At 59.1% G+C, this 54,703-nt stretch carries 63 protein-coding genes and 1 pseudogene (1 of these 64 cut by a window edge); 15 read left to right on the top strand and 49 right to left on the bottom strand.

Annotated features, from left to right (window positions below; genetic code table 11):
- Positions 1 to 92: 92 nt before the first annotated feature.
- The 29 genes from F4V58_RS06610 to F4V58_RS06745 all read right to left on the bottom strand — a co-directional run bounded on the left by F4V58_RS06610 (position 93) and on the right by F4V58_RS06745 (position 17,617).
- Complete coding sequence (locus tag F4V58_RS06610; protein WP_075734437.1) at positions 93 to 1,178, bottom strand: phage major capsid protein; 1,086 nt, start codon at positions 1,176 to 1,178, stop codon at positions 93 to 95.
- A complete protein-coding gene (locus F4V58_RS06615) occupies positions 1,165 to 2,310 on the bottom strand; it encodes an HK97 family phage prohead protease (RefSeq protein ID WP_075734439.1) in 1,146 nt (381 codons plus the stop codon). Before F4V58_RS06615 ends, F4V58_RS06610 begins: the two co-directional genes overlap by 14 nt.
- Positions 2,310 to 2,663: a RapZ C-terminal domain-containing protein gene (locus F4V58_RS06620; RefSeq protein ID WP_075734441.1), complete on the bottom strand. Its 354-nt coding sequence runs from the start codon at positions 2,661 to 2,663 to the stop codon at positions 2,310 to 2,312. Before F4V58_RS06620 ends, F4V58_RS06615 begins: the two co-directional genes overlap by 1 nt.
- Positions 2,660 to 3,910, bottom strand: a complete 1,251-nt coding sequence (locus F4V58_RS06625; RefSeq protein WP_084559714.1) for a phage portal protein — start codon at positions 3,908 to 3,910, stop codon at positions 2,660 to 2,662. Before F4V58_RS06625 ends, F4V58_RS06620 begins: the two co-directional genes overlap by 4 nt.
- A 15-nt stretch (positions 3,911 to 3,925) precedes the next feature.
- Positions 3,926 to 5,617, bottom strand: a complete 1,692-nt coding sequence (locus F4V58_RS06630; RefSeq protein ID WP_075734443.1) for a hypothetical protein — start codon at positions 5,615 to 5,617, stop codon at positions 3,926 to 3,928.
- The gene (locus F4V58_RS06635) at positions 5,601 to 5,921 is read right to left on the bottom strand and encodes a terminase small subunit (RefSeq protein ID WP_075734445.1); all 321 of its coding nucleotides are present in this window, start codon (positions 5,919 to 5,921) and stop codon (positions 5,601 to 5,603) included. Before F4V58_RS06635 ends, F4V58_RS06630 begins: the two co-directional genes overlap by 17 nt.
- A 3-nt stretch (positions 5,922 to 5,924) precedes the next feature.
- A complete protein-coding gene (locus tag F4V58_RS06640; RefSeq protein ID WP_075734447.1) occupies positions 5,925 to 6,311 on the bottom strand; it encodes a hypothetical protein in 387 nt (128 codons plus the stop codon).
- Positions 6,298 to 7,014 carry a DNA-methyltransferase gene (locus F4V58_RS06645; protein ID WP_075734449.1) on the bottom strand — a complete coding sequence of 239 codons (717 nt, stop codon included), beginning with the start codon at positions 7,012 to 7,014 and terminating at the stop codon, positions 6,298 to 6,300. The genes F4V58_RS06640 and F4V58_RS06645 overlap by 14 nt, the downstream gene beginning before the upstream one ends.
- A gap of 43 nt (positions 7,015 to 7,057) precedes the next feature.
- Positions 7,058 to 7,690: a ParB/RepB/Spo0J family partition protein gene (locus F4V58_RS06650; protein WP_075734451.1), complete on the bottom strand. Its 633-nt coding sequence runs from the start codon at positions 7,688 to 7,690 to the stop codon at positions 7,058 to 7,060.
- Positions 7,687 to 7,965 carry a P27 family phage terminase small subunit gene (locus F4V58_RS06655; RefSeq protein ID WP_075734453.1) on the bottom strand — a complete coding sequence of 93 codons (279 nt, stop codon included), beginning with the start codon at positions 7,963 to 7,965 and terminating at the stop codon, positions 7,687 to 7,689. Before F4V58_RS06655 ends, F4V58_RS06650 begins: the two co-directional genes overlap by 4 nt.
- Positions 7,949 to 8,623, bottom strand: a complete 675-nt coding sequence (locus tag F4V58_RS06660; RefSeq protein ID WP_150385736.1) for a phospholipase D-like domain-containing protein — start codon at positions 8,621 to 8,623, stop codon at positions 7,949 to 7,951. Before F4V58_RS06660 ends, F4V58_RS06655 begins: the two co-directional genes overlap by 17 nt.
- A 358-nt stretch (positions 8,624 to 8,981) precedes the next feature.
- A complete protein-coding gene (locus tag F4V58_RS06665) occupies positions 8,982 to 9,272 on the bottom strand; it encodes an HNH endonuclease (RefSeq protein WP_075734457.1) in 291 nt (96 codons plus the stop codon).
- A gap of 133 nt (positions 9,273 to 9,405) precedes the next feature.
- Entirely contained in the window at positions 9,406 to 9,999 is a 594-nt protein-coding gene (locus F4V58_RS06670; protein WP_075734459.1) for a hypothetical protein, read from the bottom strand.
- A 10-nt stretch (positions 10,000 to 10,009) separates the two neighbouring features.
- Complete coding sequence (locus F4V58_RS06675; protein ID WP_169833309.1) at positions 10,010 to 10,435, bottom strand: RusA family crossover junction endodeoxyribonuclease; 426 nt, start codon at positions 10,433 to 10,435, stop codon at positions 10,010 to 10,012.
- The gene (locus F4V58_RS06680) at positions 10,425 to 10,769 is read right to left on the bottom strand and encodes a hypothetical protein (RefSeq protein ID WP_075734463.1); all 345 of its coding nucleotides are present in this window, start codon (positions 10,767 to 10,769) and stop codon (positions 10,425 to 10,427) included. The genes F4V58_RS06675 and F4V58_RS06680 overlap by 11 nt, the downstream gene beginning before the upstream one ends.
- Positions 10,769 to 11,113 carry a hypothetical protein gene (locus F4V58_RS06685; protein WP_075734465.1) on the bottom strand — a complete coding sequence of 115 codons (345 nt, stop codon included), beginning with the start codon at positions 11,111 to 11,113 and terminating at the stop codon, positions 10,769 to 10,771. The genes F4V58_RS06680 and F4V58_RS06685 overlap by 1 nt, the downstream gene beginning before the upstream one ends.
- A 15-nt stretch (positions 11,114 to 11,128) precedes the next feature.
- On the bottom strand, positions 11,129 to 11,521 hold the full coding sequence (locus tag F4V58_RS06690; protein WP_150385737.1) for a hypothetical protein: 393 nt from the start codon (positions 11,519 to 11,521) through the stop codon (positions 11,129 to 11,131).
- A 752-nt stretch (positions 11,522 to 12,273) separates the two neighbouring features.
- A complete protein-coding gene (locus F4V58_RS06695; RefSeq protein WP_075734471.1) occupies positions 12,274 to 12,492 on the bottom strand; it encodes a hypothetical protein in 219 nt (72 codons plus the stop codon).
- 14 nt (positions 12,493 to 12,506) lie between these two features.
- Positions 12,507 to 13,007 carry a single-stranded DNA-binding protein gene (locus F4V58_RS06700; RefSeq protein ID WP_075734473.1) on the bottom strand — a complete coding sequence of 167 codons (501 nt, stop codon included), beginning with the start codon at positions 13,005 to 13,007 and terminating at the stop codon, positions 12,507 to 12,509.
- On the bottom strand, positions 13,007 to 13,312 hold the full coding sequence (locus tag F4V58_RS06705; RefSeq protein WP_075734475.1) for a hypothetical protein: 306 nt from the start codon (positions 13,310 to 13,312) through the stop codon (positions 13,007 to 13,009). Before F4V58_RS06705 ends, F4V58_RS06700 begins: the two co-directional genes overlap by 1 nt.
- On the bottom strand, positions 13,299 to 14,240 hold the full coding sequence (locus F4V58_RS06710; RefSeq protein WP_075734477.1) for a recombinase RecT: 942 nt from the start codon (positions 14,238 to 14,240) through the stop codon (positions 13,299 to 13,301). Before F4V58_RS06710 ends, F4V58_RS06705 begins: the two co-directional genes overlap by 14 nt.
- Before the next feature lie 90 nt (positions 14,241 to 14,330).
- Positions 14,331 to 14,504 (bottom strand): hypothetical protein, encoded by a 174-nt coding sequence (locus F4V58_RS12495; RefSeq protein ID WP_157105766.1) that lies wholly within the window; start codon positions 14,502 to 14,504, stop codon positions 14,331 to 14,333.
- Between the two features lie 29 nt (positions 14,505 to 14,533).
- Positions 14,534 to 14,743, bottom strand: coding sequence for a hypothetical protein (locus tag F4V58_RS06715; protein ID WP_150385738.1), 210 nt, complete (start codon positions 14,741 to 14,743; stop codon positions 14,534 to 14,536).
- Positions 14,730 to 15,188, bottom strand: coding sequence for a hypothetical protein (locus tag F4V58_RS06720; RefSeq protein ID WP_075734483.1), 459 nt, complete (start codon positions 15,186 to 15,188; stop codon positions 14,730 to 14,732). The genes F4V58_RS06715 and F4V58_RS06720 overlap by 14 nt, the downstream gene beginning before the upstream one ends.
- Positions 15,188 to 16,114, bottom strand: coding sequence for a YqaJ viral recombinase family protein (locus F4V58_RS06725; RefSeq protein ID WP_075734485.1), 927 nt, complete (start codon positions 16,112 to 16,114; stop codon positions 15,188 to 15,190). Before F4V58_RS06725 ends, F4V58_RS06720 begins: the two co-directional genes overlap by 1 nt.
- 139 nt (positions 16,115 to 16,253) lie before the next feature.
- Positions 16,254 to 16,484 carry a hypothetical protein gene (locus tag F4V58_RS06730; protein WP_150385739.1) on the bottom strand — a complete coding sequence of 77 codons (231 nt, stop codon included), beginning with the start codon at positions 16,482 to 16,484 and terminating at the stop codon, positions 16,254 to 16,256.
- Positions 16,481 to 16,696, bottom strand: a complete 216-nt coding sequence (locus tag F4V58_RS06735) for a hypothetical protein (protein ID WP_150385740.1) — start codon at positions 16,694 to 16,696, stop codon at positions 16,481 to 16,483. The genes F4V58_RS06730 and F4V58_RS06735 overlap by 4 nt, the downstream gene beginning before the upstream one ends.
- Positions 16,686 to 16,961: a hypothetical protein gene (locus tag F4V58_RS06740; RefSeq protein WP_075734489.1), complete on the bottom strand. Its 276-nt coding sequence runs from the start codon at positions 16,959 to 16,961 to the stop codon at positions 16,686 to 16,688. The genes F4V58_RS06735 and F4V58_RS06740 overlap by 11 nt, the downstream gene beginning before the upstream one ends.
- 425 nt (positions 16,962 to 17,386) lie before the next feature.
- Entirely contained in the window at positions 17,387 to 17,617 is a 231-nt protein-coding gene (locus F4V58_RS06745; protein WP_075734491.1) for a helix-turn-helix domain-containing protein, read from the bottom strand.
- 156 nt (positions 17,618 to 17,773) lie between these two features.
- Between F4V58_RS06745 and F4V58_RS06750 the strand changes: the two genes are divergently transcribed.
- Together F4V58_RS06750 and F4V58_RS06755 are read left to right on the top strand one after the other, a co-directional pair.
- The gene (locus F4V58_RS06750) at positions 17,774 to 18,124 is read left to right on the top strand and encodes a hypothetical protein (RefSeq protein WP_075734493.1); all 351 of its coding nucleotides are present in this window, start codon (positions 17,774 to 17,776) and stop codon (positions 18,122 to 18,124) included.
- A 78-nt stretch (positions 18,125 to 18,202) separates the two neighbouring features.
- Positions 18,203 to 19,402 carry a tyrosine-type recombinase/integrase gene (locus tag F4V58_RS06755; protein WP_075734495.1) on the top strand — a complete coding sequence of 400 codons (1,200 nt, stop codon included), beginning with the start codon at positions 18,203 to 18,205 and terminating at the stop codon, positions 19,400 to 19,402.
- A 10-nt stretch (positions 19,403 to 19,412) separates the two neighbouring features.
- Here F4V58_RS06755 and ilvC read toward each other — a convergent pair whose 3' ends face one another.
- The 3 genes from ilvC to F4V58_RS06770 form a co-directional block, all read right to left on the bottom strand.
- Complete coding sequence (gene ilvC, locus F4V58_RS06760) at positions 19,413 to 20,426, bottom strand: ketol-acid reductoisomerase (RefSeq protein ID WP_075734497.1); 1,014 nt, start codon at positions 20,424 to 20,426, stop codon at positions 19,413 to 19,415.
- 136 nt (positions 20,427 to 20,562) lie between these two features.
- Positions 20,563 to 21,093, bottom strand: coding sequence for an acetolactate synthase small subunit (gene ilvN / locus F4V58_RS06765; RefSeq protein ID WP_075734499.1), 531 nt, complete (start codon positions 21,091 to 21,093; stop codon positions 20,563 to 20,565).
- A 4-nt stretch (positions 21,094 to 21,097) separates the two neighbouring features.
- Positions 21,098 to 22,963, bottom strand: a complete 1,866-nt coding sequence (locus tag F4V58_RS06770) for an acetolactate synthase large subunit (RefSeq protein ID WP_075734501.1) — start codon at positions 22,961 to 22,963, stop codon at positions 21,098 to 21,100.
- Between the two features lie 357 nt (positions 22,964 to 23,320).
- Here F4V58_RS06770 and F4V58_RS06775 point away from each other — a divergent pair, with 357 nt between their 5' ends.
- Both F4V58_RS06775 and ilvD read left to right on the top strand, forming a co-directional pair.
- Positions 23,321 to 23,812 (top strand): PH domain-containing protein, encoded by a 492-nt coding sequence (locus F4V58_RS06775; RefSeq protein ID WP_075734503.1) that lies wholly within the window; start codon positions 23,321 to 23,323, stop codon positions 23,810 to 23,812.
- A gap of 22 nt (positions 23,813 to 23,834) precedes the next feature.
- On the top strand, positions 23,835 to 25,688 hold the full coding sequence (gene ilvD, locus F4V58_RS06780) for a dihydroxy-acid dehydratase (RefSeq protein ID WP_075734505.1): 1,854 nt from the start codon (positions 23,835 to 23,837) through the stop codon (positions 25,686 to 25,688).
- A gap of 72 nt (positions 25,689 to 25,760) precedes the next feature.
- Here the strand turns inward: ilvD and F4V58_RS06785 are convergent, their stop codons facing one another.
- The gene (locus tag F4V58_RS06785) at positions 25,761 to 26,078 is read right to left on the bottom strand and encodes a transcriptional regulator (protein WP_075734507.1); all 318 of its coding nucleotides are present in this window, start codon (positions 26,076 to 26,078) and stop codon (positions 25,761 to 25,763) included.
- A 4-nt stretch (positions 26,079 to 26,082) separates the two neighbouring features.
- Positions 26,083 to 26,523 carry a hypothetical protein gene (locus F4V58_RS06790; protein WP_075734509.1) on the bottom strand — a complete coding sequence of 147 codons (441 nt, stop codon included), beginning with the start codon at positions 26,521 to 26,523 and terminating at the stop codon, positions 26,083 to 26,085.
- A gap of 180 nt (positions 26,524 to 26,703) precedes the next feature.
- Between F4V58_RS06790 and F4V58_RS06795 the strand changes: the two genes are divergently transcribed.
- Positions 26,704 to 27,963, top strand: a complete 1,260-nt coding sequence (locus F4V58_RS06795; RefSeq protein WP_245802958.1) for a glycosyltransferase family 87 protein — start codon at positions 26,704 to 26,706, stop codon at positions 27,961 to 27,963.
- Positions 27,964 to 28,014: 51 nt separating this feature from the next.
- On the opposite strand, the gene F4V58_RS06800 is transcribed toward F4V58_RS06795, so the two are convergent.
- The gene (locus tag F4V58_RS06800) at positions 28,015 to 28,866 is read right to left on the bottom strand and encodes a DoxX family protein (RefSeq protein ID WP_075734511.1); all 852 of its coding nucleotides are present in this window, start codon (positions 28,864 to 28,866) and stop codon (positions 28,015 to 28,017) included.
- A 322-nt stretch (positions 28,867 to 29,188) separates the two neighbouring features.
- On the opposite strand from F4V58_RS06800, the gene F4V58_RS06805 reads away from it, so the two are divergent.
- Entirely contained in the window at positions 29,189 to 30,277 is a 1,089-nt protein-coding gene (locus tag F4V58_RS06805; protein ID WP_075734513.1) for a glutathione S-transferase C-terminal domain-containing protein, read from the top strand.
- Here F4V58_RS06805 and F4V58_RS06810 read toward each other — a convergent pair.
- Positions 30,274 to 31,134 carry a LysR family transcriptional regulator ArgP gene (locus F4V58_RS06810; protein ID WP_075734515.1) on the bottom strand — a complete coding sequence of 287 codons (861 nt, stop codon included), beginning with the start codon at positions 31,132 to 31,134 and terminating at the stop codon, positions 30,274 to 30,276. The genes F4V58_RS06805 and F4V58_RS06810 overlap by 4 nt on opposite strands.
- Before the next feature lie 81 nt (positions 31,135 to 31,215).
- Here F4V58_RS06810 and F4V58_RS06815 point away from each other — a divergent pair, with 81 nt between their 5' ends.
- Positions 31,216 to 31,896 (top strand): LysE/ArgO family amino acid transporter, encoded by a 681-nt coding sequence (locus tag F4V58_RS06815; protein WP_075734517.1) that lies wholly within the window; start codon positions 31,216 to 31,218, stop codon positions 31,894 to 31,896.
- A 125-nt stretch (positions 31,897 to 32,021) separates the two neighbouring features.
- On the opposite strand, the gene F4V58_RS06820 is transcribed toward F4V58_RS06815, so the two are convergent.
- The 5 genes from F4V58_RS06820 to F4V58_RS06840 form a co-directional block, all read right to left on the bottom strand.
- Positions 32,022 to 33,194, bottom strand: coding sequence for an HNH endonuclease signature motif containing protein (locus F4V58_RS06820; protein WP_150385741.1), 1,173 nt, complete (start codon positions 33,192 to 33,194; stop codon positions 32,022 to 32,024).
- A gap of 243 nt (positions 33,195 to 33,437) precedes the next feature.
- Positions 33,438 to 34,727: a YkvI family membrane protein gene (locus F4V58_RS06825; RefSeq protein ID WP_075734521.1), complete on the bottom strand. Its 1,290-nt coding sequence runs from the start codon at positions 34,725 to 34,727 to the stop codon at positions 33,438 to 33,440.
- Between the two features lie 89 nt (positions 34,728 to 34,816).
- The gene (gene gatB, locus F4V58_RS06830) at positions 34,817 to 36,322 is read right to left on the bottom strand and encodes an Asp-tRNA(Asn)/Glu-tRNA(Gln) amidotransferase subunit GatB (RefSeq protein WP_075734523.1); all 1,506 of its coding nucleotides are present in this window, start codon (positions 36,320 to 36,322) and stop codon (positions 34,817 to 34,819) included.
- Positions 36,323 to 36,420: 98 nt separating this feature from the next.
- On the bottom strand, positions 36,421 to 37,452 hold the full coding sequence (locus tag F4V58_RS06835; protein ID WP_075734525.1) for an ATP-dependent 6-phosphofructokinase: 1,032 nt from the start codon (positions 37,450 to 37,452) through the stop codon (positions 36,421 to 36,423).
- 51 nt (positions 37,453 to 37,503) lie between these two features.
- Positions 37,504 to 38,949 carry an MFS transporter gene (locus F4V58_RS06840; RefSeq protein WP_075734527.1) on the bottom strand — a complete coding sequence of 482 codons (1,446 nt, stop codon included), beginning with the start codon at positions 38,947 to 38,949 and terminating at the stop codon, positions 37,504 to 37,506.
- A gap of 58 nt (positions 38,950 to 39,007) precedes the next feature.
- On the opposite strand from F4V58_RS06840, the gene F4V58_RS12710 reads away from it, so the two are divergent.
- Complete coding sequence (locus F4V58_RS12710) at positions 39,008 to 39,331, top strand: hypothetical protein (protein WP_075734529.1); 324 nt, start codon at positions 39,008 to 39,010, stop codon at positions 39,329 to 39,331.
- Positions 39,332 to 39,334: 3 nt separating this feature from the next.
- Here F4V58_RS12710 and F4V58_RS13070 read toward each other — a convergent pair.
- The 4 genes and pseudogenes from F4V58_RS13070 to gatC all read right to left on the bottom strand — a co-directional run.
- A pseudogene (locus tag F4V58_RS13070) lies at positions 39,335 to 39,388 on the bottom strand (pentapeptide repeat-containing protein); the annotation flags it as partial.
- A 63-nt stretch (positions 39,389 to 39,451) separates the two neighbouring features.
- Positions 39,452 to 40,516 carry a siderophore-interacting protein gene (locus F4V58_RS06850; RefSeq protein WP_342743270.1) on the bottom strand — a complete coding sequence of 355 codons (1,065 nt, stop codon included), beginning with the start codon at positions 40,514 to 40,516 and terminating at the stop codon, positions 39,452 to 39,454.
- Positions 40,517 to 40,623: 107 nt separating this feature from the next.
- Complete coding sequence (gene gatA, locus F4V58_RS06855; protein WP_075734531.1) at positions 40,624 to 42,111, bottom strand: Asp-tRNA(Asn)/Glu-tRNA(Gln) amidotransferase subunit GatA; 1,488 nt, start codon at positions 42,109 to 42,111, stop codon at positions 40,624 to 40,626.
- 2 nt (positions 42,112 to 42,113) lie between these two features.
- Positions 42,114 to 42,410, bottom strand: coding sequence for an Asp-tRNA(Asn)/Glu-tRNA(Gln) amidotransferase subunit GatC (gene gatC, locus F4V58_RS06860; protein ID WP_075734533.1), 297 nt, complete (start codon positions 42,408 to 42,410; stop codon positions 42,114 to 42,116).
- 183 nt (positions 42,411 to 42,593) lie between these two features.
- Between gatC and F4V58_RS06865 the strand changes: the two genes are divergently transcribed.
- Complete coding sequence (locus tag F4V58_RS06865; protein ID WP_075734535.1) at positions 42,594 to 43,253, top strand: ACT domain-containing protein; 660 nt, start codon at positions 42,594 to 42,596, stop codon at positions 43,251 to 43,253.
- 81 nt (positions 43,254 to 43,334) lie between these two features.
- Here the strand turns inward: F4V58_RS06865 and F4V58_RS06870 are convergent, their stop codons facing one another.
- Positions 43,335 to 44,156 carry an HAD family hydrolase gene (locus F4V58_RS06870; protein WP_084559718.1) on the bottom strand — a complete coding sequence of 274 codons (822 nt, stop codon included), beginning with the start codon at positions 44,154 to 44,156 and terminating at the stop codon, positions 43,335 to 43,337.
- A gap of 419 nt (positions 44,157 to 44,575) precedes the next feature.
- On the opposite strand from F4V58_RS06870, the gene F4V58_RS06875 reads away from it, so the two are divergent.
- Positions 44,576 to 44,836, top strand: coding sequence for a metal-sensitive transcriptional regulator (locus tag F4V58_RS06875; protein ID WP_075734539.1), 261 nt, complete (start codon positions 44,576 to 44,578; stop codon positions 44,834 to 44,836).
- A gap of 22 nt (positions 44,837 to 44,858) precedes the next feature.
- Here the strand turns inward: F4V58_RS06875 and ligA are convergent, their stop codons facing one another.
- On the bottom strand, positions 44,859 to 46,925 hold the full coding sequence (gene ligA, locus F4V58_RS06880; protein WP_075734541.1) for an NAD-dependent DNA ligase LigA: 2,067 nt from the start codon (positions 46,923 to 46,925) through the stop codon (positions 44,859 to 44,861).
- A 166-nt stretch (positions 46,926 to 47,091) separates the two neighbouring features.
- Between ligA and brnQ the strand changes: the two genes are divergently transcribed.
- From brnQ to F4V58_RS06895, 3 genes are all read left to right on the top strand, one after another.
- Complete coding sequence (gene brnQ / locus F4V58_RS06885) at positions 47,092 to 48,462, top strand: branched-chain amino acid transport system II carrier protein (RefSeq protein WP_075734543.1); 1,371 nt, start codon at positions 47,092 to 47,094, stop codon at positions 48,460 to 48,462.
- 51 nt (positions 48,463 to 48,513) lie between these two features.
- On the top strand, positions 48,514 to 49,185 hold the full coding sequence (locus F4V58_RS06890; RefSeq protein ID WP_075734545.1) for a 3'-5' exonuclease: 672 nt from the start codon (positions 48,514 to 48,516) through the stop codon (positions 49,183 to 49,185).
- 173 nt (positions 49,186 to 49,358) lie between these two features.
- Positions 49,359 to 50,504 (top strand): ATP-binding protein, encoded by a 1,146-nt coding sequence (locus tag F4V58_RS06895; RefSeq protein WP_075734547.1) that lies wholly within the window; start codon positions 49,359 to 49,361, stop codon positions 50,502 to 50,504.
- Here the strand turns inward: F4V58_RS06895 and F4V58_RS06900 are convergent.
- Together F4V58_RS06900 and mnmA are read right to left on the bottom strand one after the other, a co-directional pair.
- Positions 50,501 to 51,409: a uroporphyrinogen decarboxylase/cobalamine-independent methonine synthase family protein gene (locus tag F4V58_RS06900; RefSeq protein WP_245802959.1), complete on the bottom strand. Its 909-nt coding sequence runs from the start codon at positions 51,407 to 51,409 to the stop codon at positions 50,501 to 50,503. The two genes, F4V58_RS06895 and F4V58_RS06900, sit on opposite strands and share 4 nt — an antisense overlap.
- Before the next feature lie 20 nt (positions 51,410 to 51,429).
- Positions 51,430 to 52,515 (bottom strand): tRNA 2-thiouridine(34) synthase MnmA, encoded by a 1,086-nt coding sequence (gene mnmA / locus F4V58_RS06905; protein ID WP_075734551.1) that lies wholly within the window; start codon positions 52,513 to 52,515, stop codon positions 51,430 to 51,432.
- 96 nt (positions 52,516 to 52,611) lie between these two features.
- On the opposite strand from mnmA, the gene F4V58_RS06910 reads away from it, so the two are divergent.
- A complete protein-coding gene (locus F4V58_RS06910; RefSeq protein WP_075734553.1) occupies positions 52,612 to 53,439 on the top strand; it encodes a spermidine synthase in 828 nt (275 codons plus the stop codon).
- Positions 53,440 to 53,449: 10 nt separating this feature from the next.
- A protein-coding gene (locus F4V58_RS06915) for a DUF5129 domain-containing protein (protein WP_075734555.1) crosses the window boundary here: on the top strand, positions 53,450 to 54,703 show its 5' portion. It continues 138 nt past the right edge of the window; the window shows 1,254 of its 1,392 coding nt (coding positions 1–1,254); its start codon is at positions 53,450 to 53,452; the stop codon falls past the right edge of the window.

The raw sequence follows: 54,703 nt of genomic DNA on the forward strand, positions 1-54,703 counted from the left end.
CCGGTACCTAAAATCCTTCCAGATCCGTGAGCAGAGCTATGACATCGTGTGTGAGCAAAGCTATGACATTGTTCGTTAGCAAGGATATGACATTACACAGCGCCCTGGCGGAAAGCACCAAGCAAATAGGTACCCTTTTTCACCGCGCGGGTTTCAATGGTTTGCAAACCCCATACCGGAGGATTGACCTTGATTTCACCATTGCCGTACTGGCCCTGGAACGGCCCACCAGCAAAGTACTGGCTGTTGCCGTCCTTCTTCTTGCGCAATTCACGGTAATCCGCAGGATTGAGCAAAAGAGCGTCAGCCTCAAGCGGAGTAGCGTCCGGAATCAGGGATTGAGCGTCAAGCAACCCATCAAACGGATCGCCGTCAATATCAAAATTCTGAATACCCTCACGGTTGAGCAGACCACGCAAGTTAGCTCCCGCGCCGTCACCATTGAGCAGCTGGTCTTCTTCCGCTACGGACAGATCATAAATCAGCTGCTGATTAATCCAATCCGCGATGAAAGCATAATCAGCCAGCATTTCATCAGTGATTTTGGACAGCACAGCGAGCTTGGATACGCCCTCGGTAACCAGCTCGAAAGGGTTGTAGCGCACGTATGGTTTCACCGCGCCCTCGGCCACGGTAGTGACCCCGCCCTCGGCAATACGCTCCGGATTTTCCACCAGGTAAGAAATCAGCGCGCCAGACAAGGACGCGGAACCCATCAGGTCAGCAGCAACAAGGCGGTTGCGGCGCTGGTTGACGATTCCACGGGAGTAGGTAGTTCCGTAGCCAGTAACAACAGGCTGGCCTACCCCGGTAGTGGCGTGAGCGTCATTGGCAGCCTTAAATTCCGGAGTCTGGTAATTAATGCGGCCAGTATTGCGGAAAGACTTCAACGCAGCGTCCGCTTTTTTTACAAAAAATTCACCCGGAGTAGCAGACTTTTCCGCCACATCACCCGGCGCGGAATCATCAGCAGCGGAACGCGCGTCAGAAATAGACGCAATCAACTTCTGGCTTTCACGCGCAGCCTTAATTTCCTGATCGTAGGAATTCACTTCTTCCGCATAGCCTTTTGCCTTAGCGAGGTCCTCGGCGGACATGCCGTCCGGATTGGACTTCACAAGCGCGTTCAGGTTGGCAGCTGCGGTTTCACGCGCCGCTTTAAGTTCATTCAGGTTCATTACAGGCCCCTTTCAAGAGCAGTAGTTCAGCACGTGCCAGGCGGGCGCGCGCTAAGGATTTTTCTTTTTCCACTGATTTTTCAGCAGAAACAGCACGCCCGCCGGGCGCACTTAGTTCATCGGCAGCTTTAGCAAATAGCAACGCTAAAGCCCCCCGGTCAGAATCGGAAAAATTATCGGCTTGCTTCACAGCAGTCGACACCAATTCAGCCGCAGACTTCACGGCCAAAATTTCAGATTCCTCATTGGCGGGAATCCCCACCACAGACACCTCGATAAGTTTCAGACGCGTAAGTTCACGTACCTGTTCCCCATCGACTTCCCCCAGCTTGCTATCAAGAGTCCGATAAGCGAACGACATCTTTTTCAGCCGCTTATCCTTTATCAGCCGGTGAACCTGCGCCGCTTTAGGATTATCCAAATCCAGGCGCGCAGTAATCCGCAAACCTTTTTCATCTTCCACGGCCTCGGATACCGCCCCGATATTGGAGAATGGATCCGAAAAATCATGCCCGTAAAGCAGCGGAATATTATCCCCGGATTGTTCCCATTCTTTCAGCGACTCCGCGAACGCGCCCCGGCGGACCACATCACCGTAGCTATCTACATTGTCGAACACGGACGCGTAAGCAACGATTTCCCCGGTATCCCCCGGGGAATCATCACCGGCCTTAAATTCAACATCAAAATTCTTAATCACCGAATCATCACCACCTTTCAAATTTTCTGGGATTTTCGGAGGGGCGGCGTACCACGCATTTATGCGCGCCACAGTGCCCGGCGGCCGCCCATCTTCCGCCGCGCGCGCCAAACACGTTTCTTTCCCCGGGTCCAAAATATGCAGCTGCGCGCCCAAGGCGGCAAACCTTTCCACCATCGACTGCGGCGGATTAGCATGGATAAGCCAAACATCACCCGGCTCCGTTTCCGGATCCAACAGCCACCCAACAAAACCACGGCGCATAGCCACAACCGGATCCAACACTTCCCGGGCGGGGTCATGGCCCACATCACCACCGGCAACCGTGCTGGCTACTAAATCGAAATCAAACCGGGGCGTGCCAAACGGCGCGGATTCAGCTACAAAAGTTGACTTCCCGGAACACGGCGGCCCCATCACAAGGTGAATCATCACGCCCCCTCCGGTAAATCACGGTGAACAACGGCCACGTCCCGGCAATCTTGGCGAAAAATAGCGGCCACATATTCCGCCGCGAACACGCTGCGATGAAACCCGGCGGAGCACACAAACACCACGCGGACATCATCACGCAGCTGCGACATCAGGCGAGTGGTGAGGTACGCAGATTGCAAAAAATCTTCCACCAAGGGATTAGCCTCGATAATGATTTCACCCACGCGCGGGTCAGTTCCCGGCGTATCAAGAACCACCGGGGACGGGTCCGGGATGTTCAAGCAATTGATTACCAAATCCGCCGGGGGCGGGTCTTGCACGGTATGACCGCAGGAAATCAATTCAATCATTCCGCACCTCCTGGGGGTTCATCATTTCCGAAAGCCGTATTCAGCGGGCGGGCGAGTTCATCGCCCCCGTCAATTTTCGGCAAATTATTCTGTTCACGGGCCTCGTTAACCGACATCCACGGCGCGCCCACGGCCTGGGAGGTAACAGACGCACGTTCTTCAAAGCGCGCGCGTAGACGCTCGTCCATGTTGAACTCCACGTAGTATTCAGCCGGATCAATTTTCAACATAGGCAACAGATACGCATTAATCGAGAGCTCAAAGCCTTTCATTATTTGCAGCAAAGAATCACCATAAAGCGACTGCCGAAATTCCTTAACGTTGGAATAATTAGCGTTATCCAAAATTCCAACCATTGTCGGGTTGACGTGAAACACCTGCGCCACCGTTTCCAGCGACAGCTTAGTTTGTTCCACTACTTGTTCATCAGACGCGGACAGGTGGTGCCCCTCGTATTTCATGCCGTCCTCGAGCAGAGCAATACCCCCCGCGCCGGAACCACCGGCCGCAAATTGCGAACGCAAATCAGCCTTGAACCGCGCGCGATCCGCCCGATCCCATTTCGCGTCCAGCGGGCGGGTAATGAACCCCGCCATACGCGGGCCGCGATTCCACAGCTGGGTTTGGTATTCCGCCCGGGCAACATTTTGTTTCAGCACATCTTTTAGCGCGTGAATTGGAGACGCGCCCTCCCGCAGGCTGTTCGGATTGTAGCCGTGGAAACGGATCAGGCTACTAGCGGGAACGAATACATTTTCGTTCTTGCCCGAATTCCAAATCGAAATACCGCTAAAGGTCCATTGATCGGAGTAGTGACGCTTAGCAACCCACCGGGGCGGAATCGGCAAAATTGACACCGGCCCGCCTTTTCCATGAGTACCGACAATCCAAATCCATTCATCATAAAGGCACAAATCCATCACGGAGCGATGTAACAGCTGCATCATCAGCTGTGAATCAGATGATTTCACCATCAGGCGCGACAATTCCGTATTACGCACACGAATACGCCCACCATCAGGCGCGCGCTTATACACATGCAGCGACACCGTGGAGACCTGCCGGGCAATGAAATCAGTAACCGTCCGAAGATGGGGTTGTGACTTGTAGAGCTCTTCCACCGGCATGGAATCAATCTGGAAATCAAACACATCACTAAGATCAAGCCAATTCCCAGGGCCTACCGTAACCGGCTCGGCATTTTCGTGGCTATCACGCCAGGGCAAAAAGCGGTCTAAGAACGACACCTTGCCACCTCTTTTCTAAAAAATCATCAGCCCATCATCATCAAAATCAACAGGAATTTCATCAAATTCATCACCCACGCCCGCGCCGTCCCACGACTCCGCAGAGTACGCAGAATCCACGCGGCCCTGGTGGCCCAGCCACCACGCCTGGTTAGCCGCAATCAGTGGACAAGGATCACCCACGGACTTATCCCTATTCCAGATAAATACATCGCCCAGTTTCTTATCACGCACACCAACAGCAGCAGCCTCAAGACGGGTTTCCATATCAGGCGATTCAGGGGAGCGGCCGGAGTGCAAAATTTCCCCGGCGCGCAAAGAATTCACGAAACCAAGAACGGAACCGGTCATATTCGCGCCTTGCCATTCCACGACTTCAATCCCCGCGTTTTCTACCAGCGGGGCCAAAGCCGCCGCCGGGCAACCACGCACCTGCATAGCAACGCGGCCGTCAAACCAGGTTTCACGCCGAGCGTTTAACCAATCGGGAACCCAATCGTAACCGCTACGCGCGGCAACCAGTTCGATACCCCACGCGCCGTCCGGGCGTTGCCAAGAAACAGAAATAGCTGCGGATTTACCCTCCGGAGAAACATCGACACCAACAAAGACAGGCTGCGCGCCAATATCCACCGACATGGTTTCATCAGCCGCCGCCGCCCATACGGCCTCCGTAATCTTGCCCGGCTCCAAGGATTCAACCCACTGGCACAGGTATTCGGTACGGAAATCATCAGGTGACGCGTCTTCTTCTTCCGGATCGACCGAAGACCGGGCAAGCGCCAACATGTCCGACTCGGTACGGTTGCCGTAGCCCAGGGACGGGTTAGCTTCACACCAACCGGCGCGGTCAAAAATATCGCGCTCCGGCGCAGCGGACCATTCTGCCAACATCAGCCGCTCCGAATCAGTTTCACCCGATTCAAGGGCTTTCAGCGCCACATTTCTAAGACGGCGCAGGACTACAGATTCAGCGGTACCCGCGTTAGAAAAGCACCAAATCTGGTTACGCGGGCGCTCCGCCGTAGTAGGTTGAACGGCCGCCCACATGGCGTTAGTTTTGTGCTCGCGGACCTCGTCCAGCATTGCCAAATCAGCAGAATAGGAACGCCCGCCGCCGTTATTGGCGACCACGTACCACGCGGGCATAGTAGCCGCGACATCGAGGACCCCGGCTAAATCCTGGGGAATTCGAGCCAACTCGATACGGTTAGAGCCGTTAGCGGTACGCATGTAAGGCACCCACCGGCCGCGCTCCATACGATAGGGCAAGAAAGCCGCCATTTCAGGATTACGCCGCGCCATAGCGAACGCGTCCGCCAAGGTATCTTCCGCAACGGAAAGATTTTGAGCGGTGGAAATCATTTCAGACGCGCCGTCATAAAAAAGCCGCCACAGCCCAAGAATGCACATCACCAAGGTTTTACCGTTTTGCCGCGCCACTAGAACACACACCTGCCGGAACCGGTAATCAAAATACCGCTCCGGCGGGGTATCAGGATTGAAATCATCATGCCCAGGAATCGTTGACGTATCCAGCTCGAGCGCATGAATAAACAGCCACCGCTGCCACGGGCGCAGTTCCAAACCCAACTCATTTTCAGCAAAATCAATCAGGGCATAGCCCAAAGACGTTTCCGGAGTGAGCTCCACCCGGGGCGGGGTGAACAGGCGCGGGGCGGTATGACCCCTAAGCGCCGCGCCCACGGTAACGCTTGCGGCGCGCCGCTAGTTCATTCGCCACCTCGGGGGCGACACCCCCATCATCAGTTTCAGCCGCGCGCGGATTACGCGCCGCCGGAGTACAACCAAGTTCATTCAACGTCTTCAAAAGATGGGGTCCCAGATACAGCGCTTTCGTAGCAGACTGCCCACCGGCGGCAATACCGGAATCAATCTGGTGACCGTAACGCATAGCCAAATCAATCACGGCCTCGTCTTCCGGGCGGATATCTTGCCCGCGCGCAGCAACAGACCGCGCCACGGACGCGGCCAAAGAATTATCATCCACAGGTTAACCCCCTTGTCGGTAAGCAAATTTAATCACGGCGAGTTCATCAGCAACGGAATCACAATCAAGTTCCGGCTCCGGAACAGCCCCGTTATCTTCCAGGCGGGCCAAAAGTTGAGCGCGCTGCCCAGTAATCTTCAATGCTTGCGCCACGGCCGTGGAATCACCACGACTAGCCAACTTCCACACCCCGGCCAACAAAGCGTCAAGGCGCGCTAAATCCAGGCGGACGCGAACATCAGCAGATTCAGCGGACGCAGCCTCCAAGTAACGCGCTACCATATCTTCCACTTCCAGCGCGTCTATACCAAGCCGGTCCCCAATATCACGATACGACACACCCGCCATACGAAGATTCACCGCGCGCTGGATATCGCTAAGCTCCGCCACAGAAATCCACCTCCACCCCATCACGCTTAGGTTTCACGCCGGTATGCTGCTGCCAGCGGCGACAAATCACATCAACGTACTTCGGATCAAGTTCCACCAACCGGGCACGCGCGCCCCTATGGTGCGCAGCAATCAACGTAGAACCAGAACCGCCAAACAGATCCAGAACCACGCCCTGCTGCGGGCAAGAATTTTTAAGCATATGCAACACCAAATCAACCGGTTTCATGGTGGGGTGTTCCACATTGCGGGACGGTTTGGAAAATTCCAGAACCGTGGTTTGCTTATTATCTCCAAACCACGCGGGTCCGCCACGGCCCAGCCGCCCAGTACCGCCCGGGGTGAAACCGTAAAGAATCGGCTCGTGCCTATCCCCGAACGGCGCGCCGGGGTTGACTTCCCGCGATTCAATAGCCTCGGCCTCCGCCGCAGCAACCGCCGCCGGATCGAAATCCGGAACTTCCCCAAACAGGATAGGCTCATGTTTCCAGTGATAGTCGGCGCGACCAATCACCATGATATTTTTCACCCAAATAAGGTTCTGGCGCAGCAGCAACCCCGCGCCGGTAAACGCGCCCTCGAAATCAGAGCGCGCCATATCCGCGTAAGCCACATATACCGGCGCGCCCGGCCGGGCCGCAACCAGCACAGTGCCAAAAGCGCCGTCCAGCAAATCACGCAAGCCTTCCCGATCATCATTCATAATAGACGCGGGCCCCTCTTGCTTTGTATAACGATTTTTCCCCTCATGCCGCGCCGTCTTTGAATACGACACGCCGTAGGGGGGGGTCAGTCCACACGCAATCAGCCAACCCATCAAATAGCAGGTGCTCAATCACCGAATCAGTTTCGGTTGAATCACCACAGTAAACCCGGTGGGGGCCAAGCTCGTACACATCACCCGGCGCGGAAATCGTAGATTCCGGCAGGCTAGGGACATCATCACGATCGGTTAGTTCTTCCGGCTGTTCTTGCGCGGCCAGAATCGCGTCTAAATCCGAATCGGTATAGCCCGTGCCCTCGATTGAATCGAGGTCAGACAAAAGTTCAGCCAAAGCCTTTTCATCATAGGTACCCAAATCAGCCAAGCGGTTATCAGCAGCAACCACAGCCTTAGCGGTATCATCATCGACATCAATCAGGCCACAATCAACCTCGAGCCACCCCAAAGACCGCGCCGCCAACAAGGTATGATTCCCGGCCAACACTTCCAGCGGGCGGCCGGTATGCGTTCCAATATTGACCACGATAGGGCGATACTGACCACGGGCGCGCAAAGATTCCGAAATAGCCGCAATATTGCCCCGGCGCGGATTACCCTCGAACGTAAGCAGGTCATCAACCGGCACACGGCGGTACTCCTTGATTTCGGCTTTCATTGAAACTTATCCCCCCAATTCCGCAAATCCTGCTGGGCTTGCCTAGCCACCGCAATAGCCGGGTGAGCAATAGGCCGTCCCCGTTCATCAGAAACAATTGTGCCCTCAGCAACCACACGCCTAGACGCGTCCCGTTCCAGGGCAACACATTCACAATACGCCCCGAATTCCGCGCCAATAATGGCGTCCGGATTTTCATGATCCTTGACAATGCCCGCCCACACTTCCGCAGCAACCGGCGAAAGATGGGGCGGTGGACTATAACGGCCCGACATTCGCAACCCCCTTTTCATACACGCGGCCGCGACTAGCGACCCCCATTTCACACTGGAACTTAGGTTTCTCGTCCGCAATGCCCGTTAAATCCAGCTGGCTATCATCACGGAAATCACCCGCCCGGCGGTCGGAAAAAATCCCATCAACCAACGCCCGGTGCCACGAACAAAAATCTTCGGAATCAATCACGTCCATATTTTCCAGCCGCTTATTTTCATTCAGATTCATGGACGTACGCACGACAATGTTCCATTCTTCGTTGTACAGCAGCATGAATTTCGCGTGAGTTTTCAGCGACCTAATCGAGTCCTTGCCAAAGAGCTCTACCATCTTTTCCAGGTATTCCGGCTGGCGATTAGCGAACGAATGATCGACAACCCAACGACAGGACAGGATTAAATCATCAGCCATAAGTTCCTGGGCGCGCCGTAAATCAGCAGACGCAGCCGTCCACGTAGCAATGACCACATGAACCGGCCCGGTCTTTTGCATGAGCGCAACCAGCGCGTCAATGATCGAGAATTGCCCGAATGTATAGCACGTTGTTTCGTGACCCTTATCGAAATCAGCCAAAGCAGCCTTAGCGGAACCGACTTTGAACAGGCGGGCGCGGTGCCTTTTCTTCACGGGCCGGGTAAAAGATTGAGCTTTATCCAAGACGATCTACCACTTCCCGCAATTCGGGAGATACCGGAGTACCCGGCACGACAACCACACGGACGCGGGGGCGCGGAAAAGTTTGCCGCCAATAGGGCGCGCAGCGCATAAATTCGCCCGGAGTGTAGAAATATGACGGTACTAGCGCCGTTGATAGGGCGTATTCCCTAGCGGCGCGGATATTCCTAGCTATCACGAAGACCGGATTTTTCGCCATGAATACCTCCTTTCCGCGCGCGCGGGCGCGATGGGGTGGATCGGGGCGCGGGGAGAGAGACGAGTACCACCCCCCGCTCTTTTCACCATATAATTGTCTAGTGATATTTACCCCCCTACCCCCCTAGCGTGCCCACGGGGGCTACCAGGCGGCGCTGCGGCGGCCTAGTGGCAGGGCCGCGTCACGGTTACCACGGGAGCGGTTGCATGAGCAGTGGGACGGCCGGAGGTTGTCCCAATCAAGGGCGAGTTCCGGGTGATTGGAGCGCGGGTAAAAGTGGTCCGGCTCGAATGAATCACGGGAGTTAGCCCGCCCGTTGTAGTCAATTGGTTGACCGCACAGCCAGCACGGTAGGTCATTGTCCTTGCAGTGGCGGAGGTATTGGGCGCGGAGCTTTTGCCCGGCGGTATGAGACCAGCGGTCACTAGCCATTGCCGTCACCTCCCCGGGGCATGAAAAAGCCGCCAGTGTGCTATTCGAATCTAATCGAACGCACACGGCGGGTACTGAACGCGAGTATACACTATGCCGTTACATTGTTTGATTAATGCAGGCCACGGCGTGTTTATTGCGGGGTATCTTTTTCGGTTGGTTCACCGCGCAGGTATGCCAGAACTTGGCTTGCGCGGTAGAGGTTGCGCGCCCCGCCGGGTCGGGAATCAATGACACCACGGAATACTAGTTGTCTTAGTTGCCCGGGGGTTACGCGAAACCCGTAAGCTGCGGCGGCGGCTACGATATGCCCGGCGGGCCTCCACGGTTCAGAACCTAGTTTCAGCGGCGCGTCCGGGTTGAGTAGCTTGTCCAGTTTCTTGATTTGATAGCGGAGTTCATCGACTAGCCCGGCTACGTATTCTTCTTCCAGCTCGGCAAGCCCGGCGGAGTGGAACGACAGCCAAGCAAGCAGCGGCTCCCAGTTTTTCGGAATTATGCGCGCCGGGGTGATGAATCGTTTTGCGTCACAGACGAATTCAAACAGGCGCAGCTCGAGCTCAACGGTGAGGTTCATTACATCATCGCGCCCGGGGGAAGACGGGCCGAGTCGCCCGCTGGTATTCATGGGACGTTCCGCGCGGGCTGCGCCTACGGTTTTTAGTGATTCAGCGAGCGTAAACCGCACCTCCAACTTTCGAACCAGCGTTCTAATGGTTTGTTCCATGAATTCCTACTTACGGGGTTTCAGTAGCGCGGGTGATGATTATCCGCGCGCCGGGCTTTTCGGATAGGCGGGCGCGCCTTTTGCGGACGTGGACATCAACTAGCAGACAATCATCAGCTATCACAATATCGGTTACCGCGTCACAGATTGCACGCAAGAGTTTATCCACGTCCGGCTTGACAATATGCCAGCCGCCGGGGTCGGGTTCACGCTTGCGGGCGGGCATGATGAATTCAACACGCAGCCACAGCGGGCCGGTTAATGGCGGTTGTCTTTTCCGGTAGTGGCGGGCTTTAAGCGCCACGGCCTGCCGCCACGACTTGACGTACTTGGACGATTCCACCATTCGCCCGCCGCCAATGTGACGCTTTGAGCCTTGCGGGCGCGGAACACCGGGAACGAAAATATCCAATTCCACAACCGGGCTAGTAGTCATTTTCATCAGCTCCGGAGTTGCGCCGGGATTCAAGCACACCGAGGTGGTCACCTAAGAATTCCATGAGCACGTCTATGTCATGTTCCGGGGTGATTACGGCCTCCACATCGCAAAGAGAGTAGTAATTAATCCCTATTCGAGCATGCCCATCTTTGTAAGCCCACATTCTCACGTGGTCATAAGAGGCGGCCCAATAAAATTCAGCGACCCGGACGGGCTGGGATAGCGTGTAGTTCAAGTGCCGGTGTTGCACGAGTTCGTCCAGGCGGCGGATTAATTCACGGTGCCACGGGGTGAGCCACTCGGGGCGAGTTGCGGTAGCAAATCTTGACATCAGGCAGCACCTTTTTCGCGCAGGATTTCTTCAACCGTGGCCATAACCATTTCTGCGTTTTCCGGGGTGGGTTCAAAAAATTCTTCGTATTCCCGGCGGGGCGGGTTGCTACGCGTGTCGATTGCAGCGCGCGCTAGGGCGGGAATGAGTTGGTCGGAGCTTGTGACAGATACGCGGTAACCGGGTGTTTTGAGGTTCACGCAGCTCCTGAATTTCCATAGTTGCACTTCGACTTTTGGGCGGTAACGTGTTCCGACTTCGGTTATTCCCGTGATTTCTTGTAGTCGGGTGGCGGCGATTTCTAGCACCTTGCGGCGTTGCTTTTCTACGGCGGGGTGTTTCATGGTTTCCTTTTCGGGTTAGAACGGCGGCTCATCGTTGCTTGCTGGCCGTTTAAGCGGTTTGTTTGGTTGTTCCGGGGCGGGTAGGCCGAGGGCGGCTGTTGAGGGCGCTGCGGGGGCGCTGGGCGCTATTTTGGGGTTGTTGTGGTTGCACCGGCGGGCTACATTCGTGCCGACTTCGTAGGCAAGGCCGTTGGAATCACAGTCCGGGCAGGAATCAATCAGGGCTCGGCGGCGGGCTTTTTCGGTTTCTTCCGCGAGGGCGGCGGATTGTTCAGATTCCAGCCGGAGGGTTTGGCAGGCCCGGCAAGGGGGAATCTTGTCCGGCGGGGTATTGATATGCCGGGGGCAAGCCACCCGGCTGGCGTTAGCCGCCGGAGTGGAAAAAAATTCAGGAGGGGAGTTATCCACAGCCTGTGGATAACCCAGTTGGTTACTACTACCGTAACCCCCCTCCCCTGTTCCCCTGTTCCCCTGTTCCCCTGTTCCAGTACCCGGGACTTCGGAGGGTTCCCCCGAGTGTTCGGAGTTTTCCCCCGAGTCCTCGGCGGGTTCCCCCGATTCATCTATGACCTGCCAGTTTATCGGAGAAACCAGCACGCCATCATCAGGCGAGGGGTACTTAGACCCCTTAGAGCGCTTATCCACCTTTTGGTGCTTTTCCCACGACGGGATCGCGTAATAATGCCGCCCCGCAACCGTGTAAAACTTCACTCCGAGGACACGGCGGATTCCATCGAGTCCTCGGCGGAACCCCCCGACACTAATTTCATCATCATTCGGGAACACGAAACCAAGCAATTCCCGGGGTTCACACGTACCCCGGCCATAATCGTCCGCCCAATTCCACATAGCGATAAACAGCAACCGCCACTCAAAAGGCAGCCGCGCGACATCAGGGGAAGACCAAAATTCCGGCTTTATTGTTCGAATCCTTGGCATGAGGGGTCACTAACTTTCAGTATTGGCGGGGCGTTCCAGGGAAATAAGAAGACTAATGAGCGCGTCCACTAAAGACGGCGGGGTATATTGCAGGCCGCAGGCACGAAGATAATTTCTCATAGCGTCATGTTGCGCCGCAGAATGTTCAAATTGTCTACACATATTGGTAAGAGGTATTGGCCCCCTGCGCCCGCAGAAACGAACGCAGGGGGAAACCATCATCACAGCCGGGCGGCAACTTCACGCACGACATCACGCCCAACACGGCGCTCCACATCCACTCGGCGCGGATACATTCGACACACCCAATCACGCTGCGCCGGAGTAAGCTCCACCCCGGCAACATCAGCGAATTCCAGCAGGGTATCCGAATCCAAGTCGCGGGTTGCCCCGCGCGCAGCACGGGCCAGCGCCACGGCGCGCGAATCAAGTTTCAACATATCGAACTTCCTTTCTAAAACGGGGGTTCATCATTGGCGGCACCAAAGCCACCACGCGAACCACCCTGCTGCTGTTGTTGTTGGTTGTTGTTGTCGTTGTTGTCCGGCCACGGGCCACCGGAACCACCACCCGGCGGAGTATCACGCTGCTCCAAAGAGCGCAGCGACAGCCACACACCCTGGGCGGTAAATTCCAACTTGGAACGATTTTCACCCGACTGGGTTTGCCAACGCCGGGTTTGAAAAAAGCCATGAACCGCAATTAAATCGCCCTTAGCAAGATTGGACATACACCAATCCGTCCACGGCACCATGTTGTTATTGCGGGAATCATCCCACACCGCAACATCCACAAACTGCTCCCGGGTAGTAACCCATTGCCGGGCGTTTTCATCGTATTTTTTCGCAGACTGCGCGATACAAAAATTCACCACTTTCGTATCACTATTCGGCAGGAACCTAAGCTCCGGATCGCGCGTCAACCGGCCGGAACGAAATTCATAATCAATCGCCACTAGGTATCCTCCCGTTCTTCCCGGCCCGCCCGCAGCAGCGCAACGTATTCGCAGAACGTAGACATCGCCAACTCGCGCTGGTCCGGTGAAAGATCATCCAGGAAACAGGCGAATGAAGACGCGTAAGCCATGAGCAGCTGACTGGAGCTAAGCTCCGGCCCAATCAATTGAACCGCAGTTTCCGCGCACGCATAACCCTTATCCTCATGGACGTGGCCAACAATGGCCAGGGCGAAATCCTCCTCCACATCATCACCACTTCCGGAAAATTTTGCCAAAAATTTCAGCAAATTATTCATTTTCATCACCCAACTTCTTCCACATTTCTCGGGCCTTTTCTTCCACCACGGCCAGCTCTTCCGGCTGGAATTCATCAGAGCCGCGCACGGCCTCCACGTATTCACCAACTTCTTCCCGGCTAGTGAAACCAGCCAGCCCGGCAAGGGCCTCCTGGACTAGCGGGGAGGATTCCGGGCTAGGCAACGCCGCCGGTTCCGGGGTTTCTTCACGCCCGAAAGCCGCGTCAAACCCGGCCGCGCCCAACGCCGGTTTATCCCGGCGCGTTGCAGTAGCCTGCACGCGCGGCGCGGATTGAGCCATTTCAGCGTCCACGTAGATACCCGCCGCCAAGTGGCACACATTGCGGATTGCTTGCGCCGTAGCACATTTCGCCAGCATTGTCGGGCCTAGCTTGTCCCACATAGCGGTAGGCTCGCCGTTCTTCTTGGTTTGGCAAAATTCCGACCACGTTGCGATACCCGTACCGACTGATTCACCGACACGAACATCAATCATCACAGCCTCGGGGTGAGGTCCTACCTTTTTAGGCCAAAACGGGTATTCGTTGCCGTCCGAATCGAAGAACCGGGGCGCACCAATCATGTGCGCAACGCCCTTAGATTCAGCAAAGCGGAACAGCACCCGCTTGAAACCATCAATGCCGGTTTGCACAGACCACTTGGTCTCCCAGCGCTCCGGTTCACCCCGGTAACCACCGGTCTTGGTTTTCCGCCCAATCAGGTAAATTTCTTTCAAGAAAGGATCCAGCCCGGTACGTTGAGCGACTTCGAACAACATTGCCAAATCACCATCACTAGCCTCGTCCAGCCCGCCGAGGGCGCGGAGCCTATCGCGTTCCGCCGGGGTGAAATCAGATTCAGCGCCCGCGCGATACACGCCCCTATCTTCCTCAGTTCCCACCAAATCCTGGTTTTCTGGGATATTTTCAGACATACATACTTCCTTTTCTAGTAATCCGCGCCGCCCCTTGCGGTAGCGCGGGAGAGATACAACGAACGCCGCCGGGGCAAACCCCGGCGACCACTACGCGTTAGGATCGGGGTCTTCTAGCGCGACATCAATTTCTATAGACAGTGCCGAAATCACGCGCGCCGCCTCCTCCGGAGTAAGCAAGACTTCCGTTTCACTACAAGAAATCGCATTTTCCGTTTCAATACGCAGCGCCACCTCCCGGGGTGGATTGTGATTCACGTACACATCAGCTCCACCTAAGCGAATACGCGACATCATGCACCCGCCATTTCAGCGAGGGCGCTACAGTAGTGAGCCAAGCCCGGCGGCGGGAGAATCAGCAACCCGTACAGGGCTATACCGACTAACATTCCGAAGATGAAAATCAGCACATCAAAGCGGGCGCGTTTAGCTAGCTGGTCTTGCAGGCGGGCTACGCGCAGGTCCGGGGCCGCGCGGCGGGCGGGACGTTTAGAAATCATCATCCACCCCCGGCTGCTCCGGAATCTTCACGCCAGTTCCGCGCAGCGCGTCCATGAGATTGTCCAGAACTATGGTGCAATCAAAATCATCAGAAAGTTCCGGCCGCCGATACGAGTACTCCCAGAGCAGGCAATCAACAATGAGGTCGAGGTCCCCTTTTTTCCAGAGACCTAGACTAATCCGGTAGTGCCCCGCGTCCGTGGCAGACAAAGCCACGAAAACCGGCGGCATATCTTCCGGGAAAAGCCAGGTGTACTGGACGGCCCAGGAATCAAGCTCCGGATTTCCCGAGGTCTTAACCACGCCCTTAGATTCCTTATCCAGCCACAGCCCGGCGGCCTCTTTAGGCGAATTATTTTTCAGCAAGCGACAAATTTTCCGCGCCACAACATCAGCGTGAATATTTTCCCGATACGTAGGCTCTAGCCAACGCCAAATCATATCCATTAGGAATCCCCTCCCAAATCAGCTTTCTTATTGACCTGGACGTAAGGCGTTCCGCCCTTGCGCGCCCGCCGGTCCGCGAGCTTGACATCACCGACTAGTAGTAGCCGCGCGTCTTCCATGATTTCGGCAATTTCGATTTTGGCTTGACGGGCAACCGCTTTCGCCTCGTCTTCCCCGGTAATCGAGTCCAGCCAAGCAACCCCCTGTTGCAGCGGGACGGTAACAGATTTTTCCCGATCAATTTCCGGGTGCAAGCCGCGCAAAGTTTCGTACGAAGAAACCGAGTTGTCTAGCTCCGGCGGGATACCTTTTTCCAGGGAGTCATACATTTCAGCAAGTTTTTCCACCATGATGTCAAACCGCTCCGGAGACCAATCAACATCATGGATTTCAGGGAAACCATGCGGGCCTAGCACAACCACGCTCGCCTGGTGGATACCCGACACGCCCATTTGGAAAAGAACCTGCTCGTAGTAGTCCAGCGGAACGGCGTTATCTTCCCCCGGGTAACCCCAGGAATCAAGGGTTTGGGCGGTTTTACATTCAACAATCCAGAACCGGTCCGGGCTTGTAGGTCCGGCTTTTCGATTCAGCGCGCGCCTATCGAGGGTGACCAAATTCGGGAACGGGAGGTCGGTATTTCGGTAGGCAATTTCCGTCTTGCCACCATTTCCGGCGGCGTTGAGCAGCCAGCCGGGGTTCTTGAACTTCCACCACTCGGCCAGGGACAGTTCCGCAGCATGGCCCCAGGCGAATAGGTCTTCGTCAAATTCTGGGGGTTCAACGTTTCCGGCCATTTCATGCCAGCAAGAAAATTGTGACGTGAACCGCGAATGACCCAGCAAGGGGGCAACTTTTGACGCGGTAATCATGGAACGCCACTCCGGGCTACCCGGGCGCGGCGCGTTCCTGACGAGTTCGATCATTGGAGGTACCTTTCAAGGGTTGCGGGCTTGAGGCCCATGGATTTGGATAGGCGGGACAGGATGAAAGCCTGCCGGTACCCGAGGGCGCGAAAATGCCGGTATTCTTCGCGCACGATTTGTTTCACCGAGACCCGGGCCATTATCCGTCCCCCTTTTCGGGAAGATTTTCCAGCAGGCTAAGCACCTGCTCTAGATCTTCCGCAGTAGGGGCCTCGGACTTTTGCGCCACAACATCAGCCACGGAGCGAGTAAGCTCCACGCAGTACCGCGACATCAACTCTGCATCAGATAAGCGGCCCAGTAGCGCGAGATATCCCAGGGCGAGGGCAACAACCGCCACGGCGGTAATGATGATGATTACTTCCATCACGCCCGATCACCTGCCGCGCGTAGAACTTCCGCACCCAGCGCCGTCACCGTTGTTGGTTTCAGGCGGTAGCGGACAAATTCGGTTTCAATCAGGCCCAGGCGCTCCAGCTCCGCAATAGTGACCTGGCTGGTTACCGTTCCACGGTGAACAATTTTCCGTAGCGCCTGAATCATATACGGTGAAATATTTGCCGAAATACCTTTAGAGCTCATGGCGACCTCCGGCAACGCGGGCGAGGAAAGCCGCCGCAGCTATGGTGGTTTCCACCGCGTGAGACGGCGGGACACGCTGGTCAAAAATGGCTTTTGGAAAGACCACGCGACCACGCCGCCCGGCCTCGCCCAGACGCACAGGGCGCAGGGCCATTACATCAGGGTCACCGCGCTTAACCGCGCGCAGTAGCGTGGAGTGACCTACACCCAGGCGGGCGGCAACTTCCGTAGCCGGATAGGTATCCGGCAGTGTAGTAGAGTTCACTACGTTCTCCTTTTTAGGTTGAGGGTGAACAATGGCCCCCGCAGTGAGTGAGACTGCGGGGGCTTAATTGTGGGGAAATTTTGGCAGCGCCCCGGGCGGCAGAGTTTAAGAACCGCCCCGAAATGGTTTGCTTACCGCGCTGTTCGGACACGCGTTTAACCAAAATTTCCCCCGCGCCCTACCCGGAATCGAACCGGGGCCGGTGACTATGAAAACCGGCCTGCCACAGTAGGGCCACTAGCCCGGCATGTAAGTCCGGGCTTTTAACACGCCCCCATCTATGAGCGGGGGGCGTGAGCTATAGGCATTCACTTTTCAGTTTTCATACATCATCAGGCCGTTAGGCATAGTGCCCCCTCCGGAATCGAACCAAGAACCGCAGTATCAAGAGCTGATAGCGCGGCGGCCACCGGGGGCCATACCGCCTAAGCGGATTTAGCGAGAGCGTCCGCCGCAACACACATAGTGTCCAGCGGGCGGCCCGTGAGCCGTTTCAGCTCAACCATCACACGCAGGGACGGCACAGACGTTCCACGCCGGTAGGCACGAACCGTAGGGACTGACACGCCTAGTGCCTCACCGAGGGCGCGGTCTGAATTGACGTTGAGCGCCCGGCGCGCCATATCGAGCACCGAGGGGTCTAAACGGATATCCATTGTGAACCAACTTTCTTAGCCTGTTTGAGTTCGTTGATCCCACAATAGCTCGATAAAATAATTTTAGGCAAATCGACACACCGAAAACCCTATTTTTCCAGCTAAACCCCTATCTCAAAGTTGCTAACTGGGTAAAAATGATTTACGCTTATAGGCATGAAACACAGAGACTGGCTGGACCGCGTCCGGCAAGAAAAATCCATCAGGCAAGTATCAATAATTGCAGGAATCGCGCAGCGCACGCTGGCCAATCAGTATGACCGCGACCGAATCCACCCGGAAAACATCATCAGAATTGCGATATCGCTTGAATACAGCCCCTGGCGGGCGCTAGTGGACTGCGAAATCATGCCGCCGGAATACGCCGTGGAGGTAGACCCTGCGACATCACTACGCACCGTTTCAGATGATGACCTAGTGGAAGAGTTTCTGCGCCGCCTGCGCGCCGGGGCCACCAACCCGGCTTTCGATACCCCGCTAGACGAGTTGCCAGGATTTACCGACTAAAACGCAAATAGGCCCCGCTATTACAGCGGGGCCTATTAACCCAACGTCTCAACACAAAGACACCCAGGAGTATATCACGTGAGTATCCAGAAAAAGACCACTAAAGCCGGAACAGTAAGATGGGTTGCCCGCTGGCGAGACCCTAGCGGGCGGGAACATTCAAAATCTTTCGATACCCGGCGCGCGGCCAAAGAATATGAATCCGAGGTCACGCGGGCGCGTAAAATTGGCGATTTTCAGCCCGCCGAGGTGGAAAAAATCACCGTCCGCGAACTCTTCGAAAAATGGCTATACCACCGGCCACTACGCGCGACCAGCCTAACCGTCTACCAGAACACGCTAAAAAATCAGCTCGGCCCCCTAGCGGACTGGCCCGCGCAGCAGGTAACCACCGCCGATGTAATCGAATGGAGCAACCAGCTCCAAACCTCCCGCCCGTGGCTAGGCAAGCACGACAAGGGCATAAGTTTCACAGGGGCGCGGAATTCAATGCGACATCTACGCTCGGCCTACAATCACGGCATAGCCCAGGGGCTGTTGGCCACTAATCCGGTGAAAATTCCGCCCGCGCCGTCCCACGTGGAGCCGGATACGATACCCACACTGGAAGAAATTCAGGCCGTAATCGAGTGTGTAAGACGCGGCGGGGCGCAACGGATATCGCACAAAGACGGCAAAAAGTACGTCACGAGATACGGCCCCTCGCCGGAGGTTGCGGACATGATGGTAACCGCGCTGCTAACCGGCATGAGGATTAGTGAGCTCGCGGGCCTTATAGTGAGAGAGATAGACCTCGATACCGGAGTAATCCGGGTACGTAAGCAGCTGGGCAAAGAACGGCCCCGGCGGCGGGTGGATTTGAAAACCGCGTCTTCCCGGCGCGATATTCCCATCGCTGACGAACTCCGGCCCATACTTCAGGCGCGAGTAAACGCCCGGGGCGGGGACGATTACGTGTTCACCAATAGCGCGGGCGGGCCGCTATACAACGGCCCGGTTTCCGTCCGGGTAAAGCGGGCGGCGGAACACACCGGCGCTATACGGGTTCACTTCCACGCGCTGCGGCATTATTTCGCGTCCAGCCTAATTACCGGCGGGGTGCCGATTCAGGATGTGGCCGCCGTTCTTGGGCACAAGTCCCCCGCGCTCACCTTGTCGGTTTACACCCACGTCATTGCGGGATCGAGGGACAGGGTGAGCGCCGCAATCAGTTCCACGATAGGGAGCGGGATTATTGCGGGATCACGCGGCTTGCGGGTTGTGGGAGGGGGCGCGTGAGCTGGGGATTTTAGGCCGTTTCGTTAAGGGGGTTCTTTACCCAGCTCATGAGGTCGCGCAGCTTGGCACCGGTGGTCTCAATTTCGTGGTTGGCCAGCTCAGCGCGCAGGCCTTCGAGCTCTTTGTTGCCACCTTCCACGTTGGCCACCAGGCGCTTGGTGAAGGTCCCGTCCTGAATATCGGTGAGGATCTCCTTCATGCGCTTCTTGGTGTCCGCGTCAATCACGCGCGGGCCGGAGATGTAGCCGCCAAATTCAGCGGTATCAGAGATGGAGTAATTCATGTTGGCGATGCCGCCTTCGAACATCAGGTCCACGATGAGCTTGAGCTCATGCAGGCACTCGAAGTAGGCCATCTCCGGCTCGTAGCCGGCCTCAACTAGGACCTCAAACCCGGTCTTCACCAGGATTTCGGTGCCGCCGCACAGCACCGCCTGCTCGCCGAACAAGTCGGTGACGGTCTCCGCCTCAAAGGTGGTGGGGATAACGCCGGCGCGGGCGCCGCCGATGGCCGCCGCGTAAGACAAAGCCAGCTCCTTGCCGTTGCCCTCCGGGTCCTGCTCCACGGCAATAAGGCAAGGAACGCCCTTGCCGTCAACGAACTGACGGCGCACCAGGTGGCCGGGACCCTTGGGGGCAACCATGCCTACGGTGATTCCGGCGGCGGGCTTGATGAGCCCGAAGTGGATGTTCAGGCCGTGGCCAAAGAACAGGGCGTTGCCGCTTTCCAGGTTGGGCTCAATGTCCGCGGTGAAGATCTGCGCCTGGGAGGTGTCCGGGGCCAGCAGCATGATGAGGTCAGCCCACTTGGCGGCCTCCGCGTTGGTCTTGACCTGGAAGCCGGCTTCCTCAGCCTTCTGCGCGGACTTGGAGCCCTCACGCAGGCCAATGCAGACCTCTACGCCGGAGTCCCGCAGGTTCTGGGCGTGCGCGTGTCCTTGGGAGCCGTAGCCGATGATGGCTACCTTGCGGTCCTGGATTAAGGAGAGGTCAGCGTCAGCGTCGTAAAAAGTTTCAATAGCCATGGTTTGTCAATCTTTCTGTTTTGTTGGAAGGGGAAATCTTCAGGGTTGATGTTAGCCGAGTAACCCGCGCCTGCGCGCCAGGCTGCCCAGCGTGTACCACGGCGTGGACTCTAATGACCGCACCGTGGGATCTAGCTTAGTCTATACCAGGCCGGCCCGGGGGCACCATTGACTTCGGGCCACGGGCCAGCGCCACCGCTCCGGACTGCGCCAACTCCTTGATACCAAAAGGCTCAAGGACATCCAGCAGCGCGCGGAGTTTGCCCGGGGAACCGGTAGTCTCAATGACCACGGACTCCTGCGCCACGTCGATGATCCGGGCGCGGAAGATGTTCACCGCGTCTACCACCTGCGGGCGGGTGGTGTTATTAGCGGCCACTTTCACCAACATGATGGAACGGGCAATGGTGGTTTCTTCCTCCAGCTCCACCACCTTGAGCACGTGGATGAGTTTGTTGAGCTGCTTGGTGACCTGCTCAATGACCACCTCATTGGCGTCAACCACGATGGTAAAGCGGTTAATGCCCTCCACCTCGGTCTTGGCGGTGACAAAGGAGGCCAGCGTGTACCCACGCCGGGAAAACATCCCGGTCACGCGGGTAACAATGCCCTCTACGTCCTGCACCAGAACGGAGAGCGTGTGGCGGGTGATATCAGTTGCTGCCATTTTCTTAGGCCTCCTCAATAGCCTCATTGATAGCGGCCGGGGATTCGGCCGCAGATTCTTCCTCATCGAATAGCGGCCGCAGCCCCATCGCGTACTGCACTTCCTCATTGGAAGCGCCGCCGCCAATCATGGGCCAGACCTGGGCGTCTTCGCCCACAATGAAGTCAATGACCACCGGGCGGTCATTGATCTCCTGCGCCCGCTTGATGGCCGGAACCACCTCCTCCTCGCAGGTCACGCGGATAGACTCACAGCCCATAGACTCCGCCAGTTTGACAAAGTCCGGGAGGTAACGCGATCCATCGCGCAACTTGGTATTGGAGTAATTCTTGTTGAAAAACAGCGTCTGCCACTGGCGCACCATACCCAGGTTGCCGTTGTTAATAACCGCAACCTTGATGGGAAAGCCCTCCATAGTGGCGGTGGTCAGCTCCTGGTTGGTCATCTGGAAGCAACCGTCACCGTCAACCGCCCACACCTCTTTGTCCGGCATAGCGGCTTTAGCGCCCAACGCGGCAGGAACCGCGTAACCCATGGTTCCCGCGCCGCCGGAGTTAATCCAGCTACGCGGCTTTTCAAAATCAATGAACTGCGCTGACCACATCTGGTGCTGGCCCACGCCCGCACAGTAGATGGCGTCCGGGCCCACCGTCTCAGACAACTTCTCAATAACAAACTGCGGGTTGAGCTTGCCGTCCTCAGTAGGTTCCCAGCCGCGCGGGAAGCGCTCCACCATGGTGTTTAAGTATTTCAGCCAGTCTGTCATCTCCGGAAGACCAAGCTTGGAGTTCTTCTTGTACGCCCGCAACAGGTGGGACAAAACCTCCCGGGCGTCTCCCACGATGGGCACGTCTACGGCGCGTAGCTTGCCCACCTCCGCGGGGTCGATATCCGCGTGGATGACCTGCGCATAGGGCGCGAAGGTTTCCAGGTCGCCGGTCACGCGGTCATCGAAACGCGCGCCAATGTTAATTATCAAGTCCGCGCGCTGCAACGCCGCCACCGCCGGCACCGTCCCGTGCATACCCGGCATGCCCAGGTGCAGCGGGTGGGAATCCGGGAAAGCGCCCAACGCCATCAGCGTGGTAACCACGGGAATACCCGTGTATTCCACGAAGTCCATCAGCTCACGGTGCGCGTTAGCCTTGATTACGCCGCCGCCAATGTAGAGCACCGGCTTGCTGGCCTTGGCAATCATCTTCACCGCCTGGGAAATCTGGCGGGGGTGCGGGACGGTAACCGGCTTATAACCGGGCAAGTCCAAGCGCGGCGGGAAGCTGTAATCCAGGTAGGAGATCTGGATATCCTTAGGGATATCAATGAGCACCGGTCCGGGCCTGCCCGTGGACGCCAGGTGGAAGGCCGCGGCAATCGCTTCCGGGATCTCCTGGGCGTTGGTAACAATGTAGTTATGTTTGGTGATGGGCATGGTCATGCCACGGATATCGGCCTCTTGGAAGGCGTCGGTGCCCAACAAATTGGACCCTACCTGGCCGGTGATGGCTACTACTGGAACGGAATCCAAGTTGGCATCGGCAAGCGCCGTGACCAAGTTGGTGGCACCCGGGCCCGAGGTGGCAATCATCACGCCCACCTTGCCGGAAGCCTGCGCGTAACCCTCAGCGGCATGGCCGGCGCCCTGCTCATGGCGGGTAAGCACGTGACGCAACTTGGTGGATCCATGCAAGGCGTCGTACAGCGGCAACACGGCGCCGCCCGGAATACCAAACACCAAATCGGTCCCTAGGTCTTCGAGCGTGCGCACAATGGCCTGGGCGCCGGTAATTCTTTCCGTCTTGGGTCCGTTAGCCTTCCGGCCAGGGGCGGTAGTTGCTACCGTTGCCGGCGAAGGCTGGTTTTTAGCTGCCACGGTAAATCTTCTCTCCTTGATTAAAATCAGTCTCCTGCTTCCCAAACTGCCCCGCGTGGGTGTGCGGTGCGGCCAGGAAAACCATACGGCTGGGATATTAGCCGTTAATCAATGCAAAAGCCCCCGTCTCAGTAGATTGTGGCTACTGGCGAGGGCGCTTGCTTTCCAACGACAACTAAGGGGCCGTGGCGGCAGGCGCCGCGTCAGGTACTACTAGCTGAAGTCGAATAATGATCATGGTTTCTACCATACACTAGAAAATAAAATGTGCCACTCATCACCCCCTTAAATTCAGCGCACCCCAGTCACAGCGCGGAAAAGTTCGTAAATCCCCGCCAGTCAATTACCCTTACGCATATGAACGCCCACACTTTCAGACCGGACCGCGCCCACCTGCTGGCCATCATCATTATGACGGGACTAGCACTGATGATTATCGCGTGGGCACCGCTGAAGCTGGGGTGGATCCTCATCTTCCCTGCGCTTGCCGTCTGGTGGGTCACGCGGGCCGGCACGCGGGTAGATGACAGCGGCATTGAGGCCGTCTACGCCTTCCGCAGCAACAAGAAGATTGCGTGGGAGGATTTCCGGGGTATCGGTTTTAAAGGCGCGGGCGCGTACGCAGAGCTTGCCAATCACACGAGGGTCACGCTCCCTGGGGTAACATTCAACTCGCTACCCCAGCTTGCGGAGGCCTCCCATGGGCGGATCCCCGACGCGCTTACCGCGGGCCAAGAGGCAGCCGATAACAAAGTCGTGGTTATCCGCCGCGATGGTGAGCAAATCCTTCTCACCAAGGAAGAATTTGCCGAATATCAGCGCCAACACCCCGAGGCCACCCCGGAATAAGAAACTAACTGTTAGGACCCCCATGTACCCTCTGCGCTCAAAAATCACCACCGTTGGCCGGCAAGCGTCCGGCGCCCGCGCGCTCTGGCGCGCCACCGGCACCAAAGAACACGAGTTTGGCAAGCCCATTGTGGCCATTGCCAACTCCTATACCCAGTTCGTGCCCGGCCACGTGCACCTAAAGAACGTCGGCGATATTGTTGCCGATGCCGTGCGCGCAGCCGGCGGCGTGCCCAAAGAGTTCCACACCATCGCCGTCGATGACGGCATTGCCATGGGGCACTCCGGCATGCTCTACTCCCTGCCCTCGCGCGAGGTCATCTCCGACTCCGTGGAGTACATGGTCAACGCCCACACTGCCGACGCCCTCGTGTGTATCTCCAACTGCGACAAGATCACCCCGGGCATGTTAAACGCCGCGCTGCGGCTTAATATCCCCACCATCTTTGTCTCCGGCGGGCCCATGGAAGCCGGCAAGGCCGTGGTTATCAACGGGGTGGCCAGGTCTTCCACCGACCTGGTGGACGCGATTACCGCCTCTGCGGATGACTCCATCTCCGACGCGGAGCTGCTGGCCGTGGAGGAATCCGCCTGCCCCACCTGCGGCTCGTGCTCCGGGATGTTTACCGCCAACTCCATGAACTGCCTCACCGAGGCCCTAGGGCTTTCCCTGCCCGGCAACGGCACCACCCTGGCCACCCACGTGGAGCGCCGCAGCCTGTTCGAGCAGGCTGGTGAGATGATAGTGGACATGTGCGCGCGCTACTACGGGGAAGAAGATGACTCCGTGCTCCCGCGAAACGTGGCCACCAAAGAGGCGTTTTCCAACGCCATGGCGCTGGACATGGCCATGGGCGGGTCCACCAACACCATCTTGCACACCCTGGCCGCCGCCCAGGAAGGTGACGTGGACTTCACGCTCGAAGACATCAACAACATCTCCTACCGCGTGCCATGCTTGTCCAAGGTAGCGCCCAATGGCATCTACCACATCGAGGATGTCCACCGCGCTGGCGGGATCCCCGCCATCCTGGGCGAACTTCGCCGCGCGGGCCTGCTCAACGAGGACGTCCACACCGTGGCCTACGACACCCTGGACGGTTGGTTGTCTGACTGGGATATCCGTGGCGGCAAGGCCATTGACCGCGCGCTCGACCTTTTCCACGCCGCGCCTGCCGGCGTGCGCACCACCGAGCCCTTCTCCCAGGACTGCCGCTGGGACAGCCTGGACACGGACCAGGAATCAGGCTGCATCCATTCCGCCGAACACGCCTATTCCAAAGACGGCGGCCTGGTGGTTCTGCGTGGAAACCTGGCGCCCAACGGGGCCATCGTCAAGTCGGCTGGCGTGGAGGAAGAACTGTGGACCTTCTCCGGGCCCGCCCGCGTGGTCGAAAGCCAGGAAGAAGCAGTCTCCATCATCTTAAAGCGCCAGGTCCAGCCGGGCGACGTACTGGTCATCCGTTACGAAGGCCCCGCCGGTGGCCCCGGGATGCAAGAGATGCTCCACCCCACCTCCTTCCTCAAAGGCGCAGGCCTGGGTAAGAAGTGCGCCCTGATTACCGACGGCCGGTTCTCCGGCGGCACCTCCGGGCTGTCCATCGGGCATATCTCCCCGGAAGCGGCCCACTGCGGGCTCATCGCGCTGGTTGAAGACGGAGACACCATCTCCATCAACATCCGCGAGCGCAAGCTGGAGCTTGAGGTCCCCGAGGACGTGCTGGCTAAGCGCCGCGCCGCCCAGGAGGCCCGCGAAAAGCCCTACACGCCCGCCACCCGCAACCGGCCGGTGACCAAAGCGCTGCGTGCCTATGCCAACATGGCCACCTCCGCGGACCGCGGCGCGGTGCGCGTGGTGGACGGCTCCGTGCACTAGCCGTTCATTGGTAGATAATCGCCCAAACCCGGCCCGCGAGCCGTTATCTACCAAGAAACGGCCACGCCGGCGCTACTGCCCTGGCTCGCTCATGGACTGCAACGCCGCCAGGTGAGCGTCGAAGGCCTTCTTGCCCTGCTCGGTGAGCATGACCCACACCGTGTCTTTGGCGCGGGTGGAGCCGTACTCGCGGAAGCGGGTGACAAATCCCGCCTCCTCGAGAGCGGAAAGCTGCTTGGACAGTGCGGGCGCTTTGAGCCCCGTCTCCTCCGCCAGCGCAGAAAAGCGCATCTCCTGGCGGGGCTTTGTCTCCCACTCCACCGCCCCGTAGGCGCTGAGCACCGCGCAGATTTTAAACCTGGGGAGGGGGTGGATAACGGCGTTCAGCATGATCTTATTCCCCGTTAGCGGCGGCGCGGTATGCGCCCCACAGCCAGTAACCAAGGGCAAAGTAGCAGGCGGCTACCCCCACCACGACGTACCAGGCCACGGGATAGCTGACATCACGGATCCACCCCGGTACCTGAACGCCAAAAACCGTCACACCGATAGCCATTCCTAGTTTCCAATTGAGCCCCGCTTGTTTGGCACGCGGGCTTTGGCGCGAGGCCGGCCGCAGCTTCGCAGGTGCCCACACAAACCGAACTAGTGTCGCGCCCAGAATTGCCAGGGTGAGCCCTATCAACATGGCAACGTACCACCGCTGCGGAACCAGCAGCGCTGTGGCCGCAAACACTGCCGATGCCGCCGCCAGCGCCAGCCTGCCCAGCCAGCTGCGGTCTGCCTTCTTTCGGTCAAGTTCCTGGTTGAATTCCAGTGCTTCGTGGACGCTCATGGCTCCTCCTTCGAGTCTTGTTTTCCCGTATGGAAAGTATGACACTTTCCAGAATGGAAATCAAGGAAATTTTCGTGCCAACCGCCCAGATTTTTCTCCGCCCGGCCACGCCAACTTCCCCTGTGACAGCCCACCCACCCATATTCCGCGTTCCCGGGCCGGTGAACTAAGTTAGAACCCGTGACTGACTACTCTTCGCGCCTTTCCGCGCTGCTCCTCCACCCCGCCCTGCGCGCGTCCCTGGCCGTGCTAGGCCTTCTTGGCGGACTGTTTTCCACCTGGAAACACATCACGGTAACCGACTTCCCCGTGGATATGATTATCTACCGCCAAGGCGTGCAGGCCTACCTGGACGGGCGCAGCATGTACGCCGAACCCATGATGGCCGGGGACCTGGCACTGCCCTTCATCTACCCGCCCTTCGGCGCGCTAGTGATGGCTCCGCTTAACTTGTTAGGCCTCTCCGACGACGCCGCCGGCAACCTGCTGATAGCCCTGTCCAACGGGTTGGTCCTACTCTGCCTCTACCTGGTGTTCCGGGCAGTATGCGGGCGCGCGGACATCTGGTGGGCGGTACTGCCCCTGTGGGCCGTGGCCCTCAACTTCGAACCGGTGGATTTAAATAACGGGTTTGCCCAAATCAACATCGTGGTCATGGCACTGGTAGTCCTGGACCTGGTACCGCGCAAGCGCTACCTGCCCCAGGGCTGGCTCATTGGCATAGCCGCCGCCATCAAGATCACCCCCCTGGCCATGCTGCTGTACTTCCTGGTGCGCAAAGAAATAAAACCCATCGTTGCCGCCGGGGTTTCCGCCCTGGCGGCCACAGCCTTGGCAGCGGCCTTCCGCTGGCAGGCCTTCGTAGAATTCTTCAGCTCCAAGCTACTGGAGATGGGCAAAGGCGCTGACTTTGGCGTGAGCACCGACTACCAATCCAACTCTTCTATCAAGGGCGTCATCCAGCGCCTCTACACCTCCCGCGAGGCCATGGAGGCCGCTGGAACCTTAACCAACATCGCCTGGTTGGTGCTGGCGCTTGGCACCATCGCAGCCGGCGCGTGGCTTATGCGCTACCTCATCGCCCACCAGCTAGAGGTAGAGGCCTGGCTTACCGGGGCCATGGTCATGCTGCTCATCTCCCCGGTGTCCTGGTCCCACCACTGGGTGTGGCTAGCACTCATCATCCCCGTTTTTGCCTACCGCGCGCTAACCTGGCGCAGCTTTCCCGCCGGCGCGCTCTGCGCCGTACTCGCGGCCTGGGCGGGCATGCTACTTACCGTCCCGCCCAAATGGTGGTTCGGCGACATCATCGACGTCCAGACCATGGCCATGTACCAAAAATTCCTAGTCAATGACTTCGTGTGGCTAGCGCTGCTGGCCGCTCCGCTGCTGTGGGCGGCGCATCGGGCGCGATTGAGCCCCAGTTTTACAAGCCACTAGATCGAAAAAATCCCGTCCCCCATTGGAGGACGGGATAAACTCACCAAGGCTTTAGGCGAGCGGGTTAACGCCAGCCAGGAAGAACCAGATGGCAACCAAAGCAGCGATGCCCAGGATAATGAATACCCACGAGCTAGCCAGCGGGCGGCGAGCCCAGCTGCGGGAGAAGTCCAGGGAGATAACGCCCGGGCCGGTGAACTGAATGGCAATCGCGATAACAAACAGCACGATGGACAGCCAGATAGCCTCCGGCCACGCGAAGATGTCCAGGCCAGACTTGGCGTTGGCAATCTCGTGAATAGCGGTGAAGCCAGTAACCACCAGTGCCAGCATGGCAAACAGCGGCGTAACTAGGCCCAGCAGCAAGAAAATGCCGGCAATGAGCTGGAGGGTAGGTACGGCGATAGCCAAGATATTGCCATAGTCATAACCACTAAAGCTCTCCTGCAGGCCAGTCAGGCCGTCAGCGCCACCCAGGCTAAAGAAGGTAGTGATACCGGAGATGATGAGCAGCACCGCCAAGGCCGCGCGGACCAGCAGCAGACCGAAGTCAATGGTTCCGCGGCGAACTTCCTCGCGGCGCTCATCCAAGCGGCCGCGCAGGCGAGCCGCCTCAAGCTCATCCTCGGTGGCCTGATCCTGGAAAGCGGGATCCGGCGTGATGGTGGTTGGGGGCGCGGTGTAGCCCTGGGGCGCGCGGGGTTCATCCGCGATGTAGCCGGGATCCGCAATAACCTGGCCGGTGGGCTCCACGGCGGAGGTGTGTACGTTCTCATCACCCGCGTACTGGGTCACTGGCTGCGCGGTAAAGCTAGTGGTCTCATTATCTGCGTCAGCGTTGTAGGTAGGGACGTTGACGTCATCGAATTTATCGGCGCTATCTGGCCTGTTGTTTTGTGTCATAGCAACGAACTTAAACGAATTGCCAGCCAGTATGTGAACCGGCACGCGAATTGTTACCGTTGTGTTGCCTAAACTATGCCCGATTGAGTCCGTCCGGGCACGAAACTCCCACGTTACGCCCATTTTCCTTAATTCAGGGAATTTTAGGTAAACTCACACCTTTTTACCCCCGGCTCTCAAGGCCGCCTGCAAACTCACCCCGTGCCCTCTGAGGACGGCAGCCCGCGCCAGCGGCTGTACCCACCGCCCTAGCCAACCCGCTGGACTTTCAGTAGGCTTTTTGTTGACACGTATACTACCTACAGCGAGGGAGCCTGACCCAATGACAGACAATGACTGGACCGAAGACGCCAAAAACGCCTCCCCAGACGGCGAATTTGTGCGCGATACCACTTACATCCAAGACCGCGTAAGCCCCGAGGTGTCCGAGAAAACTCCGCAAGACAACGGCACCACGCTGTGGCCCATGGAAGCCGGGCGCTACCGTCTCATGGGCGCACGCGCCTGCCCCTGGGCACACCGCAGTATCATCACCCGCCGCCTGATGGGTCTAGAAGACACCATCTCACTGGCACTAGCCGGCCCCACGCACGACGTCCGGTCCTGGCGCTTTGACCTGGACCCGGACGGCAAAGACCCCGTCACCGGCATCCACCGCCTGCAAGAGGCCTACTTCAACCGGTTCCCGGACTACGAGCGCGGCATCACCGTTCCCGCGCTAGTCGAAGAAGAAAGCGTCGAGGTAGTAAGCAATGATTACAACTGGATTGTCCGTGATTTCATCACCCAGTGGACCCAGTTCCACCGGGAGGGAGCACCGGATCTCTACCCGGCGGCACACCAAGATGAAATAGAAGAGCTCAACGAGCGCATCTTCCACGACATCAATAACGGCGTATACCGGTGCGGCTTTGCCGGCTCCCAAGACGCCTATGACAAGGCCTACCAGCGCCTATGGGAGGCCCTCGACTGGGTAGAAGAACGCCTAGGTCAACAGCGCTACATGGTTGGCAACCATCTCACCGAAACCGATATCCGCCTCTACGTCACCCTCATCCGCTTCGACCCGGTCTACTACAGCCACTTCAAATGCTCCCGCCACAAGCTGGCAGAGATGCCCAACATTCGCGGCTACATGCAGGAGCTTTTCCAAATCCCTGGCTTTGGTGACACCACCGACTTCCAGGAAATCAAGGAGCACTATTACATAGTGCAAACAGATATCAACCCCACCCAAGTAGTCCCGGTGGGCCCGGACATGGACTGGCTCATGGAAGACCACGACCGGGGCCGGTTTGGCGGCCAGCCCTTCGCCGCTGGAACCACGCTCCCCGGCCCGCTACCTGCGGGCGAGCACCTCAAGAACCCGGAGGACTTCCAGCTGGAACTGCCGGCCGTCAAGCCGGTCTAGTTCCCCGGGGGCAGCGCGCCGGCCGCGGCTAGGAACACGCTCGCGGTCAGGCGCTCAAGCATGGCGGATTCCAGCCGCCACCGCTGCCAGTAGAGATCCAGCTCCAGCGGAGTGTCATCGATAATCACCAGCTCGCCGCGCGCTAGAAGTTCACTGGCCTGGATTTCCGGGATCATTCCCCACCCCAGCCCCACCCGCACGGCGTCGTTATACGCGTCCACACTGGGGATATAGCTCACGCGCCGGCTCAAGTCGCGCAGCGTCAAGTCTTTGCCCCTAAGCCAGCGCTTGAATAGGGGGTCTTGCTGGTTATAAAGCACCGCAGGCATCTTGTCCCAGGCTCTAAGCTCCATACTTGGCGATGCCATCGCAAAGTAGCGCATAGTGCCCACCGGCGTTGACTCACAGCCGGCCACGGGGTTGGGCTCGCTGGTCACCGCACCCACCACATCCCCGCGCCGCAGCATACCCAAGGTGGCGTTTTCATCTTCAACCCGGATTTTTAACGACACATCCCCGTGCGCGGCGGTGTCCGCAATGACGTCTTTGAACCAGGTGTTAAGGCTATCGGCGTTGACGGCCACGGACAGCGGCACGTTGCGCATGTGTTGGCTAAGTTGCGCTTTTGCCTCCGCCTGAACCAACGCCACGTGCCGGGCGGTTTGGACCAAGATTTCGCCGGCCTCCGTGGGGGTAACTGGGGTGCTGCGGCGCAACAACACCCGCCCGGTGCTGGACTCCAAGGACTTGATTCTCTGGCTCACGGCGGAGGGGGAAACCCCCAACACGGCTGCGGCCACTTCAAAGCTGCCTTCATCCACGATAGCCAGCAAAGTTTCCATCTGGGATTGGTTCATACCAGCCATCTTAAGCTGTTCTTCACCGAATGAAAAAGATGTAAATGGACTTCATATTACGGCCGTACTACTTTGATGGCTATGTCAATAGTTATCGCTGGTTTTGTGCTGGGATTATCCCTGATTGTGGCCGTGGGGCCACAAACCGCCTACATCATCAAGATGGGCGTCAAGCGCGACCATATCGTCGCCATCATCATCGTTTGTATACTCAGCGACGTACTACTCATCAACGCAGGCGTGGCCGGGGTAGGTGCCATAGGTGCCTACTTCCCCACCGCCTTGGACGTTATTAAGTACCTGGGCGCGGCTTACCTGGTCTACTTTGCCTACACCAACTTCCGCGACGCTGTTAAACCCCCGCAAGACGCCGTGATAGTTACGGAAACAGCTCCAGAAACAGCCCAGGAATCCGGAACACCGGAAACCGGCGGTGGCGTGGCTGTGAAAACACGACTAAGGCCTAAGACTTCGCGCACCTGGGTGGGCCCTGTGGTGGGAGCTTTGGCTATCACGTGGCTAAACCCCATGGCCTACATTGACGTCCTGGTCATGCTGGGTGGGATCGCTAATTCTTATGGCCCTGACAAGTGGCTGTTCGCGTTGGGTGCGCTGGCTGCCTCGGCGGTGTGGTTCCCATTCCTTGGCTTGGGTGCGGCTAAGCTCTCCCCGGTTCTTTCGCGCCCCCAAACCTGGCGCGTGGTGAACCTGGCAGTGGGGTTCTTGATGATTGCGCTGACAATTAAGTTGTTGCTGCACTAATCCCGCACGTGTGGGGCAGTAGGTTTTCCTACTGCCCTTTTTGTGTGCGGTGGCTAGGCTTGCCGGTGCCGGTGACGCTGCGGCTAGTGCTGCGGCGGCGGGTGCTGCTGGTGGTCCGGCTGCGGCTAGTGCTGCGGCGGCGGGTGCTGCTCCGGTGCCGGCTGGTGCTGCTGGTGGTCCGGCCGCGGGTACTGCTCCGGCGGTGGTTGGTCCGGCGGTGGGTGCTGCTGCGGCGGTGGTTGGTGCCGGTTTGGTGGTGGCCGGTGGTTGGGGATGTGGGGTGTGATGACCCGTGGCGGCCCGCCTTTGGGCGGTAGCCAGACGACATTCCCGTTGATGGTGTCGATTTTGCCGCGGGTATTAGCCGGCCCGGAGTCCTCGTTCACCCCGTTGTGGTAGGCACATAGCGGGACGAGGTTGTCGAGGTTGGTTAGCCCGCCGCCGGCCCAGCTGTGGATGTGGTGGTATTGGCAGTTATCGGCTGGGGTATTGCAGTCCGGCCAGACGCAGTGCGGGAACTGCGCGGATATCATCGCGCGTTGTTTCCAGTTGGCAAACCTGGCAATCCGGTAGAGGTTCACCGGCCCGGCCACAGGGTCAACTAGGGTTATCAGCCCGCAGTCAGCGAGCCGGCGCTCTAGGTATTGTTTGCCGGTCATGGTTGCACCGTTGGTGAGTTGGAAGGTTAGTTCCTCCCCGTCGCCGGAAATTAGGCGCAGCCAGTCCTCGAGTTCGATGATGATGTTGGTTTGGACTGCGGCAATAGCGGCGTCGGTGCCGTCGGTGCCTGTGAAAAAGACGTGCCGGAAGGCCTCGGCGGTATCTGTGGCGTTGGTAGAAGCCAGCACGGCCGCCATGTCAGCGACTTCTAGGGCGGTGCCGGTATAGGACAAGGTGTTGACCCCGCAGCGACGCCGGGTAAGGCGCACCCCGGTGGCAGGTGGTGGTTTGGGCGTGGCTTTGAAGTGGTCTTTGGCAACGGCATCGACGCGCTGGGGTTCGGTGGCGCAGAGTTTAACCCGCAGGTTCCAGGCATCAAGCTGGCGGCGTACTTTTGCTACGTGGGCTTCGATGCGTTGCAAGGAAGCCAGGCTGTGGCGCGCGGCGCTGTTGCGGGCGCGGCGTTGTTTGTTGGTAAACGGGGTTTGACCGAAGTAGACGTCTGCCAAGGCGTGGAGGTCCGTGGCCACGCTGCGGTCTAGGCCCAGGCTGAGAAGGTCGGTGATAGACATGCCGCGGGCTTCCTCGACCGGGTTAAGGCCCCGGGAGGTGTAGCTAGCGAATGTCGAAAGGTTCATAACACTGCACGCTAGCACAGGTTATTCTTCGAGCTAGCGGGGCATTTTCAACCACTTGTGGATAACTTTCCCGGGAAGGGAAAAACCGGCCGAGTTATCCACAGACAAAAAGTTTTTCCTTAAAACCCTTGACTTTCCGCAGGAGTCGGGTAGTATTTGCCAATTTTCACCTGCCAGCCGGGAAAATGTAATAAATTTCACACCGGCCTGGGGCGGTGGAAAAATACCAGGCCCCGCACCGGGCTACCGGGAGCCCTCCTCCGGCTGGTAGTCCTCGACCGAGCCTACATCGGCGGGTTCGCCGGATACAGCGTCCTGGGCTTCCGACTTCAAGTTGTCATAGATGCGTTGGTCCGCCACGTTGGAATCCGCCACATGTTGGCCAATTTCCTGGTCATACTTGGGGTTATAGTCCTGCTCCGGGTCCATCTTCATGCCCAACAGCTCGCGTACCCGCGCGCGGCGCACGGACTCATCCTTGATATCAGACCATCCCTTGAACCAGGCGTAGACCATCACCACAACGGTGACAATCCCCAGGTAGCCCAAGATGGGATAAACAACCGCCATGAGCGACTTGAAGCCAAAGAAGGAACAAGCAAAGCCCACCAGGGTGGTGGCCACAAAGATGACCCGGTAGCGCGCTTCACGGCCCGCGGAAAGGCGCTTGCCCAACGCGTAGAACATGCCAATAGCCGTGTTGAAAATCATCAGATAAATGGTCACCGCCATGACAAGGCCCAGGGTGCCGTTAATCTGATTGACCAGGGTCAGCAGCGGGATATCATCATTGGCGGCCACCTCGGCGTTCATCACCAGGGCAAAGGCCGCCGTGGCCATCAGCACCGCATAAGCGAAACCGCCCAGCAGCCCGCCACGCCCGGCTTCCTTCGGGTTGGAGTTATCCCCGCCAATAACCAAGGACATAGATAGCGCCAGAATGAGCGCCAGACCGCTGTAGTTCAACGCGGAGAGTAGCCAGTGGTCAATCGGGCTGGGAGTCTGCGCGGCGGTGTTCATGGCCAGACCGATATCCTCGGGCAGGTTAAACGCGGTGTGGACGCCCAGGCCCACCACCGCCACCACAATCAGCGGGGTAATACCGCTGATGACCTTAGATACCTTGCCCACGTCCAACATGCCGGCTACCAGGACCAGCACCAGCATTATGGTTGAGCCCACCCAGTTGGCGGTCCCAAACTGCTGCGCCAGGTTAGAGCCGGCACCAGCTAGCATCACCACGCCGATGGCAAACAGCGTGAGAATCACCGCTAGGTCCAGGAACCGGGAGATCCAGGGGTGGGCCACGCGTTGGAACACGTCATTGTGCGCGTTAGCCTGGAAATACGAACCCAGCTGCAAAAATACTGTGCCGGCAAGCGTCATTATGGTGCCAGCCAGGATAATCCCCCAGATGCCGCTGAGGCCAAAGGACGTGAAGTACTGGACCACTTCCCGGCCGGTCGCGAACCCGGCCCCCACCAGCAGCCCAATAAAAGAAAGCGCTATAGAGACAGTTTTGCCAACAGACATTATTCTCCTAAAGGTCTAATAGATTTTTAACCTTGAACAGAATACGCCAAAAGCCTCCATCACAAAATGATGGAGGCTTGGCAGGGCATTTACTTCAGCTTTTGGGCAATCAGCTTATTAACTTGGCCTGGGTCTGCCTTACCTTGGGTGGCTTTCATCACAGCGCCCACGATGGCACCGGTGACCTTGGTGTTACCCGCCTTGTACTTCTCCACGATGTCCGGGTTAGCGGCCAGGGCGTCATCCACGGCCTTTTCAATAGCGCCGTCGTCGCGCACGACCTCCAGGCCACGGGCCTTGACTACCTCATCGACGTCACCTTCGCCGTTAAGCACGCCGTCCACCGCCTGGCGGGCCAGCTTGTTAGTCAGCTTACCTTCGCCCACCAGCACGATAACGCGGGCCACCTGGGCCGGGGTGATATCCAGCGCCGCAAGTTCCACGCCCTGCTCGTTGGCCTTGCCGGTGAGGTAAGACACCCACCACGAGCGGGCATCGGCAGGCTTGGCACCCTGCTCCGCCGTGGCGATGATGAGGTCCAGCGCGCCGGCGTTGACCAAATCGCGCATCTCCTCATCTTTCAGACCCCACTCCTTCTGGATGCGCGCGCGGCGGATCCAGGGCATCTCCGGCAGGGTCTGGCGGATTTCTTCCACCCACTCGCGGGAAACGTGCACCGGCGGCAAGTCCGGATCATTGAAGTAGCGGTAGTCTTCTGCCGTCTCCTTCGGCCGTCCCTTGGAGGTAGAACCGTCAGTCTCCTGATAGTGGCGGGTTTCCTGGACAATCTCCCCGCCGTCGGTGATGACCTGCGCCTGGCGCTGCATTTCAAAGCGCACGGCCTGCTCCACGGACTTCAGCGAGTTAATGTTCTTGGTCTCTGTGCGGGTGCCAAACTCGGTGGTGCCCACAGGCCGCAAGGACAGGTTGGAGTCCACACGCATGGAGCCTTGGTCCATCCGGGCATCGGAAACGCCGAGCGCCGCCACCAAATCGCGCAGTGCGGAGACATAAGCCTTAGCCACCTCCGGCGCGCGGGCACCAGCGCCCTCGATGGGCTTAGTAACAATCTCAATCAGCGGGATGCCCGCACGGTTGCAGTCCACCAAAGACGCAGTGGCACCGTGAATGCGGCCATCCGCTCCGCCCAAGTGGGTGAGCTTGCCGGTGTCTTCTTCCATGTGCGCGCGCTCAATCTCCACGCGCCATTCCGTGCCATCCTCAAGCACTACGTCCAGGTAGCCGTCGTACGCAATGGGCTCATCGTACTGGGAAATCTGGTAGTTCTTGGGCTGATCCGGGTAGAAATAGTTCTTCCGCGCAAAGCGGGAGGACTCCGCGATGGAACAATTGAGCGCCAAACCAATCCGGATGGCACCCTCCACGCCCTGGTGGTTGACCACCGGAAGAGCCCCAGGAAGGCCCAAGGACACAGGGTCCACATTGGAGTTGGGCTCCGCGTTGAAGTTGGTGCCAGAGGTAGAAAACATCTTGGTGTTGGTGTTTAATTCCACGTGGACTTCCATGCCCATTACCGGGTCAAACTTCTCTAGGACTTCGTCATAATCCATCAGGTCATACATCGCAGCAGTCATGCCCGCTATCTTAATACGCCACCGGCACGCACCGGCAACCGGGCGTAGGCAAAAGCAAAAGCCGCCGGGATATCCGGCGGCTGGGGTGAAACTTTCCTCTAGCCAAACAGGGCGCGCGCGGTGGTGTAGCGTCCCTGCGGTACGGTCTTGAGCTTGCCCACTGCCTCCGCGAGGTCGACTAACTCGATGTTCTCACCGTGCAGCGCCACACATTTTCCGGACTCACCGCGGTGGGCGGCGCGGGCGGCGTGGACACCGTAGCGGGTGGCCAGCACGCGGTCATAAGCGGTAGGCGTGCCGCCGCGCTGGATATGGCCCAGCACCGTGGTTCGCACGTCATAGCCGGTGCGGTTTTTAATCTCCGAACCAATGACCTGGCCAATACCGTTGAAGGTTTGGTGGCCGTACTGGTCAACGCCGCCGGCTTCAAAGTCCATGGTGCCTTCAGCGGGGAGGGCGCCTTCTGCAACGCAGATAATCCCGTACTTCTCCCCCATCTGGAAGCGGCGTTCCATGGCTTTGCACACATCCGCGATATCAAAGGGTTCCTCCGGAATCACGGTGTAGTGCGCGCCACCGGCCATACCGGCGTGCAGCGCAATCCAACCCACGTGGCGGCCCATGACCTCCACAATGAGGATCCGGTTGTGGGACTCAGCGGTGGTGTGCAGGCGGTCAATGGCGTCCGTGGCCACGGAGACCGCGGTGTCAAAACCGAAGGTGTAGTCCGTGGCATTGACGTCATTGTCAATGGTCTTGGGAACGCCTACCACCGGGATGCCGTTGTCGGAGAGGAATTTAGCGCCTTTGAGCGTGCCCTCACCGCCAATAGCTATGAGGGCGTCCACGCCTGCGTCCTCCATATTGGAGCGGATCTGATCCAGGCCGTTTTTGAACCTGTCCGGGTGCAGGCGGCCGGTGCCCAAGATAGTGCCACCGCGCAGGAGAATGCGGTCAATTTCCGCATCATCATAAAGATCCCGGCGGCGGTCATCCATCAATCCCACCCAACCGTCTTCATATCCGACAACAGTGTCACCGAATTCAGTAGAGGCGGTGCGAACGACCGCGCGGATAACAGCATTGAGGCCGGGGCAATCGCCACCGGAAGTAAGTACAGCAAGACGCATACCTACTAATTTACTCACGTTTAGCCCGCAACGCACTTTCCCCTGGCAGCGCTATTTATGCAGCGTATCGCGTAGGAAAAGCGAGGATATTAATCCCACCGCCAGCATTACGACGATAACCAGCAGGGAATTAGCAAAATTATGTGATTGGGCCGTGAGAATTACGCCGCTTTCAGTGGCCAAAATCTCACGCGAACCACCCATTTGGATGACCGCGCTCACGGCCGCCACGCCAATTACCGAGCCAACCTGGCGGGAGGTGTTATAAACCCCGGACGCTGATCCCATAAGCTGCGGGGCTATGTCGCGCATGGTAGTGGCAGCGTTGGATCCCCAGATGAATGACTGCCCCACTCCCAGCAACGAAACCGGCACCATCAGCCACCACGCGCTGGCATCTGAGCGCATAATCCCCCACGCGATGAGGAATCCCACGAGGAGAATGGAAAAACCGCTGCTAGCCAGCCGGCGCGGGTCTACGCGGTCTGCCAAAATCCCCGCCACCGGGGAGACCAGCATGGATAAGACCGCCATGGGCGTGACCAGCAATCCCGCCTGCCCCGCAGTCAGCCCCCGGATGTCTTGGAGCCACAGCATGATGGGGATCATCATGGAGGCAGCCATAAAGCCCATGGCTACGATGGCCAAGGTCCCCGCGCAGTAGTTGCGGTCTGTGAACAGCTGTAGCGGCACCAGGGCCTCAGTCCCGCGCGCCGCCGCGTTAGCCTGGAGCTTGAGAAATACCCCGATGCACCCCGCACCCACCGCCAGCAACACCCAAATCCACCAGGCCCAGCCGGCCTCCGAACCCTGCTGGATGCCCAGTACCACGCAGCTCAAGGCCACCAAGGACACCGCCACCGACGGGTAGTCAATGGCGCGCGCCGTTGTAGGAAGGGCCGGAACCCACTTCAAGGCCAGGAAGAAAGCGGTGGTGGCCAACGGCACGTGGATCCAGAAGACGGCGTGCCAGCCAAAGGCTCCGACCATAAAGCCACCCAAAAGCGGTCCCGTCAGTGCAGCGACTGAGCCCACAATTCCCCACATGCCCAGCGCGCGGCCGCGGCGGGTGCGGTCAAAAATTCGGTTGATGATGGCCATAGTCTGGGGCATCTGCAAGGAAGCGCCCAGGCCCATGACCACGCGCGCGGAAATCAGAAAGCCGACCGTAGGCGCTAGTGCTGCTGCCACCGCGCCCGTGCCGTAGAGAACCAAGCCAAGCATGAAGATTTTCCTTTGGCCGTACTTGTCCCCCAAGCGCCCCGTGAAGAGCAACGGGACCACCACTGCCAACAAGAAGGCCGCCGGGACCCACGTCACCTGGTTGACCGTGGCACCCAAATCCCGCTGGATGCTAGAAAGCGCTACCGTTACCATGGTTTGGTCCAGCAAAGAGATGAAAAAGCCCAAGGAAAGCGCGAACATGGCCTTCCAGGCTTCTTTTTCCGGTGGGAGCGTGGGTAAAGCAGGGGGCGTGGGGGCTACAGGTGAGGTCATGGGGACTAAGTGTAGTCACCCCTAGCGGTTGTTCTAAGACAGGTCTAGACTCCCAGGCATGGGAATGATTGATATTAAGAAACCACAGCACGTATCCACCGCCACCGTTGTTGCCCTGGGCCTGGTAGGCGGATGGACCACCGCCAAGGAAACCGGAGTGCGCCCGCTAGGCGGTGCCATCCTTGCCGCCGCCGGAGTGTGGGCCGGACGCTCCTGGTTGGCTAAGACAGATGTGCCCACTACCGCCGCCCTAACCGGGATCTACCTGGGTGCATTTGGGGTGTCGCACCCGCTGGCAAAAAAGATCGGCGCCTGGCCTTCGGTAGTGGCCGTGACCGCCGCTACTGCGGGGGCGTCCTACGCCCTGGCCGACTCCAAGTAGCTGGGCTCCACGTAGCTGGGCTCCACGTAGCTGGGCTCCACGTAGCTGGGCTCCACGTAGGCTTGACGGCCGCCCAGCACCCGGTTACTGCTGCCCCCGGGGGCTGGGCAGCAGGTGGGGCTAGCTGGATTCCTGCGCTTCCATCTCCGCGACGAACGTGTGCTTTGTGGCCTGCCACTGGTCCTCGGTCATCTTTAGCCGCCAGTAGCCGGAGACGGAGGCGTCCTTCTTTGCCACCTGCCGCTCCACGAAGAGGTTGCGGCGCAGGTCTTTGACCATCTCCGCGACCCCGTGGATAAACCAGGCGGTGTGCCCTGCAGGCGGAGTGTAATTCCGCACCGCGCGGGAAAGCGCTGTTCCGGGCATAGCGCCGTTGCGCATGACAAAGCGAACCTCCACGTCCTCGCGCTCCGGCATGGGCATCTGGTGGCCCTCCGCTTCTACCTCGACGAAGGCAATAGCGGTGGAGCCTGCCGGAATCTTTTCCAGCCCGGCGGCAATCGCTGGTGATGCGGATTCGTCTCCCGCCAGCACAAAGTGGTCATAGTCCGCCGTGGGGGACCAACCGCCGCCCGGCCCCCGGAATCCAAACGTGGCCCCCACTTCAACGTCCCGTGCCCACGGCCCGGCTATACCGGCGTCCCCGTGGATGACAAAGTCAATGGCCATGTCACCGGTGCGGGTGTCAACCCTGCGCAGGGTGTAGGTCCGCGTCACCGGCCGGAAGTCCTTGGGTTGGGTCTTCTTTGCCTCCTCAAAATCAAAAGGCCAGCAATACTGCGCTCCAGGAGGTGCGAAGATGATCTTTATATAATGGTCGGTTTTATCCAGATCCATCCCCTGCAATCCCGGAGCGTTGGCAAAAATCCGCACCATGTTGGGCGATAGCTCTTGCCTGCCTGTCACCGTGGCCTCATTTACCCGGCGTTTGTTGGCAGGTTTTGGCGCAGCGGGGGTGGCACCAGCGTTGAGGAAAGACTCCCGCCGCCGTTCACGCTCACGCTGCTTTTCGCGCCGTTTCTGGGCCTTGGCCTCATACTTAGCACGTTTATAGTCCTCCCGCGATTGCGTATAGAGCTCCGTGCGGGCGGCCTCCATCCCGGCCTTATAGCCGTCGGAATACGCCGCCGCATAGCCGGCTTGGAAGCCTTCGGTCCACTGAAAGTTGGGGGTTGGTTGTTCCATCTTTCCCAGGGTAGCCGAAAAAGAACCCGGGTCCGCCGGGACCCGGGTTCTGGTGGAAGCTAGTTCCGGTGGAAGCTAGTTCCGGTGGAAGTTAGTTCTGACGGGAGCTAGTTCTGGCGGCCGGCTTCGAAAGCGGCGCCCACCTTGTACAGGCGGTCATCCTGGAAGGCAGGGGCCATGATCTGCAAACCAGTGGGCAGGCCAGAATCACTAGCCATACCGGAAGGCACAGACATTCCGCACAGGCCGGCCAAGTTCAGCGGCAAGGTACACAGGTCAAAGTTGTACATAGCCATGGGGTCTTCCACCTTCTCCCCCAGCTTGAACGCCGTGGTGGGAGTGGTTGGGGACACCAGCACATCGACCTGCTCGAAGGCACGGGCAAAGTCCTGCGCAATCAGCGAGCGAACGCGCTGCGCTTGGAGGTAGTAGGCGTCGTAGTAGCCCACCGAAAGCGCGTAGGTACCAAGCATGATGCGGCGTTTGACCTCCGGGCCAAAACCGGCGGCGCGGGAAAGAGACATGACTTCCTCCGCGGAGTGGCTGCCGTCATCACCTACGCGCAGACCGTAGCGCATACCGTCAAAACGGGCGAGGTTGGAAGACACCTCACACGGCATGATCAGGTAGTACGCGGCCAAGGCGTCATCGAAATGGGGGCAATCAACCTCCACGGTTTCCGCGCCCTGGGCTTTCAACTGCTCCACGGCGGCGTGGTAGGCCTCCATCACGCCCGGCTGCCAGCCGTCGCGCTCAAATTGCTTAATGAGCCCAACCTTCACGCCACTCAGGTCCCCGTTGGCACCCTCACGAGCTGCCGCGACCACCGGAGCTACCGGCTTGTCCACACTGGTGGCATCGAAAGAATCATGCCCCGCGATAACCTCATGCAGCAGGGCGGTATCTAGCACCGTCCGGCCACAGGGGCCCGCCTGATCCAAGGAGCTGGCCGCAGCAATCAGGCCATAGCGCGAAACAGTTCCGTAAGTGGGCTTGACACCCACAGTGTTGGTCAACGCGGCCGGCTGGCGGATAGAACCGCCGGTATCCGTACCAATGCCCAGCGGGGCCTGCCCAGACGCCAGCGCAGCAGCCGTGCCGCCACCGGAACCGCCGGGAGTGCGGTCAATGTCATAGGGGTTTTTCGCCGGGCCGAAAGCTGAGTTTTCGTTTGAAGAGCCCATGGCAAACTCATCGAGGTTGGTCTTGCCCAGGATGGGGATTCCTGCTTCGCGGAGCTTGGTCACTAGTGTGGCGTCATAAGGGCTAATCCAGCCCTCAAGCATCTTGGAAGCCGCCGTGGTGGGCATATCCGTGGTGGTCAGCAAGTCCTTCAGCGCTAGCGGCACACCAGCCAACGGCGAAGCGGGGGCTTGGCCTGCATCCAGCGCTTTGTCCACGGAGTCAGCAGTAGCCAAAGCCGCTTCCGCACCGACGTGCAAGAAGGAGTTTAGCTCCCCGTTTGTCTCCGCAATACGATCCAAGAAAGCCTGGGTGACTTCCCGCGAAGTCAGTTCACGGGAGTGAATCTTCTGGGCAAGCTGGGCGGCAGAAAGCGAGGTAATCCCATTTTCGGGTGCGACAAAAGTGCTCATCTTTATTCGTCTCCAAGAATTTGCGGAACTACAAAACGGTTTTCTTCAACTGCCGGGGCTTGATCCAGTGCTTGCTCCGCCGTAAGCGTAGGAATAATGACATCCTTGCGCATAGGGGCATCAACACTGTGGGGGTGGCTCATGGGCTCAACACCGCTGGCATCAACCTTGCCCACCGCAGAGACTGAGTCAACAATCTTGTCAATCTGAGCGGCGAACTGTTCAAGTTCCTCTTCACTTAGTGCTAGCCGTGACAGCATAGCCAGGTGCGCGACCTCATCACGCGAAATCTCCGACACGCGAACTCCATCCTTTTCATTCACAAGTGCTTTTAGCTTCTGCTAGTTTCTGGCCCCATGTTACTGCACCCTGGCACACACAGACGCACCGGCCGGGGTAGCGGCTGGCACCCACGCCATTGAATCCCGTTCAAGAGGGCGCGTACTATGGGCTAGAACACAAAACCAACGGAAAGTTTTTCCATGTCTTTTCTCATCCGAGTAGTCCTCCCAGATACCCCCGGCAGCCTTGGGCAGCTAGCGGACGCCTTTGGCATGGTCAACGCCAACATTGAATCCGTTGATGTAGTTGAGCACAGCGAAGACGGCACCGTCACGGACGACATCGTAGTCAACCTCCCCCAAGGGGTGATGGCTGACTCCATCCTCACCGCCGCCAGCGCCGTAGACGGCGTAATCGTTGACTCCTTCCGCCCCTTCAGCGGAAGCGTAGATAGGCGCGGGCAAATAGCGTTGCTTTCCCGCGTTGCCACTGCCAAGAATGTCAAAGCCGGTATGCAGGAGGTGGCCAACGCTATCCCCAAGGCCATGACCTCCTCGTGGGCAATTGTCATTGACAACAACCCACCCATCCACCGGCTGGCGTCATCATCTAGCGCCCCGGCCGACGACGGCACAGTTCCCGCCGATATCAAGGTCCCCGCGGCGCGGGTGCTCCACGCGGACCAGGACGCCTGGGTTCCGCATTCATGGTCCTTGTTGGACTCCACCCTGGCAGCCGCACCGCTGGGTGCCACGGGCCTGACCCTAGTCATCGGCCGCGTGGGTGGACCCGAGTTCCTAACCTCCGAAGTCGAGCACCTCCGCGATATCGGCAATATCTTGGGTGCGGTTCTGCGCTAGTTACCGGTGGCGCGCGAAACCCGGGTTTTCCAGGGCTTCAGCGCGCCAGCGGGCACGAAGAAACAGGAACTAGCAGCCTTTTCAAAGACTTAGCCGGCCCAGCATCTGCAACCCGGTGACCGCGTCCGCAACCACGTAATCCACGGCCTCTTGGACCTCTGGGTCTGCGTGCGGAAAGCTGAAAGAGATATCGGCAAGCGAGTGCATGGGCAGGTCATTATGGGAGTCACCGAAGGAAAAAATACGCACCTGCTGGCGGCGAAGTCCAAGGTGCTCTAGCAATCGCTTAATCCCCGCCGCCTTAGTGTGCCCCGGCGGCATAATATCCAAGAAACCGGAATTGATGGAGGTAGATACCTCGAACTCACTTTTAACCCAGCGCTCAATTTCCTGCTGCAGCTTCCTGCCACCCGGACTCCACGCTGAAATCAACACCACCTTTTCCTGCGCCAACTGCTCCGGCGGTAAACGCCGGACGTTGGTGATGATGGAGTTTTTCCTGTCATCAACAGTGCCCAGCACAAGCGCGTCCGGGCCGTCCACAGTGGTGACGTAAAGGTTGAGGTTGTCCGTGCCCCGGAGCTTTTCTACCACGCGGTCCACCAGCGGCGCCGGCAGGCGGTCCTCGCACAGCACTCGGCCCTCCCCGGTGGCCAGAACTGTGCCGTTGTAGAGGACCAGATAATCCATGTGTACGCCATTGTCTAGCAGAGCCCGGCGGCAAGAATCAAGGGATTTTCCCGTGGCCGCCACCGCCAGGTTCCCAGCCGCACGCCACTGGGAAACTGCCTCCACCGTCTGCGCCGTAATTACCCGGTCAAAAAGGAGGGTGCCGTCAAGATCAAAAGCCGCGATGTCCATGCCTAGACAGCTTAGTTCCAAGTGGGGAACTCTAGTTGCCATTATGGCAGTTCCACTAAAAAGGCCGCCTTGATCGCTGCCCCGCCGGGTCCTGGTACCGGGTATTAAGCCAAAGAAAGTGCAACCTCCAGGCGCCAGACTGTAGATGTTGACAAGCGCGAAGACCACCCCCGCGCCGGAGATTTCCCCGGTGGAACTGCGCAGCCAGCAGGGCTCCGGCCAGTGCCCGCTACCCCCGCCACCGGCGCGGGGTCGGACCCGCACAAACTGCGGTTCTTAAGCCTTGCAGCCAAGTAGCGGAAGCAGGTCGGACAACACCCCGGCAAATTGACCACCAATGGGGTTATACCAACTCGAAAAATACGCTGAGTTGGGTAATCTAGATTTATAAAGCCACATAGTTTTGTGGACTAGACAAAAATTTAAGATATACGATGAAAGCGCGAGAAAGGGATGAGAACATGCAATTAGAACCAGCCAATGTCAAACCATCAATAATGCGGCTGAAGCGGGCACGCGGCCAGATCGATGCCGTGATTCGGATGCTCGAGTCCGGAGAGGAATGTGAGACGGCGGTAACGCAGCTGGCCGCGGCAGCCAAAGCAATCGACCGCGCGGGGTATTCCATCATTGCCACCGGGCTCAAGCAGTGCTACACCCAAGAAGGCCCAGAGGCCATAGACACCGAAAAGATGGAAAAGCTGTTCCTATCCCTGGCCTAGAGCCTCAACAACGGCCCGCCTTCTAATCAGGACTGCCAGTTTCCAGTAGGCGCTGGAAGCCGGACTCATCCAAGATCCGCAGCCCCAGGTCCCGCGCCTTTTGTTCCTTGGAACCGGCGTTTTCACCCACCACCACGTAATCAGTCTTCTTAGATACCGAGCCAGACGCCTTCCCGCCACGCGACAAGATTGCTTCCTTGACGGTATCCCGCGTGAAATTCTCCAAAGTCCCGGTGACCACAACGGTCAACCCCTCCAGGGTTTGCTCCGGTTTGTCCTGCACCTTATCTTCCATGGTCACTCCGGCCTTGGCCCACTTTTCCACAATCTCGCGGTGCCAATCCACCTCAAACCACTCACTAAACGACCGCGCGATGATATCCCCCACGCCATCGGTGTGCGCCAGCTCCTCTACAGGGGCCTGCCGCATGGCATCCAAGGAACCGTAACGGGCCGCCAAGGCACGGGCAGCAATGGGACCCACATGCCGGATAGACAAAGAAACTAGCACGCGCCACAGCTCCGTCTCCCGCGCGGTCTTGAGGTTATCCAGGAGTTTTTCTCCCTGTTTGTTCAAAATGCGCGGGACGGGCTGACCCTTGGTTTTCTTAGCCTTCGGGTCATTACGAGTGTAGACCTGAGTTTTGAGTAACTTTTCCGCATCCAAGTCAAAGATGTCACCCTCATCCGCCACCACACCAGAGTCAATGAGGTCCGAGGCGGCCTTCTCCCCCAAGGCCTCAATATCAAAGCCCTTGCGGGAGGCCAGGTACTCCAAACGAGCGGACAATTGAGAGGGACAGCTACGCGTGTTCGGGCAGCGCCAGTCCGCGTCGCCTTCCTTCTGCGGGGCTAAGGTGGTCCCGCACGAAGGGCAGTCTGCGGGGAAGGTCCACTCCCACTCCGAGCCATCGCGCTTGTCCACCACCGGACCTAAGACCTCGGGGATGATCTCCCCGGCCTTACGAATAATTACGGTGTCACCGATGAGCACGCCTTTGCGCTTGACCTCAGTCTGGTTGTGCAACGTGGCCATGGACACGGTAGAACCAGAGACAAAGACCGGATCCATGATGGCAAAGGGGGTAACGCGGCCGGTACGGCCCACGCCCACCTCAATGTCCAGGAGCTTGGTGGTGACCTCCTCCGGCGGGTACTTGTAGGCAATGGCCCAGCGGGGCGCGCGCGAGGTTGCCCCCAGCTGACGCTGGCTTTCCAAATCATCGACCTTGACCACCAGGCCGTCCATTTCAAAGATGGCGTCGTGGCGGTGGGCTGCCCAGTAGTTCACCTGCTTGATCACCGCTGCGGCGGACTCCACGCGTTTGGTGTACTCGGACACCGGCAGCCCCCAAGCGGCCAGCGCCGCATAGGCGTCGTGCTGCGAGGTCGGCGCAAAGCCCTCCCGCGCCCCGATCCCGTGGGAGACCATGTGCAGCCGCCGCTTTTTCACATCCGCAGGGTCTTTCATGCGCAAACCGCCGGCGGCGGCGTTACGCGGGTTGGCAAATGGAGGTTTACCATCTTCCACACGCTGGGCATTAATATCCCCAAAATCCTCCGGGCGCATGTAAACCTCACCGCGAATTTCCACCAGCGCGGGGACCGGATAAGCGTCATTTTCTTCCAGCCGGTGCGGAATGTCCTCAATTACGCGGGCGTTAGCCGTGATGTCTTCCCCCACCCGGCCGTCACCACGGGTGGCAGCGGATACCAACTCACCATCCCGGTAAACCAAGTCAATGGAGAGCCCATCGATTTTCAATTCCGTGAGATAAGACTTGGCGGGCGTCTTGGCTAGCCACTCGCGCATCTCCGCCTCGTCGAATACGTTATCCAAGCTCATCATCCGCTCGAGGTGCACGATATCTGCGGCGGAAGGCTCCGGAGTGGCGCCGACCTGCTGAGTCGGGGAATCTGGAACTGCCAACTCCGGGTGTTGCTCCTCCAGCTGGATAAGGCGCTGGAACAGCGCGTCAAAGTCCGCGTCCGGGATGGCGGGTTGACCGTTGTAATACAATTCCCGGTGCCTGCGGATTTCTTGTGCAAGCTCTGACCATTCGCGCTGAAAATCTTCTGGTTTAGTCACGGTTTCCTAGTCTAAACGAATTCTAGGACGGAGTCTGCGCCCACCGGTTGCTGGCGGCGGCTCAAGCCGGGCCCTTCGGCGCAGTACCCAAGTTGTTGATCCCACCTGGTGAGCACTAAAGTTTTCCAAGTCTATCCATCTCCCTCCGGCACAAAGGTCTTCTCTAATGGCAACTGCCCTCCCCACCGCTCCGGCTGCAAAAAGCCCCAGCACAACCTCCCCAATGGTCATCATGGCCGCTTCGCTCATGCTGTTTTCCATGTTCTTCGGCGCGGGCAACCTTATCTTCCCACCCATGGTGGGGGTCAACTCCGGCACCAACTTCTGGCCGGCAATAATCGGCTTCCTGGCAGCGGGCGTAGTGCTGCCCATCGTCTCAATCATCGCGGTTGCCATGGGCGGGTCCAACGTCCGTGAGCTTGCCGCGCGCGGCGGCTGGCTGTTCGGGCTGGGATTCTCAGTCATCGCCTACCTATCCATTGGCGCCTTCTACGCCCTCCCGCGAACCGGAGCGGTGGCAATGTCAACGGCTATCACCCCGCTAACCGAATGGGACGGAATTGTAGCCAACAGTATTTTTGCCCTCATCTTCTTTGGCGTGACCTTGCTGCTGGCTTGGAACCCGCACAAGATCATTGACACCCTGGGGAAGGTACTCACCCCGGCGCTGGTCTTTCTTCTCCTAGCGCTCATTGCCGTGGCCGCTGTGAAATTCGAACGCCACCCGGAAGCCCCTGTGGCGGCCTACCAAGACAACCCCATGGTTGCTGGGCTGTTTGAGGGATACAACACCATGGACGCTATCGCTGGCCTGGCCTTTGGCATCGTCATCATTTCCTCGCTGCGCGCTAAGGGCTTAGGACAAGCAGGCGGCCAATCCCTAGTCCGCCTAACCTCCATCACCGGCGTTATTGCCGGGTCCTTGCTGGCTGTTATCTACCTCGGACTGGCCTACATCGCGCAGACCATTCCCGATAGCCAGTCCTATACCTCCGGCGCTGAACTACTAGCGGACTCCTCCAATCTCACCCTGGGCATTGTGGGGCAGCTGGCCTTCTCGCTCATCGTGCTTCTGGCCTGCCTCACCACCTCCGTGGGCCTGCTCTCCGCCACCAGCGAATTCTTCCACAGGTTGGCCCCAGGCTTGTCCTATCACGGCTTTGCCATAATCTTCACCGTCATGTCTGCCGCACTTGCCATCCAAGGTCTAGATACCGTGCTGGCTATCGCAGTACCGTTTATCATCTTCCTCTACCCACCGGCTATCACCCTGATGCTGGTGACCATGCTCCAGCCACTGCTAAAGTCAGTGGTTCACTTCCACTGGACCTACCGCGTGGCGTTGTGGGTGGCAGCCATCTGGTCCGCGCTGTCGGTGTTGGCCAGCCAGGGTATAGCTACCGAAGCCCTGCGGCCCATGCTTGGCCTGGCGCCCGGGTTTGAGGTGGGACTGGATTGGGTAGCCCCCACCGCCGTGGCGTTAGTGGTGGGATTTGTCTTGGACCTTCTCACTCAGAAAAAGGGGATTGAGCAGTAGGAACCCACGTTGTTGCCCGGTGTGTCCCCACTAGGCGCTAAGGTTGGAGGCATGAAATTTAACGCCTCTAAAATGCTATCCTTTGACCTTGAAACCACCTCTGTTAACCCCAAAGAAGCCCGGATTGTCACCTCTGCCCTAGTGCGGATTGAGGGACGCGAAGTAGATGCGAGGGAAATGCTCGCGGATCCGGGCGTGCCCATCCCGGAGGGCGCCGCTAAGATTCACGGCATTACCACCGAAAAAGCGCAAGCCGAAGGCCGCCCGCACGCTGAGGTACTCGAAGAAACCGTGTCGAGTATCAAGAAAGCCTGGGATGAGGGTTTCACCCTGATTGTCTATAACGCGGCCTATGATTTATCGGTCCTGCGGGCACTCACCGGGGACTTCACCGTCACCGGGCCGGTGTTTGATCCCTTTGTCATTGACCGGGTGAAAGATAAGTGGCGCAAAGGCAAGCGCACGCTCACGGACGTGTCTGCCCATTACGGAATCAGCATTGGCAACGCCCACGAAGCCACAGCGGACGCCATCGCCGCGGCGCGGATTGCCTGGAAACAAGTTAACCATTCCTTCCCCGAACTCGCGGAGATGGACGTAGAAGACTTGATGGAGTTCCAGGCCGTGGAATGGTACAAGGACCGGGAGTCATTCAAGCGCTACCTGGAAGGCAGCGGCAAGGACGCCTCTAACGTATCCACCGCCTGGCCCGTCATCACCTAAAATCCCGTTAGCCATTGCCCCACCGGGCGGCCCGCAACTGCGCGGACCGCCCGGTGTAAAATTTTCTCGGGTTTCTCGGAAATCTCGAGTTTCTCGAGTCTGGGTGGATTTCTCGTGTTTCTCGTGTTTCTCGGAAATCTCGAGTTTCTCGGGAGATCTAGTAGCCTGGACATATGACTAAGAACCCGTTCCGTCCGACCTTTGGCGTCCCGCCCCTGTTGTGGGTTGGCAGGCAGTCCATCCTGGATGACTTTGAGCTTGGGCTGCTCTCCGGCCCCGGTGCCATGGACCGGTCCATGGTAATCAGCGGGACCAGGGGAATTGGAAAAACCGTCCTGCTCAACGAACTGGAAGAAACCGCTCAGAAACAGGGGTGGGTGACACTGCGGACCTCGGGCCGGGCACAGATGGTTGAGGAGTTGACCAACACCTCCATCCCCGCCCAGCTACGCGAGCTCGACCCGCCGCAAAAATCGAGGATTTCGCGGGTCAACGTCTCCGCATTGGGAGGAATCGGCATAGATTACCAGGGGGACGACTCGGTCACTCCGACGCTCAACACCCGGCTTCGGGAGCTTGTGGGCAAGCTCACCGGGGTGGGGGTCCTCATCACCATTGATGAGGTCCAAGACGCAAGCGCGCAGGATCTCACCGACATCGCGGTCGCGTATCAGGATTTGTTGCGTGATGAGATGGACGTAGCTCTGGTCATGGCCGGGTTACCGGAGGGAGTAGACCGTCTCCTGGACCTACCTGGTGCCACGTTCCTGCGCCGTGCGCAGCGGCACGTCCTGGGGCCGTTTTCGGAGGCCAACTCCTCCCACGCCTTCTCATCGACTGCTCAGGGCTCCGGGCGGGAGTTCACCGACTCCGCCATTCAAGCAGCCGTGAGGTTGTCCCAGGGCTACCCATTCCTGGTGCAGCTCACCGGCGCATTTTCCTGGGCATGGGCCATGAAGCGCGGTTCTGTGGTAATTGAGCCCCAGGACGTGGAGGCAATCTCAGGCCGCGCGGTCAGCGCCATGGGCAACCAGGTCCACGCGCCAGCGGTAAAATCCCTCCCCTTTGCCAGCCGGGAGTTCCTGACGGCGCTGGCCGGGCTGACCGGGCCCACGGCAGGCACGGCTGGGAATCCGCCCGTAGCCATGGCCGATATCGCCCGTGAGCTGGGCAAGCCCGCCAAGTCACTGTCCGATGTGCGCCACCGGCTCATCGTGGCGGACCTGATTGAGCCGTGCGGAACCGGCAAGGTGAGGTTCGTGCTGCCGTACATGTCGGACTACCTGCTGGGCACCGGCATGGCGCAGAAAGTGGATTAAAGGTCCCCGGCGTCGCGGGTGAGGATGTCCGCGACTTGGGCGGCAAAGGCGTAGTCCTTCGCGCCGGGGAGCTTGGCCGCCGGGTAGATGTCCACGCGGTCCACCAGCCACTCGCGTGGGTGGCCGAGTAAGTCAAAGTATCTAGCCACCGCGATGGCTGCGGCGCGGCGGTCGCCGGTGTTTAGGCCAAGGCCCACCCGGCGGCCCGCGTCCAAGTGCTGGCCCAGCCCGTCCACATGTTGGGGCGCGTCGAGGCCGGCGAAGTCCACAAGGAGCGTGGGCGCGGCGCTGGCCACCGCCCACTCGGGCGCGGCGTGCAGGAAGTCGGCGTGCAGGTAGTCGGCGTGGAATTCCTCCAGCCGGGCAAGCGCTACTTCCGCGGGGATGGCCGGGATGGTGTCAAACTCGTGCGTGCCGGGCACGCGGCCGGCAATAATCTGGGGCAGCAGGGGCTCGTCGAGCTGCAGGGACACCTCCGCGCCGAATCTGCGGGCAAGGTCGGCTCGATGCTCCACCGCGCCGGCCAGCAGCGCCTGGTGCAAGTCCGCGACTGCGCCGCGGTCAGTCAGCACCCGGTGGCCGTTGGCAAGCTCAACGCTGGCGGCCAAAGACCACGGGCCCATTAGCTGGGCCTTCACGCGCGGGAGGGACTCGCCCCAGACCTCCTGCAGGGTGTCTAGGTCGCGGTCCATCTGGTCCCGCATCTGGCGGGTAATCAGCTGTGGCCGGGCGGTCAATCGCCAGCCGCGGGGGCCTAAGTCTACGGATAAAAACGGCAGGAGGCTGGCCGTGCGGCCCACGGAATCAGAGCCTAAGCCGCGCTCTGGTAGCTGCGGCACGTGGAGTAACTCGCCGGTCTCCCCCACGACAATGTCTGCGGCCACCGCCATGGATTTCCCCGCCATGGGGCCTAGCCCAAACGCGGTCACGCGGTGCCCACGATGGTGCCGGAGCCCATCACAATATCGCCCAGGTCGTCGGGGCTGGGCAAATACAGCACGGCTGCCTGCCCGCGCGCGACGCCATCAAGTGGCTGGGCAAGCGTCAACGTCATGGTATCCGCTTCGGTGTCGATCTCCGCGGTGCACGGGACCACCGAGCCATGCGCGCGGACCTGGACTTCGCACTCCACGGTGCCGTCCATGGCGGGGTGCAGCGACTTAAGCCTATCGGCGGTAATGCGGGTGACCTTGAGGTCCTCCCGGGAGCCCACCGTCACGGTGCCGGTGGCCGGGTCGATGTCGGTGACGTAGCGCGGGCGGCCATCGGCAGCTGGGGCTTTGATATCTAGGCCCTTGCGCTGGCCAATGGTGTAGTTCCACGCGCCATCGTGTTCTTTGAGCTCATTGCCTTCCTTATCCACGATTAACCCCGGGCGCAGCCCAATCTGCTTGCCCAAGAAGGCCTGCGTGCGCCCGTCCGGGATGAAGCAGATGTCATAAGAGTCAGGCTTGGAAGCGGTGGAAAACCCGTGGCGGGCGGCCTCCTCGCGGATCTGCGGCTTGGGCGTGTCCCCGATGGGGAAAAAGCAATGGTCCAGCTCTTCTTTGGTGATAACCCCAAGGACGTAAGACTGGTCCTTGTTCTTATCCAAAGAGCGGCGCATGTAGCCGTCATCATCAATGGTGGCGTAATGCCCGGTGGCCACCGCATCAAACCCCAGCGCCATGCCCTTGCGCAACAGCGCAGCGAACTTAATCTTTTCATTACAGCGCAGGCACGGGTTGGGGGTTTCCCCGCGCGCATAGGAGTCCACGAAGTCACCGATGACGGCCTCTTTGAACTCCGCAGAAAAATCCCACACGTAGAAGGGAACGCCCAGCTTATCGCAAATGCGGCGGGCGTCCGCAGAGTCCTCCAAAGAACAACAACCACGGGCTTTCTCCCGGGTCTGTTGGGCGTCTTTGTGCAGCGCCAAATGCACGCCCACTACCTCGTGGCCGGCTTCTACCGCACGGGCGGCGGCTACCGAGGAATCAACCCCGCCTGACATGGCTACTAGAACTCGCATGGCAAACAGTATTACCGTTATGCGCTAACAACGCCAAACGCAGACCCCACCGCCCCGGCCTGGCCGCCGCGAAACCCGTGCGTTAGAGTTGACACAATGGGCAGGAAAAGACGCGACAATACAGACCCTTTGGTGGGCGAATACCCCATCAGCACGGGCACGGCGGTTATTGAAGCAGACCCGTTCCGGGACGGGTCCTACATCTTGAACGTCAACGGGGTGCCCTCCTCGCACATAGTGGTGGGCCAGCCCCGCGAGCTGGAATTTGAGTACATGCGCTGGATTGCCGCCGCCGTAGAGCACCTGGCCCCGGGCAAGCGTTTGCTGCACTTGGGCGGGGCGGGCTGTTCACTGCCCCGCTACTTCGCTGACCTGTGGCCGGAGGCGCATAACACCGTGGTGGAACTAGACGCCAAGTTGGCGGACCTGGCGCGCACCCACTTTGATCTCCCCAAAGCTCCCCGCGTGAAGATCCGCACCGGGGAGGCGCGCGCAGAAACGGAGAAGTTCCCGCCGGGGCGCTTTGAGGTAATAATCCGCGACGTGTTTGCCGGCGCGGTGACTCCCCGGCCGCTGACCACGCTGGAATACTTCCGCCACGCCCACGCCGCGCTGGCACCGGGCGGGCTATTTGTGGCCAACTGCGGCGACCACGCGGGCTTGGAGCTAGCCAAGGCAGAACTGGCCGGCCTGGCCAAGGTTTTTGCCAACGTGGCCGTCATCGCGGACCCGCCCATGCTGAAAGGCCGGCGCTACGGCAACATCATCTTGATTGCCACGGACGCGGAGCTGCCGGCCGAGGGCAGCCCCCAGGCCGCCGCTTTAGCCAAGCCGCTGCTGGCCGGCGCGGTGCCGGCCCACTACCAGGACCCGGCATGGACCAGGAGATTTACCGGCGCAGCGACTGCTTACCGCGACAAGTAGAATTGGCGGCATGAAACCACTCGTTTTCGGACTTTCGGCTCTACTAGCCACCCTGCCCGCCGCGCCTGTGGCGGTGGCGGAGATAACCGCTGCGCGGGTGACTGTTGTTGACTCCGCCGAGCTACTCACTCCTGGTGAGGAAGCCTCCCTGGCGCAGGCCACCGCCCAGGTAAGCCTGCCTGGCTCGGTGGAAGAGGTCTACTACCTCACCTTTGCTTCCAACGATGACAACCTCAATGACACCGTGCGCTACTACGCCGCTGACCACGGGCTGCAGTCTGCGGATGGGGAGAAATACCGTGATGGCCTGCTGATTATCTCCGTTGGCATGGAACCGCGCCGCATGGGCGTCTACTGCGGTGACACCGTGTGCCGGGATCTGGAAATTTATGACGCTGAGGGAACAACAGATTCGCTGCGCACCGCCGGGATAGCCGACGCCATGCGCCCCTTGCTAAAGGAAGAAAAATGGGAGCAGGGGCTGCTGCGGGGAGTGCAAGCGGCAGCCGATACCGGGGTGCGCGCCGCCCCGCCTGCCACCACCGACGGTGCCAGCTGGTTTCTACCCACGGTGGCAGGCGGTCTAGGACTAGCTGGGCTTGGAATTGGCGGATTTTTTATAGCCCGCGCCCGCAGGGAGAAAATCCGCACTGCACGGGAGGACTACGCCTACATCCTGGCCCACCACGGGGACGTGGCCGCCCGGCTGGAAGAAATTGACGTCCGCGCCCACTCGCTGAGCTCTCCCCTGGCAGATGACCAGTTGCGCCGCCAGTGGGAACAGATTAGGGATAAGTTCTTGGCCGCGCAGCAGTCCATGGACGGGCTCGGAAAGCTGCGCGCAGATTCCAGCGATGATAGGTTCCGCCGGCATCATGAACAACTGGCCACCGCCCGGGCGGCCGTGGAGGAAGTAGTCAACGCGGAGGCAAACCTTGAGGATCTAGCGCGCATGGAGCACGGTGACGCCCCGCTGCGCCGCCGGGAGCTCACCCGCCTGCACCAGGACGTCCTAGGGGCCATCGCGGAAGCGGAACCGGCGTTAGCTAGGCAGCTAGAGGAAATAGACGCCCGAGTACTGCAGCTGCGCGCAAACCTCCAGGCACCGGATTTCATGGACACCTACGCCGGAATCTTAGGCGACTATCAGGTACTCATGGACAAACTGACGCAGCAGCTCTACGCGGCTGACAAGGTCGAGCGCGCAGACCACCAGCCGGACAGCTTGGGCTCAAGCGCTTGGCACCCGGGCGTGGGCAGCTAC

The sequence above is a fragment of the Corynebacterium phocae genome, from assembly GCF_008693075.1.
Taxonomy (GTDB): Bacteria; Actinomycetota; Actinomycetes; order Mycobacteriales; family Mycobacteriaceae; genus Corynebacterium; species Corynebacterium phocae.

Bases quoted from the DNA above. Each gene is read 5' to 3' on its own strand.
- F4V58_RS06865 (WP_075734535.1), top strand. From the start codon at position 42,594: ATGTCTTTTCTCATCCGAGTAGTCCTCCCAGATACCCCCGGCAGCCTT.
- F4V58_RS06715 (WP_150385738.1), bottom strand. From the start codon at position 14,743: ATGATGATTTCTAAACGTCCCGCCCGCCGCGCGGCCCCGGACCTGCGC.
- F4V58_RS12710 (WP_075734529.1), top strand. From the start codon at position 39,008: ATGGGAATGATTGATATTAAGAAACCACAGCACGTATCCACCGCCACC.
- F4V58_RS06620 (WP_075734441.1), bottom strand. From the start codon at position 2,663: ATGATTGAATTGATTTCCTGCGGTCATACCGTGCAAGACCCGCCCCCG.
- F4V58_RS06655 (WP_075734453.1), bottom strand. From the start codon at position 7,965: ATGTCGGGCCGTTATAGTCCACCGCCCCATCTTTCGCCGGTTGCTGCG.
- F4V58_RS06910 (WP_075734553.1), top strand. From the start codon at position 52,612: ATGGGCAGGAAAAGACGCGACAATACAGACCCTTTGGTGGGCGAATAC.
- F4V58_RS06675 (WP_169833309.1), bottom strand. From the start codon at position 10,435: ATGACTACTAGCCCGGTTGTGGAATTGGATATTTTCGTTCCCGGTGTT.
- F4V58_RS06720 (WP_075734483.1), bottom strand. From the start codon at position 15,188: ATGGATATGATTTGGCGTTGGCTAGAGCCTACGTATCGGGAAAATATT.
- F4V58_RS06685 (WP_075734465.1), bottom strand. From the start codon at position 11,113: ATGAAACACCCCGCCGTAGAAAAGCAACGCCGCAAGGTGCTAGAAATC.
- F4V58_RS06735 (WP_150385740.1), bottom strand. From the start codon at position 16,696: ATGAGCTCTAAAGGTATTTCGGCAAATATTTCACCGTATATGATTCAG.
- F4V58_RS06785 (WP_075734507.1), bottom strand. From the start codon at position 26,078: ATGCTGAACGCCGTTATCCACCCCCTCCCCAGGTTTAAAATCTGCGCG.
- ilvC (WP_075734497.1), bottom strand. From the start codon at position 20,426: ATGGCTATTGAAACTTTTTACGACGCTGACGCTGACCTCTCCTTAATC.
- F4V58_RS06645 (WP_075734449.1), bottom strand. From the start codon at position 7,014: ATGAATGATGATCGGGAAGGCTTGCGTGATTTGCTGGACGGCGCTTTT.
- F4V58_RS06710 (WP_075734477.1), bottom strand. From the start codon at position 14,240: ATGTCTGAAAATATCCCAGAAAACCAGGATTTGGTGGGAACTGAGGAA.
- F4V58_RS06890 (WP_075734545.1), top strand. From the start codon at position 48,514: ATGAAATTTAACGCCTCTAAAATGCTATCCTTTGACCTTGAAACCACC.
- F4V58_RS06875 (WP_075734539.1), top strand. From the start codon at position 44,576: ATGCAATTAGAACCAGCCAATGTCAAACCATCAATAATGCGGCTGAAG.
- F4V58_RS06850 (WP_342743270.1), bottom strand. From the start codon at position 40,516: ATGGAACAACCAACCCCCAACTTTCAGTGGACCGAAGGCTTCCAAGCC.
- F4V58_RS06835 (WP_075734525.1), bottom strand. From the start codon at position 37,452: ATGCGTCTTGCTGTACTTACTTCCGGTGGCGATTGCCCCGGCCTCAAT.
- F4V58_RS06705 (WP_075734475.1), bottom strand. From the start codon at position 13,312: ATGAAAATGAATAATTTGCTGAAATTTTTGGCAAAATTTTCCGGAAGT.
- F4V58_RS06695 (WP_075734471.1), bottom strand. From the start codon at position 12,492: ATGTTGAAACTTGATTCGCGCGCCGTGGCGCTGGCCCGTGCTGCGCGC.
- F4V58_RS06610 (WP_075734437.1), bottom strand. From the start codon at position 1,178: ATGAACCTGAATGAACTTAAAGCGGCGCGTGAAACCGCAGCTGCCAAC.
- F4V58_RS06815 (WP_075734517.1), top strand. From the start codon at position 31,216: ATGTCAATAGTTATCGCTGGTTTTGTGCTGGGATTATCCCTGATTGTG.
- F4V58_RS06680 (WP_075734463.1), bottom strand. From the start codon at position 10,769: ATGTCAAGATTTGCTACCGCAACTCGCCCCGAGTGGCTCACCCCGTGG.
- F4V58_RS06900 (WP_245802959.1), bottom strand. From the start codon at position 51,409: ATGGCGGGGAAATCCATGGCGGTGGCCGCAGACATTGTCGTGGGGGAG.
- ilvN (WP_075734499.1), bottom strand. From the start codon at position 21,093: ATGGCAGCAACTGATATCACCCGCCACACGCTCTCCGTTCTGGTGCAG.
- F4V58_RS06750 (WP_075734493.1), top strand. From the start codon at position 17,774: ATGAAACACAGAGACTGGCTGGACCGCGTCCGGCAAGAAAAATCCATC.
- F4V58_RS06670 (WP_075734459.1), bottom strand. From the start codon at position 9,999: ATGGAACAAACCATTAGAACGCTGGTTCGAAAGTTGGAGGTGCGGTTT.
- F4V58_RS06650 (WP_075734451.1), bottom strand. From the start codon at position 7,690: ATGAAAGCCGAAATCAAGGAGTACCGCCGTGTGCCGGTTGATGACCTG.
- F4V58_RS06825 (WP_075734521.1), bottom strand. From the start codon at position 34,727: ATGTCTGTTGGCAAAACTGTCTCTATAGCGCTTTCTTTTATTGGGCTG.
- F4V58_RS06800 (WP_075734511.1), bottom strand. From the start codon at position 28,866: ATGACACAAAACAACAGGCCAGATAGCGCCGATAAATTCGATGACGTC.
- mnmA (WP_075734551.1), bottom strand. From the start codon at position 52,515: ATGCGAGTTCTAGTAGCCATGTCAGGCGGGGTTGATTCCTCGGTAGCC.
- F4V58_RS06665 (WP_075734457.1), bottom strand. From the start codon at position 9,272: ATGGCTAGTGACCGCTGGTCTCATACCGCCGGGCAAAAGCTCCGCGCC.
- F4V58_RS06725 (WP_075734485.1), bottom strand. From the start codon at position 16,114: ATGATCGAACTCGTCAGGAACGCGCCGCGCCCGGGTAGCCCGGAGTGG.
- F4V58_RS06615 (WP_075734439.1), bottom strand. From the start codon at position 2,310: ATGATTCACCTTGTGATGGGGCCGCCGTGTTCCGGGAAGTCAACTTTT.
- F4V58_RS06840 (WP_075734527.1), bottom strand. From the start codon at position 38,949: ATGACCTCACCTGTAGCCCCCACGCCCCCTGCTTTACCCACGCTCCCA.
- F4V58_RS06870 (WP_084559718.1), bottom strand. From the start codon at position 44,156: ATGGCAACTAGAGTTCCCCACTTGGAACTAAGCTGTCTAGGCATGGAC.
- F4V58_RS06805 (WP_075734513.1), top strand. From the start codon at position 29,189: ATGACAGACAATGACTGGACCGAAGACGCCAAAAACGCCTCCCCAGAC.
- ilvD (WP_075734505.1), top strand. From the start codon at position 23,835: ATGTACCCTCTGCGCTCAAAAATCACCACCGTTGGCCGGCAAGCGTCC.
- F4V58_RS06775 (WP_075734503.1), top strand. From the start codon at position 23,321: ATGAACGCCCACACTTTCAGACCGGACCGCGCCCACCTGCTGGCCATC.
- F4V58_RS06790 (WP_075734509.1), bottom strand. From the start codon at position 26,523: ATGAGCGTCCACGAAGCACTGGAATTCAACCAGGAACTTGACCGAAAG.
- F4V58_RS06820 (WP_150385741.1), bottom strand. From the start codon at position 33,194: ATGAACCTTTCGACATTCGCTAGCTACACCTCCCGGGGCCTTAACCCG.
- F4V58_RS06895 (WP_075734547.1), top strand. From the start codon at position 49,359: ATGACTAAGAACCCGTTCCGTCCGACCTTTGGCGTCCCGCCCCTGTTG.
- F4V58_RS06745 (WP_075734491.1), bottom strand. From the start codon at position 17,617: ATGGATATCCGTTTAGACCCCTCGGTGCTCGATATGGCGCGCCGGGCG.
- gatB (WP_075734523.1), bottom strand. From the start codon at position 36,322: ATGACTGCTGCGATGTATGACCTGATGGATTATGACGAAGTCCTAGAG.
- F4V58_RS06810 (WP_075734515.1), bottom strand. From the start codon at position 31,134: ATGAACCAATCCCAGATGGAAACTTTGCTGGCTATCGTGGATGAAGGC.
- brnQ (WP_075734543.1), top strand. From the start codon at position 47,092: ATGGCAACTGCCCTCCCCACCGCTCCGGCTGCAAAAAGCCCCAGCACA.
- gatA (WP_075734531.1), bottom strand. From the start codon at position 42,111: ATGAGCACTTTTGTCGCACCCGAAAATGGGATTACCTCGCTTTCTGCC.